The 57,671-nt window shown below is 67.2% G+C and carries 43 protein-coding genes (2 of these 43 cut by a window edge); 22 read left to right on the plus strand and 21 right to left on the minus strand.

What is annotated here, in order from left to right:
• The 3 genes from ACIA75_RS11660 to ACIA75_RS11670 all read right to left on the minus strand — a co-directional run.
• Positions 1–295, minus strand: the 5' portion of a protein-coding gene (locus ACIA75_RS11660) for a MerR family transcriptional regulator (RefSeq protein ID WP_397102686.1). Its footprint begins 170 nt before the window's first position; the window shows 295 of its 465 coding nt (coding positions 1–295); the start codon lies at positions 293–295; the stop codon falls past the left edge of the window.
• Position 296: 1 nt separating this feature from the next.
• On the minus strand, positions 297–1,802 hold the full coding sequence (locus ACIA75_RS11665; protein WP_397102688.1) for a SulP family inorganic anion transporter: 1,506 nt from the start codon (positions 1,800–1,802) through the stop codon (positions 297–299).
• A gap of 620 nt (positions 1,803–2,422) precedes the next feature.
• Entirely contained in the window at positions 2,423–3,109 is a 687-nt protein-coding gene (locus tag ACIA75_RS11670; RefSeq protein WP_397102690.1) for an NAD(P)H oxidoreductase, read from the minus strand.
• 115 nt (positions 3,110–3,224) lie between these two features.
• Between ACIA75_RS11670 and ACIA75_RS11675 the strand changes: the two genes are divergently transcribed.
• A complete protein-coding gene (locus ACIA75_RS11675) occupies positions 3,225–4,157 on the plus strand; it encodes an AraC family transcriptional regulator (RefSeq protein ID WP_397102692.1) in 933 nt (310 codons plus the stop codon).
• Between the two features lie 62 nt (positions 4,158–4,219).
• Entirely contained in the window at positions 4,220–4,627 is a 408-nt protein-coding gene (locus ACIA75_RS11680) for a VOC family protein (RefSeq protein WP_397102694.1), read from the plus strand.
• Positions 4,628–4,851: 224 nt separating this feature from the next.
• Here ACIA75_RS11680 and ACIA75_RS11685 read toward each other — a convergent pair whose 3' ends face one another.
• Positions 4,852–5,172, minus strand: coding sequence for a hypothetical protein (locus ACIA75_RS11685; RefSeq protein WP_397102696.1), 321 nt, complete (start codon positions 5,170–5,172; stop codon positions 4,852–4,854).
• A 167-nt stretch (positions 5,173–5,339) separates the two neighbouring features.
• Positions 5,340–5,888, minus strand: coding sequence for a hypothetical protein (locus ACIA75_RS11690; RefSeq protein WP_397102698.1), 549 nt, complete (start codon positions 5,886–5,888; stop codon positions 5,340–5,342).
• Between the two features lie 475 nt (positions 5,889–6,363).
• On the opposite strand from ACIA75_RS11690, the gene ACIA75_RS11695 reads away from it, so the two are divergent.
• Positions 6,364–9,120: an AAA family ATPase gene (locus ACIA75_RS11695; RefSeq protein ID WP_397102700.1), complete on the plus strand. Its 2,757-nt coding sequence runs from the start codon at positions 6,364–6,366 to the stop codon at positions 9,118–9,120.
• Positions 9,121–9,411: 291 nt separating this feature from the next.
• Entirely contained in the window at positions 9,412–9,726 is a 315-nt protein-coding gene (locus ACIA75_RS11700) for a hypothetical protein (protein ID WP_397102702.1), read from the plus strand.
• A 183-nt stretch (positions 9,727–9,909) separates the two neighbouring features.
• Here ACIA75_RS11700 and ACIA75_RS11705 read toward each other — a convergent pair whose 3' ends face one another.
• Positions 9,910–10,518: an SMI1/KNR4 family protein gene (locus ACIA75_RS11705; RefSeq protein WP_397102704.1), complete on the minus strand. Its 609-nt coding sequence runs from the start codon at positions 10,516–10,518 to the stop codon at positions 9,910–9,912.
• Between the two features lie 179 nt (positions 10,519–10,697).
• The gene (locus ACIA75_RS11710; RefSeq protein WP_397102706.1) at positions 10,698–11,138 is read right to left on the minus strand and encodes a Rid family hydrolase; all 441 of its coding nucleotides are present in this window, start codon (positions 11,136–11,138) and stop codon (positions 10,698–10,700) included.
• Between the two features lie 145 nt (positions 11,139–11,283).
• Here ACIA75_RS11710 and ACIA75_RS11715 point away from each other — a divergent pair, with 145 nt between their 5' ends.
• On the plus strand, positions 11,284–11,772 hold the full coding sequence (locus ACIA75_RS11715) for a MarR family winged helix-turn-helix transcriptional regulator (protein WP_397102708.1): 489 nt from the start codon (positions 11,284–11,286) through the stop codon (positions 11,770–11,772).
• A 21-nt stretch (positions 11,773–11,793) separates the two neighbouring features.
• Here ACIA75_RS11715 and ACIA75_RS11720 read toward each other — a convergent pair whose 3' ends face one another.
• From ACIA75_RS11720 to ACIA75_RS11775, 12 genes are all read right to left on the minus strand, one after another.
• The gene (locus ACIA75_RS11720; protein ID WP_397102710.1) at positions 11,794–20,694 is read right to left on the minus strand and encodes an amino acid adenylation domain-containing protein; all 8,901 of its coding nucleotides are present in this window, start codon (positions 20,692–20,694) and stop codon (positions 11,794–11,796) included.
• Positions 20,691–25,883, minus strand: coding sequence for an amino acid adenylation domain-containing protein (locus ACIA75_RS11725; protein WP_397102712.1), 5,193 nt, complete (start codon positions 25,881–25,883; stop codon positions 20,691–20,693). The genes ACIA75_RS11720 and ACIA75_RS11725 overlap by 4 nt, the downstream gene beginning before the upstream one ends.
• The gene (locus ACIA75_RS11730) at positions 25,870–26,712 is read right to left on the minus strand and encodes a 3-hydroxyacyl-CoA dehydrogenase family protein (RefSeq protein ID WP_397102714.1); all 843 of its coding nucleotides are present in this window, start codon (positions 26,710–26,712) and stop codon (positions 25,870–25,872) included. The genes ACIA75_RS11725 and ACIA75_RS11730 overlap by 14 nt, the downstream gene beginning before the upstream one ends.
• Positions 26,709–31,058, minus strand: coding sequence for a condensation domain-containing protein (locus ACIA75_RS11735; RefSeq protein ID WP_397102716.1), 4,350 nt, complete (start codon positions 31,056–31,058; stop codon positions 26,709–26,711). The genes ACIA75_RS11730 and ACIA75_RS11735 overlap by 4 nt, the downstream gene beginning before the upstream one ends.
• Entirely contained in the window at positions 31,055–33,892 is a 2,838-nt protein-coding gene (locus ACIA75_RS11740; RefSeq protein ID WP_397102718.1) for an amino acid adenylation domain-containing protein, read from the minus strand. Before ACIA75_RS11740 ends, ACIA75_RS11735 begins: the two co-directional genes overlap by 4 nt.
• On the minus strand, positions 33,889–34,875 hold the full coding sequence (locus ACIA75_RS11745; RefSeq protein ID WP_397102720.1) for a 3-oxoacyl-ACP synthase: 987 nt from the start codon (positions 34,873–34,875) through the stop codon (positions 33,889–33,891). The genes ACIA75_RS11740 and ACIA75_RS11745 overlap by 4 nt, the downstream gene beginning before the upstream one ends.
• On the minus strand, positions 34,872–35,984 hold the full coding sequence (locus ACIA75_RS11750) for an acyl-CoA dehydrogenase family protein (RefSeq protein WP_397102722.1): 1,113 nt from the start codon (positions 35,982–35,984) through the stop codon (positions 34,872–34,874). The genes ACIA75_RS11745 and ACIA75_RS11750 overlap by 4 nt, the downstream gene beginning before the upstream one ends.
• The gene (locus tag ACIA75_RS11755) at positions 35,981–36,346 is read right to left on the minus strand and encodes an acyl carrier protein (protein ID WP_397102724.1); all 366 of its coding nucleotides are present in this window, start codon (positions 36,344–36,346) and stop codon (positions 35,981–35,983) included. The genes ACIA75_RS11750 and ACIA75_RS11755 overlap by 4 nt, the downstream gene beginning before the upstream one ends.
• Before the next feature lie 106 nt (positions 36,347–36,452).
• Positions 36,453–36,725: a hypothetical protein gene (locus ACIA75_RS11760; protein WP_397102726.1), complete on the minus strand. Its 273-nt coding sequence runs from the start codon at positions 36,723–36,725 to the stop codon at positions 36,453–36,455.
• Between the two features lie 661 nt (positions 36,726–37,386).
• The gene (locus ACIA75_RS11765) at positions 37,387–37,755 is read right to left on the minus strand and encodes a hypothetical protein (RefSeq protein WP_397102728.1); all 369 of its coding nucleotides are present in this window, start codon (positions 37,753–37,755) and stop codon (positions 37,387–37,389) included.
• A 71-nt stretch (positions 37,756–37,826) separates the two neighbouring features.
• The gene (locus ACIA75_RS11770; protein WP_397102730.1) at positions 37,827–38,348 is read right to left on the minus strand and encodes a hypothetical protein; all 522 of its coding nucleotides are present in this window, start codon (positions 38,346–38,348) and stop codon (positions 37,827–37,829) included.
• 35 nt (positions 38,349–38,383) lie between these two features.
• Positions 38,384–38,851, minus strand: coding sequence for a contact-dependent growth inhibition system immunity protein (locus ACIA75_RS11775; protein WP_397102732.1), 468 nt, complete (start codon positions 38,849–38,851; stop codon positions 38,384–38,386).
• 161 nt (positions 38,852–39,012) lie between these two features.
• Between ACIA75_RS11775 and ACIA75_RS11780 the strand changes: the two genes are divergently transcribed.
• From ACIA75_RS11780 to ACIA75_RS11810, 7 genes are all read left to right on the plus strand, one after another.
• The gene (locus ACIA75_RS11780; RefSeq protein ID WP_397103459.1) at positions 39,013–39,900 is read left to right on the plus strand and encodes a DUF3048 domain-containing protein; all 888 of its coding nucleotides are present in this window, start codon (positions 39,013–39,015) and stop codon (positions 39,898–39,900) included.
• 212 nt (positions 39,901–40,112) lie between these two features.
• Positions 40,113–40,508 carry a WXG100 family type VII secretion target gene (locus ACIA75_RS11785; protein WP_397102734.1) on the plus strand — a complete coding sequence of 132 codons (396 nt, stop codon included), beginning with the start codon at positions 40,113–40,115 and terminating at the stop codon, positions 40,506–40,508.
• Complete coding sequence (locus ACIA75_RS11790; RefSeq protein ID WP_397102736.1) at positions 40,505–40,801, plus strand: WXG100 family type VII secretion target; 297 nt, start codon at positions 40,505–40,507, stop codon at positions 40,799–40,801. The genes ACIA75_RS11785 and ACIA75_RS11790 overlap by 4 nt, the downstream gene beginning before the upstream one ends.
• 124 nt (positions 40,802–40,925) lie before the next feature.
• On the plus strand, positions 40,926–42,089 hold the full coding sequence (locus tag ACIA75_RS11795; RefSeq protein WP_397102738.1) for a hypothetical protein: 1,164 nt from the start codon (positions 40,926–40,928) through the stop codon (positions 42,087–42,089).
• Positions 42,086–42,427 carry a hypothetical protein gene (locus ACIA75_RS11800; RefSeq protein ID WP_397102740.1) on the plus strand — a complete coding sequence of 114 codons (342 nt, stop codon included), beginning with the start codon at positions 42,086–42,088 and terminating at the stop codon, positions 42,425–42,427. The genes ACIA75_RS11795 and ACIA75_RS11800 overlap by 4 nt, the downstream gene beginning before the upstream one ends.
• Positions 42,428–42,870: 443 nt before the next feature.
• Positions 42,871–44,043, plus strand: a complete 1,173-nt coding sequence (locus ACIA75_RS11805) for a molybdenum metabolism regulator (protein ID WP_397102742.1) — start codon at positions 42,871–42,873, stop codon at positions 44,041–44,043.
• 72 nt (positions 44,044–44,115) lie between these two features.
• A complete protein-coding gene (locus ACIA75_RS11810; protein WP_397103460.1) occupies positions 44,116–44,499 on the plus strand; it encodes a DUF3048 C-terminal domain-containing protein in 384 nt (127 codons plus the stop codon).
• An 87-nt stretch (positions 44,500–44,586) separates the two neighbouring features.
• On the opposite strand, the gene ACIA75_RS11815 is transcribed toward ACIA75_RS11810, so the two are convergent.
• Positions 44,587–44,991, minus strand: a complete 405-nt coding sequence (locus tag ACIA75_RS11815) for a hypothetical protein (protein ID WP_397102744.1) — start codon at positions 44,989–44,991, stop codon at positions 44,587–44,589.
• Positions 44,988–45,728 carry a hypothetical protein gene (locus ACIA75_RS11820; RefSeq protein WP_397102746.1) on the minus strand — a complete coding sequence of 247 codons (741 nt, stop codon included), beginning with the start codon at positions 45,726–45,728 and terminating at the stop codon, positions 44,988–44,990. Before ACIA75_RS11820 ends, ACIA75_RS11815 begins: the two co-directional genes overlap by 4 nt.
• A gap of 818 nt (positions 45,729–46,546) precedes the next feature.
• Here ACIA75_RS11820 and ACIA75_RS11825 point away from each other — a divergent pair.
• The 10 genes from ACIA75_RS11825 to ACIA75_RS11870 all read left to right on the plus strand — a co-directional run.
• Positions 46,547–47,053, plus strand: coding sequence for a YbaB/EbfC family nucleoid-associated protein (locus ACIA75_RS11825; RefSeq protein ID WP_397102748.1), 507 nt, complete (start codon positions 46,547–46,549; stop codon positions 47,051–47,053).
• Between the two features lie 28 nt (positions 47,054–47,081).
• Entirely contained in the window at positions 47,082–47,390 is a 309-nt protein-coding gene (locus ACIA75_RS11830; protein WP_397102750.1) for a WXG100 family type VII secretion target, read from the plus strand.
• Entirely contained in the window at positions 47,390–53,011 is a 5,622-nt protein-coding gene (locus tag ACIA75_RS11835) for a toxin glutamine deamidase domain-containing protein (RefSeq protein WP_397102753.1), read from the plus strand. The genes ACIA75_RS11830 and ACIA75_RS11835 overlap by 1 nt, the downstream gene beginning before the upstream one ends.
• A 330-nt stretch (positions 53,012–53,341) precedes the next feature.
• Positions 53,342–53,935, plus strand: a complete 594-nt coding sequence (locus ACIA75_RS11840) for a hypothetical protein (protein WP_397102755.1) — start codon at positions 53,342–53,344, stop codon at positions 53,933–53,935.
• Positions 53,936–54,188: 253 nt separating this feature from the next.
• On the plus strand, positions 54,189–54,677 hold the full coding sequence (locus tag ACIA75_RS11845) for an SMI1/KNR4 family protein (protein ID WP_397102757.1): 489 nt from the start codon (positions 54,189–54,191) through the stop codon (positions 54,675–54,677).
• 95 nt (positions 54,678–54,772) lie between these two features.
• On the plus strand, positions 54,773–55,078 hold the full coding sequence (locus ACIA75_RS11850; RefSeq protein ID WP_397102759.1) for a hypothetical protein: 306 nt from the start codon (positions 54,773–54,775) through the stop codon (positions 55,076–55,078).
• A 54-nt stretch (positions 55,079–55,132) separates the two neighbouring features.
• Positions 55,133–55,822, plus strand: coding sequence for a hypothetical protein (locus ACIA75_RS11855; protein ID WP_397102761.1), 690 nt, complete (start codon positions 55,133–55,135; stop codon positions 55,820–55,822).
• Between the two features lie 870 nt (positions 55,823–56,692).
• Entirely contained in the window at positions 56,693–56,983 is a 291-nt protein-coding gene (locus tag ACIA75_RS11860) for a WXG100 family type VII secretion target (protein ID WP_397102763.1), read from the plus strand.
• Positions 56,984–57,008: 25 nt separating this feature from the next.
• The gene (locus tag ACIA75_RS11865) at positions 57,009–57,305 is read left to right on the plus strand and encodes a WXG100 family type VII secretion target (protein WP_397102765.1); all 297 of its coding nucleotides are present in this window, start codon (positions 57,009–57,011) and stop codon (positions 57,303–57,305) included.
• Positions 57,302–57,671, plus strand: partial view of a DUF6883 domain-containing protein gene (locus ACIA75_RS11870; protein WP_397102767.1) — the beginning only. 974 nt of this gene lie beyond the right edge of the window; 370 of the gene's 1,344 nt are visible here — the first part of the coding sequence; the start codon lies at positions 57,302–57,304; its stop codon lies off the right edge, out of view. The genes ACIA75_RS11865 and ACIA75_RS11870 overlap by 4 nt, the downstream gene beginning before the upstream one ends.

A 57,671-nucleotide genomic window follows, 5' to 3' on the forward strand; every position in this document is an offset into this window, starting at 1 on the left:
ACGCCGCGGGGTCGCCCAGAATCTCCAGGCATTCCAGCAGTTGTTTCATTTCCGCGAGCGTGAAACCGAGGGGCTTCATTCGCCGGATCACCAGTAACCGTTCGACGTCGTCCGCGGTGTAGAGCCGGAAACCGCCGCTCGACCGGGCCGACGGCTGGACGAGTCCGACCTCGTCATAGTGCCGAATGGTCTTGAGTGACAACTCGGTCCGTTCCGCCACCTGCCCGATCTGCAGGTACTGACCGGAACCGCCGTCGAAACCGGCACGTGCGGGCGGAGGTGCCGCATCCTCCATATCAGTGGGCGCCGGCCAGATGACCGGAAAGACGTTGGTGCCGGGCCACGGAGGCCGCGTTCAATCCCAGGATTTCGACGCGCTTGCCCTTGGCCGCGTACTTGGTGGTGATGGCATCGAGCGCGGCCACGGTGGAGGCGTCCCAGATATGGGTTTCGGACATATCGATCACGATATTGGCCGGGTCGCCGGCATAGTCGAATTGGTAGACCAGGTCGTTGCTGGACGCGAAGAACAGTTCACCACGCACCTTGTAGACCCGGGTATCGCTGTCCGCGGCGGATTCGATGTCCGGCACGACCTCGGTGAAATGCGCGACCCGGTGCGCGAACGCCACCATCGCGGTGAGTACGCCGGCGATCACGCCGTACGCGAGGTTGTGGGTGACGACGGTGACGCCGACGGTCACCAGCATCACGGTGGTCTCCGCGATCGGCATCCGCCGCAGTGTCGCGGGCGCGAGGGAATGCCAATCCATGGTGCCCACCGACACCATGATCATCACCGCCACCAGCGCCGCCATCGGGATCTGCGCCACCAGCCCGCCGAGGCCGACGACCAGGATCAGCAGGAAGGTACCGGCCAGGAAGGTGGAGATCCGGGTACGCGCACCGGAGACCTTCACATTGATCATGGTCTGGCCGATCATGGCGCAACCGCCCATCCCGCCGAAGAATCCGGTGACGATATTGGCGATGCCCTGCCCCCAGCCTTCGCGGGACTTGTCCGAGTGGGTATCGGTGATGTCGTCGACCAGTTTGGCGGTCAGCAGCGATTCCAGCAGGCCGACCAGCGCCATCGCCAGTGCGTAGGGGGCGATGATCCGCAGGGTCTCCAGCGTCAGCGGCACATCGGGCAGCAGCGGAATCGGCAGGCTCGACGGCAGTTCACCCTCGTCCCCGACATTCGGCACGTGCAGCGCGAATACCAGGGTGACGGTGGTGAGCACCACGATCGCGATCAGCGGTGCCGGGACGGCCGTGGTGAGTTTCGGTAGCCCGATGATGATCGCCAGCCCCGCCGCGATCATCGGATACACCAGCCACGGCACACCGAAGAGGTGCGGGAGCTGGGCCAGGAAGATCAGGATGGCCAGCGAGTTCACGAATCCGACCATGACGCTGCGCGGGATGAACCGCATCAGTTTCGCGACCCCGGCCACACTCAGCGCGATCTGGATCGCACCGCCCAGGATCACGGTCGCGATCAGATAGTCCAGCCCGTGGTCGCGCACCACGGGCGCGACGACCAGCGCGACGGCACCGGTCGCGGCCGAGATCATGGCGGGCCGCCCGCCGGTGATCGCGATGGTGACCGCCATGGTGAACGAGGCGAACAAGCCCACCCGGGGATCCACCCCGGCGATGATCGAGAAGGAGATCGCCTCCGGGATCAGCGCCAAGGCCACGACGAGGCCGGCCAGTACCTCGGTCCGCAGTCGCTTCGGGCTGCGCAGGGCTGCCGCCACCGAGAGGGCGCGGTTGTCGGGCCGCTGTGTCGTCGGCACTGTCGCTGACTCCGTTCACTGGACGCGCGTGAGCGCGGCGGGCGAACGCGGGTCGCCACGCGGAAGATCTGTGGGGCCGGGTGGGCAGACGTACGGGCCGGAATCGGCCGCACTGCCGGGCATCGATGATCGGCAACCACTCAGCGACCCGAACCCTACCCTTACGGGAGGGTAGGGTCGCAAGCTCGGCGCGGGGATAGTGGTCCAGCCCTCACTCCCGCGATGCCCGGTTCGCAGCTGCCGGGAAACGGGCCGGTGGAATGACATGCGAACGCCGCCGAGCAGCGGGGCTCGGCGGCGTTCGAAGAGAGAGTCGGCGCCCCACAAGCGCCTCTCGGCGAGTGGTCGCTCGTAGCGACAAAAGGGGTGAGGCCCGGGGCTGTTCGGACGCCGACAGGGTGTTCAACCGCGCCGGCGGGCCCGCTATTTCCGCCGCATGTGTGACACCGGTTACCGGCCACTCGACACGTCGGCCACCCGGCACCGAGACACCTCGGCTACCCGGGTACCTCTGCCGCGTCGGCACCTCTGCGGCGTCGGTCGCCCCGGTCGTGTGCGGTGCCCGGACCTGTGCCGCCGGATGTCACACGCGAACAGACCGGCACGGCGTCCGGGGCTCGTCAGGCCGCTACCGCGGCAGACGCGAGCAACTCGTCGACAAAGCCCATCGCGCGGCGCTCCAACGCCTCGTAGTGGGCCGTGTGCGCGGCACCGGTCAGAGCTTCGCCGAGCACGAGGTTGCCGGCGTCATCGACACGCTGCGGCTTGTCCTCCGCACCGGTCAGCAGCCCGACCGTGGAATGGGACAACCCGCAGTAGTAGGCGATTCCCTCGTTGAGCTGGGGGCCGAGCGATTGCTGCATCAGTTCGACATAACCGTCGTCGTCCGCCGCCCCGGCCAGGCCCAGCCACAGCATCCGTTTGCCCGCCAGCCTCGGTGCGCTGCGGCCGTAGGCGAAGCCGTAGTTCCACACCCGATCGATCCAGCCCTTGAGGAGGGCCGGCATCTGCACCCAGTACACCGGGAACACCGCGACGATCAGGTCGGCGGCGAGGATCCGGCGCATATGGTCGTGGACCTCAGGTGAATAGGTCTTCTCCCGGTTGCCCCATTCCGGTTGGTCGGCGACGGTCATCCGCGGGTCGAAGCCCTCGCCGTGCAGGTCGAGCCGGTCGATCCGGTAGCCGGCCGCGGACAGCCGGCGGATGGCCAGGCCGGCGATATGGGCGGTCAGCGAGTCGGGGCGATGGTGGGCGAAGACGACCAGAGCGGTGCGGGTGGTGTCGTCTGTCGGAGTGTTGTGCACGGATCCTCCAGGTGGTCCGGGTAGCGGGCGATCGCTTTTCATTCCACACCGGTTCCGCTGGACGATCTATGGGTGAAGATCCACATTCGATAGGAGTTCGTCTACGCTCGTGGGGGTGGATCCTTTGAGTAGATTGCTGGGCGGTATCCGGGCCGAAGGTTCCGTGGTCACCCACGCGGTGCTGGACGCGCCGTGGACGATCCGCTTCGCCGACCGCGCCCCGCTGACGATGGTGACCGTGCTGCGCGGCGGCGGCACACTTCTCCTGCCCGGCGGTGCCGAACATCGTATTTCGGCCGGCGACACCGCCGTAGTGCGTGATTGCGAGCCCTTTCTGCTCGCCGACCGAGGCGATTCCGCGGCGCTGCCCCATGCCGAATACGAGATCGCCTGCTTCGCCGCGGACCCGAAATGCGACGCCGCCCTGGACGACGGCCGCTGGGGTAACGATCCCGCCGGCGAAACGGCGCTGATCGTCGGCGCCTACCGCGCCTCGGGCCGCCGCCACGAACGACTCCTGCGCGCGCTGCCGCCCGTCCTGGTCGCGTCCGACGACGTCGAGGTCTGTGCCTGGATGGCCACCGTCGCCGCGGACGCGACCGCTCGCCCGGCCGGCGCCCAGGCGCTGATGGACCGGCTGCTCGACTGGGCGCTGGTGTGCACCCTGCGCGACTGGTTCGACAGGCAGGACAATGACGCGCCGGGCTGGTACCGCGGCCCCGCCGATCCGGTGGTGGGCCCGGCCCTGGAAGCAATGCACAGCCGTCCCGCCGCGGGCTGGACGGTGGCCTCTCTGGCGGCGGCGGCCGGTGTGTCCCGCGCTCTGTTCGCCAAACGCTTCACCGACGTCATGGGCCAGTCGCCGCTGGCGTATCTCACGGAATGCCGGATGGACGAAGCGGAGGAACTACTGGCCGACCGCGACCTGACGGTTGCGCAGGTGGCGAAGGCCGTCGGCTATGCGGACGCCTTCGGTTTCAGTGCGGCGTTCAAACGCCATCGGGGTGTGCGTCCCAGCGATTTCCGCGGCAAGGTCGCCGCCGTGTGAGCGCCTGGACAGGCGACAAAGTTACAAGTCGGCGGGTGGTGCGGTCACCGATACTCGCCCGTATGAACATCGAGAAGATCACGCCGAAACTGGTCGTCGAGGGCGCCGGCGCGGCAATCCGCTACTACGGCGAAACGTTCGGCGCCGTGCTCCGGCAGCGGCACGAGGCGGACGGGCGGGTCGTCTTCGCCGAACTCGGCCTGCCCTGCGGTGCGGTATTCGAACTGAAGGACGCCGACGAATTCGACCAGGACCCACTCCGGCTCGGCGGCCGCGGCCTACTGCTCACCGTCGTGGCCGACAATCCCGACGCACTCGCTCAACGCATGGTCGACGCGGGCGGCTCGCTCGTGTTCGAGGTGGCGGATCGGTCGTACGGTGCCCGGCAGGGCCGGGTCCGGGACCCGTTCGGCCACGAATGGATCATCGGCACGCCGATCCCGCCGGCGCCGGGAGCAGCGTCCCTGTAGTGGCAGCGTCTTCGAGCGGTAGCCGGCAGCGTCTTCGAGCGCTGAACCAGTAGTCATGGCCGAAAAAGACCGAACCCCGGAGGCTGAAATGCCTTCCGGGGTTCGGCGGCTCAGGAAGTTCTCCGAAGCCTGCGCAGATTTGGGGGTGTACGTCCCTCACTGAAGTGGCCGCGCCGGCGACCCGGGGCCGAAATCGTCCATGGAGGTGCGTACGAGTGTATTACTTACTCGCTGGCGGCGGATCCGCTGGCCAGCAGCGGCAGCAGGACCGGCAGCAGCGTCTCCGCGGATCCGGTGCTGCCCTCGTTTACAGGGGTGGCGGTTTCGGTTCCGGCGTTGGCTCCGTCGGCCGACCCGCTGAGCAGCAGCGGCAGCAGGACCGGCAGGAGGGCCGCGGACCCGGTACCGGCCTCGCCCTCTCCGTCCTGGATCGGTGCCGCTTCACTCAGTTGCAGCGGTGCCGCGGCTGCGGTGCCGGCCGCGCCGAGACCGGCGGCGGCGATGGATACGGCGGCAGCGAACGTGCGGAAACTTCTGTGTTTCACACTGTTCCTTTCATAGGTGTCCCGGGTGGGACAGTTGTGCTTACGCCCACATATGTCTACAAGAGTGGGAAATGTTACGACGGATTTTCGGTTTTTTCGTGAGCTGGGTTCGTACGGCCTACCGCGGCCGACCTCCCGAGTCACAACAGCGGCGATCTCCGTCGAATTCAGTGGGTGAGTGCGATCTTCACGACGACGACCGTGGTGGCAGCGAGAGTGAGCAGTACCGCGGTGACGATCGAGGCGCGGCTCGGACGTTCGCCGCGCAGGCGGCCGATCACGAACACGATGCCGCCGATGCGGATCAGGACGAGAACCTCGGCGAGAATTTGCGACGTACGGGGTTCGATCCAGCCCAGCCATCCGGTCGCGAGGATTGCGCAGGGCAGCACCGCCGACGAGAGGATCGGCACCGAATTGCGGAGTCCGCGGATGCGGTCGTGCCGGGTCGCGGCGCGTTGCCGGCGCACACTGTCGCCCACGGTTTCGGCGAAGCTGTGGGCGACGAATGTCGAGGCGGCGGTGCCGAGGACCACCAGGATCCCGACGTGCTTGTGCGCGGTGACCACCGGTACCAGGGCGGTGAGGACGAGGACGTTGCCGTAGATGTAGGCGCTGATCCGCGACGCCGCGTTGTCCGGCTTCAACGGCGTGCGGCGGGAGAACAGCGGGCCGTGCAGCAGGGGCTGCCGGCCGGGGTCCGTCGGCCCTGTCATCGTGAGCTCCGCGCCGGTCGCGGCCGGTGGGCGGGCGGTGAGCACCGCTCGATGGCAGCCTGCGGGTGCATGAAGGCCCTTTCCCGGTCGATCGGTCCCAGCAGTCATGGTTGTGCCGTTCTCGCACGTTAATAGTGGCACCGGAACGACCGCCCACCGCTGACCGCCGATCGGTCCCGCGTTCCGTGCGGACGATTCAGGCAGGACCTTCCCGGTCGATCCCGGTTCGATCGTGGGACTCCGCACCCGGTGGGCGCCGGCCGGAGCCGGACCGCTCGGTCCTGGTTACCCTGAGTCCATGACGACAACAGTGCCGGTCATACGTGCCCGGCACCGTTCGGGACGATCCGTGAGCGATATACGGTCCGCACCCGGTCTGCCGTTCGTGCCGATTCCGCGCGGAATCGGGTGAGCGGGTCCGAACGCGCGCCGCGGGAGCATCCCGAACACGTTCGACATACCGACGGGAGCACCGATGCCAGCGCGGGTTCCGGGACGAGACCGTGAATGCGAACAGCTCGACGAACTGCTCCGCGACCTGCGCGCGGGCCAGAGCCGTGCCCTGGTGATCCGGGGCGAGCCGGGGATCGGTAAGACCCGGCTGCTCGACTATCTGGCCGGCCGTGCGCGGGGATTCCGGATCGCCCGTATCACGGGCATCCAGTCGGAGATGGAGCTGGCATTCGCCGGCGTGCACCAGCTGTGCGCACCCATGGCGAGCGGACTCGACGCGCTCCCCCTGCAACAACGGGCCGCGGTGGCTGCGGCGCTGGGGGAGGGTGGCGAACCCGCGCCCGACAGTTTTCTGGTCGCGCTCGGTGTCCTCGGCCTGCTGTCGGAGGTCGCCCGGGAGCGGCCGCTGCTGTGTGTGGTCGACGATGTCCAATGGCTCGATCAGGCCTCCGTGCAGACCCTCGCGTTCGCCGCCCGCCGGCTGGTCGCCGAATCGGTGGCCGTCGTCTTCGCGGTCCGGGTGTCGCCCGATCCCGCGGACCCCGACCCCGTGGAGCCCGCCGGTCTGCCCGAACTGCTGCTGGCAGGGCTACGCGACGACGACGCCCGCGCGCTGTTGCGTGCGACCATGCCCGGTTCCTGGGACGAGAACGTGCTCAGCCGGGTGGTCGCCGAAACCCGGGGCAACCCGCTCGCCCTGCTGGAACTGCCGAAGACCTCGAGCCCGGTGGAGCTGGCCGGTGGGTTCGGCCTGCCGGCCGCGCGCGGAGTCAATGCCCGGATCCGCGCCGCGTTCCTGCGGCGGACAGCCGAGCTACCGGCCGAAACACAACGGTTCCTGCTGATCGCGGCCGCGGAACCGACCGGCGACCCCGGGCTGCTCTGGGCGGCCGCCGACCAGGTGGGGATACACTTCGCCGCGGTCGAGCCGGCGGTGGAAGCCGGACTGGTGGAGATCGGTGACCGGGTCGGATTCGCCCACCCGCTCGTCCGGGCTGTCGTCTACTGGGCCGCCGAGCCCGACGACCGCCGCGCCGCCCACCGCGCGCTGGCCGCGGCGACCGATCCCGGCACCGACCCCGACCGCCGCGCCTGGCACGCCGCATACGGCGCGGCCGGTCCCGACGAAGCCGTCGCGGTGGAACTCGAGCGTTGCGCGGTCCGTGCCCGGGTGCGCGGTGGTATCGCCGCGGCCGCCGCGTTCGCCGCGCGGGCGGTCGAACTGACCCCCGACCCGCAGCGCCGCCGGGACCGAGCCCTGATCGCCGCCCGCGCAACCCACGAGGCGGGAAACCCCGATACCGCCCTGAAGCTGCTGTCGCTGTCCGAAGCCGGCCTGCGCGACGACCGGTTCCGCGCCGAGGCCGAACTGGTGCGCGCCCGGATTGCGTTCACGACCGATCGCGGTAGCGCGGCCCCGGCCCTGCTGCTCGACGCCGCGCGCCGGCTCGCCGTGTACGACGCGGCCAGTGCGCGCGAAACGTACCTGGAGGTCATCGACGCGGCGCTCTTCGCCGGCCCCAAGTCCTACCGCCGCGGACAGTACGAAGCCGCCGTCGCCGCCCGCGCCACCCCGGCCCTGCACGATCCGCGCCCCGTCGACCTCCTGCTCGACGCCTTGGCCGCCCGGATCCTCGACGGGCACACCGCCGCCGTCCCCGCTCTCCGGGCCGCTCTGCACACGTTCAGCCGGGCCGATCTCTCCCCGAACGAGGCGCTGCGCTGGCTGTGGCTCACCGGGGTGACGGCCGTCGGTCTCTGGGATCACGAGACACTGTCCGACTTGAGCATCCGGAATCTGGACCTGGTCCGCGCCACCGGGCGAGCCTCGGCGCTGCCCCTCGCGCTGACCCTGCGCAGCGTCGTCCACGTTCTCGACGGTGAACTCGCCGAAGCCGAATTGCTGGCGGCCGAGATCCAGATCGTCTCCGAAGCCGTCGCTGCGGCCGCCCCCGTCTATCCCGCGCTACTGGTGGCCGGCTGGCGCGGCCGCGAAGCGGAATGCCTCGAGCTGAGCAGACGTGCCGACGAAGGGGAGGAGCTCCGGGGCGAAGGTATCGGCCCGGTGGTCGGCGGCTATGCGCGCGCCGTCCTCTACAACGGTTTGCGGCGGTTCGACGAGGCGGCCGAGGCCGCGCGGGCGTCGAACGAGGAATATGTACAACTCGAGGTCGGCATCCCGGTGTGGTCGCTGGTCGAATACATCGAGGCCGCCTCCCGCACCGGCGCCACCGACCGGGCGTTCGACGCCCTCGTCCGGCTCACCGAGGTCACCCGGCCGAGCGGCACCGACTGGGCGATGGGCATCCAGGCCCGCTCCCACGCCCTGCTGAGCGACGGCCCGGACGCCGAAACCCGTTACCGCGCAGCACTTTCACACCTGGCCCGCACCGCACTGCGTGGCGAACTGGCCCGCGCCCACCTCGTCTACGGTGAATGGCTGCGCCGCGAACACCGCGGACCCGAGGCCCGCGAGCACTTGCACACGGCCCACGAACTGTTCACTGCCATGGGCATGGCGGCTTTCGCGGGCCGGTCAGCCCACGAACTGACCGCCATCGGAGAGAACATCGACGAGCACCCCGCCGAGACCGGCAACGATCTCACTGCCGAGGAGGCGCAGGTCGTCGAACTCGTTCGGAAAGGGCTCAGCGACCGGGAGATCGGGGCACGCCTGTTCATCAGCCCGCGCACGGTCGAATGGCATCTGCGCAATCTCTTCACCAAACTCGGGGTCGAATCCCGCCGGCAACTCGAAACCCGGCGGTCGCCGCAGTAGCCCTCGCCGTTCCCGGCCGGTGACAGCCGATTCGCTGTGAAACAATACTCGCAGTGTCGTCGTCGATCGCCTCGCCGAATATCGGTCGGTTTGCGGATCGGGTATCGGCGCGTGCAGCTATGGCGGTATCGTGTGAATGTCGACCCGGATTTCCGCTCTGGCAGAGAAAGCCGTATGCCGGTGTCGAAACCCGGTCGTTCCCGCTGATTCTCCCGGCGGATAATCCACCGACGAGCTGCGCGCTCAGTGGACCAGTCGGACACCATTCGTTGAATCCTGAAGGATTTTCTCATGCTGAGAAAGGTTGTCATCACCGCGTTGTCCATTGCCGCACTCGGCCTCGGTGCAAGTACGGGAGCTGCCGCAGCATTCCCCAATGGTGAACATCTGGTGCCCTCGGAATTCCCGCCGGGCACATACAAAGCCGTACCCGACCCGGAAGCCGAATATGCCTTCAGCACGATCGAAATCTGCTCGAACCACAATTGTGATTACGGTGACGGATTGATCGACAGCATGATGGTAGAGGGCCCCACGTACTTCGTGGTGCCCGAGGGGGCTCTGAAGGTGAGAACATCCGACGTCGACATCTACCGGGTCGACTGAGCCGCAACACAGTAGCGATCGAATAACAGGCTTTCCGGTCAGCAGCGTTCCGAAAGATACGGAGCCGGTATAGCTGTGCACTTACCTGGGTGGGCCTGCGCGGTCATCACCTGCCCGGGGCCTGGTCGCGGTCCCGCTGACCGATACGGCGACCGAGCAGGGCCGGGCCGCCGCCCACAAGGTTCACATCTGGTTCAATGTCTCGATCTCCGTTCGGAGGAACGTTCTGAAATCGTCGTATTCGGTGAAGTCCCCGTAGCCGAACTCATATACGGGCATGCTCGCAGTCTCCGGGGTGGGGGCGGCTTCGATGGCGAGGAAGTCCTTGCCATCCCAAGTTCCGCCGATAACGATCAGTGTGTCGAACGAGTCGACGCCGACCCTGTCGGGTGTGAGTTCTGCGCCCTCGAGGAACGCCCGAAGGTTCTCGGCGGGGATCGAGTCTCGGGCGATCTCGTCGAGTGAGAAGAAGGTGACGGCGCCGGAGAAGTACTTCCAGCCGTTGGCGTGGCGGAGCCACTGTGTGTACTGCTGATCGAAGTGCACTCCGAGACGTTGTTCCGCGGCGTGGATGGCTGCGTCGGTCGCGGGCGGCCCGGGGCCGGCCAGCATCCACGTGTCATCGATTCCGTCGGTTTTCTCCTTCTCGTACCATCCCCGCTGCGCGTTGGTGAGTTCGGTGATCGCAGTTCGGCACCAGTCGTCGGCGGGGGTCGATTCTTGTGGGCCGGTGGTGGTACAGGCCGTCGCCGTCGCTGCGGCGAGCAGCAGGGACATTCGCAAGACGTTCATGAGGTGGGCTCCAGCGCAGAGGTGAGGCGACTCGGTCGTTCATGCTAGGCCCCCGTAGGCAGGCGGTGCGGCCGGTGCGTAGGGCGTCGCTGCATCCGGCGGGCCCGAAACGAGAGGCGGGGGTGTAATTCCCGGCCCCGCTCTGTCCCGGCCCACCGGCCGCGGTGACTACGGTGTGGTCACTGGAGGTGAGGTTCAGTTCCGGAACCGACGATGGCGGTGACGCGGACCTCCACGCGCATGGCGGGGAGTCCGAGGACCGTGACGCCGGTTTCGGTCCAGATCGGCGCGCGGCCGTCGAGGCGTCGGCGGAACTGCTCGGCCATGACCGTGTTGTGGTCGTCGCCGATGGCGTCATCTCCCGGTGCGACTTTGTGATAGGAGTTGACGTGGATAACGTCCTTCCATGTCGCGCCGACCGTGGCGAGCGTGCGTTCCACGTTGTCGAAAGCCTGGATGATCTCGTCTTCCAGTGAGTCGGGGATGTTCAGGTTGTCATCTACCCCGGCCTGGCCGGAGGTCTCGACCCGGTCGCCGACGCGGACTGCCCCGCTGTAGCCGAAGGCCTTGTGCAGTTTCTCGCCGTAGCCCGGAGTGATGCCGAAGGTGACGGTGCTCATGGTTTTCCCATTCCTGTCCGTGAGGTGCGTTCCCGTTGCATGACTTCACATGTAAACTCACGATGGTCGGTAATTATTTCAACCGAAAAGTGATCACGGACTTCGTCGGAGACCGAGAAGATCTATGACCAGCACGGAAAGGCATATGAGCGACGTCGGCGAACACGAGGACGATGAGGACCTGCGATGGCTCGACGAGCAGGAGAAGGCGGCGTGGACGGGGCTGATCTCCCTCGTTCTGCTGCTGCCCGGCAAGCTGGAGTCGCCGCTGCGGCAGGAACACGGCCTCACCCTGTTCGAGTATCTCGTGCTCAGCCACCTATCCGAGGCCCCGCAGCGCACGCTGCGGATGGGTGAACTCGCCTTCCTCGCCAGCGGGTCGCTGTCTCGGCTGTCCAACGTCGTCAAACGCTGTGAACAGCGCGGCTGGGTCGTTCGGACACCGGACCCGGCCGACGGCCGTTACACCCTCGCCGAACTCACCGACGCCGGCTTCGAGATCGTGCGCCGGGCGGCGCCCACGCATCTGCGCGCCGTACGCCGCACCGTCCTCGACTCGCTCAACACCACCGACCAGAAGGCTCTCGCCCGCATCGCACACAAGCTCCGCATCGTCCCCGACGACTTCGGCTGACGGCCGCTGCGGGTCCGCGCGCTACGCTTCACGGTCGGCGGCGGTAGCCCGGCCGGCGTCCGACCCGAGCGGTGCGTCGACGTCGGCACAGAGGACCGGTATCAGCTCGTGGATTCGGGCGGCGAGTGCCTCGACGGTCGAGTGGTCGAACAGTTCGGTCGCGTAGATCAGCTCGCCGCTGATCCCGGCCGGCCGGCGGTCGGTGTCGTAGCTGTCGCGCAGCTGCAACAGCAGTTCGAACTCGGTGTGCCGGAGGGGGAGCGCTCTCTCGCGGACCGTCGCGGAGCCGAAGGGATGGTCCGTGGCGATATCGCGGTAGAAGGTCGACATGATCTGGAACAGCGGGTGGTGGTGCCGGGATCGCCGTGGCTTCAGCTGGGCCACCAGCCGGTCGAAGGGGAACTCCTTGTGCTCGGTGGCGCCGGCCAGACGGTCCCGCAGCTGGACCACCAGGTCGCGGAAGGTCGGGGCGGCTGCCGTCTGCGCCCGAATCACCGCGGTGTGCACCGCACAGCCGATCATGGTGTCGAGCGATTCGTGATCACGGCCGCTGACCGCTACACCTATCGGAATATCCTGTCCGGCACCGAATTCGGTGAGTGCGCAGACGAACGCGGCGTGCAGGACCAGGTACGTGCTCGCCGAGCAATCCTGCGCTGCCCGGGTGATCGTCCGATGTGTTCTGGCGTCGAAGCTCAGCGGCACACCGGCGGCGCGGTCTTCCGTCCGCTGGGTACGAGGGTGGTCGGTGGGCAGTACCGGCGCCTGGGGTATTCCGGCGAGTTCGGTGAGCCAGTAGCGGGCCTGGGCGGCGGCGCGGGTATCCGGGTCGGATTCGGGACCCATCCAGTCGCGCAATCCCAGCGTGTAGTCCGCGAACTGCACGGCGGGCGCGGGCCATTCCGGTGCGTGGCCCGCGGCGCGGGCGGTGTAGGCGAATCCGAAATCCTGGGACAGGCCCACCAGGGATTCGACGTCTCCGGCGATATGGTGCAGGACGAAGACGAAGATATGCCGGGTATCGCTCAGCCGGAACACTGTGACGCGCAGCGGTATCTCCACCTGCAGGTCGAAACCCCGGGTGAGTTCCGCGGTCAGCGCCGCCTCGAGATCTTCCGGGGTGCAGGGCTGCACTCGTAACGGCACCGCGCTGTCCGGGTCGTCCGCCGCGGGGGCGGGCAGTATCCGCTGAACCGGGGCGGTATCGGTGTACGGCAGGACGGTGCGCAGAATCTCGTGCCGGATGAGCAGATCCGCGAGGGCCGCCCGCAGCGCTACCAGGTCCAGGGGGCCGGTGATTTCACCCGCCAGGGGGAGCAGGTAACCGGGGGCTCCGTCGGACAGATAGTTGATGGTCCACAACCGCTGCTGGGCGGGGGTCAGCGGAATCGGTTGTGACGGAGGCCGATTCGTGGCCGGTATCGGCCCACGTCGCGGCGGCCGGGCCGGTGACGACGGGTCGGCACCGGCGTCGGACGCCGGTTGTCCGGCCAGATCGGCCAGAGCTGCCACCGTCGACGCCTCGAAGATATCGCGCACCGATAGTGCGGTACCGAATGCGGTGTTCACCGCGTCGACCAGGCGGATCGCGGACAGCGAATCACCGCCCAAGTCGAAGAAATCGTCGTCGGCGCCCACCTCGTCCAGTGCCAGCACTTCTGCCACCGCCGCTGCCACCAGCTGCTGGGACCCGGTTGCGGCGCCGCCGGACGAGTCCCGCCAGGGCTGCGGCAGGGCCGCGATATCGACCTTGCCGTTCGTGGTGAGGGGCAGTTCACCGATCGGCACGATCGCGGCCGGCACCAGATAGGAGGGCAGGGACCGGGCCAGCCGGGTGCGCAAGACCGCCGGGTCGGGCTGCCCACTGCGGGCCACCACGTACGCGACGAGCGTTTTCCCGATTCTCCCCGGCCGGACGGTGACCACCGCCGCCGCGATATCCGGCTGCTGGAGGAGTGCGGCCTCGACCTCACCCGGTTCGACCCGGTATCCGTTGACCTTCTGCTGGCGATCGGCCCGGCCCAGGAAATGCAGGCGGCCTTCCCGGTCCCAGGTGCCGATATCGCCGGTGCGGTACATGATCGAACCGGGGCGGCCGTGCGGGTCGGCGACGAATCGTGCCGCGGTGAGCCCGGGTTCCCGCAGATAGTTCGCGGCCACACCGGCGCCGGACAGATAGATTTCTCCGCCGACTCCGGGCGATACCGGTCGCAGCGCCGTATCCAGCACCGCGACCCCGGTGTTGTCGGCCGGGATGCCGATCGGGACGGGGCGGTCCTGCGGGATTCCGGGCGGAATCCGATGGGCGAGCGCGAAGGCGGTGGCCTCGACCGGCCCGTACAGGTTCGTGACCGCGATATCCGGTGCCGCGGCGCGGATTCGGGCCACCGCTGCGGGCGCCAGCACATCGCCGATCGCCGCGATATCGCGCACCTGGCCGAGTTCGGCGGGGATGGCCTCGGCCAGCACCTGGAACAGCCCGGCGGAGAGCAGCAGCGAGGTGACCGATGCGCGGCCGAGTACCCGGCGGTAGTCCGCGGCGTCGAGCGGCCCGGGCCGGGCGATGGCCACGCTGTATCCGTTCAGCAGCGGCAGCCACAGCTCGTATACCACCATGTCCCAGGTGTAGGGGGAGTGCAGCAGGAAGCGGGTGTGTTCCCGATCCCGGCCAATCGAATCCAGTGCGCGCGCAACGATATTGCGATGGGTGATACTCACCCCTTTCGGGGTCCCGGTCGAGCCGGAGGTGAACATCAGCCAGGCCGTCGCCGCGGCGGGCACGGAGCTTCCGGGGTTCGTCCGGGGTAGCTGCGGGTCGGTGCCCGCGACCGATTCCGGGTCGCGCAGCACCAGTTCGGCTCCTGTGTGCCGCAGTAACCAGTCGACCCGCTCGGGCGGGTATCCCTCGTGGATGGGCAGGCATACCGCGCCCAGTTTCAGCACCGCGAGGAAGGCGACGACCAGTTCCGGTGAGCGCGGCAGCGCGATCCCGACCGGTGTCCCCACCCCGACTCCCGATCGGGCCAGCAGGTGGGCAGTGCGATTCGCGCGCGCGTCGAGCTCTCCGTAACTGATCTCGGTGCCGTTGTGCCACAGCGCTACTCGATCGGCATACTCCACAGCGACCTTTTCGAACAGGTCGGGCACCGACATCTCCGGAATCTCCCGATCCGGTCCCCGGCCCGGCATCTCGGGCACCGGCAGTCGCAGCCGGCCCACCGGTCGATCCGGGTGCTCCGCCACCTCGTCGCACAGCCGGGTCAGCACGGACCGGATCTCCGCGGCTGTCCCGAACCAGTCCAGCAGTTGCGGGCGAACCGCCAGGCGGAAGGTCAGCACCGGCTCTGGGAACACCGTCACCGCCAGCGGGAAGTGCGTGCGGTCGCGATGTTCGGCGTCCGTGACCGAGAAATCCGCCGCCGGGTCGGTGAAGGTCGCGGTGTCGATCGGATAGTTCTCGAAGATCAACGCGGTGTCGAACAGTTCACCGGCCGTATCGAGAATTTCGCTCAGGCCGAGATGGTCGTGTTCGAGCAGCGAGATCCGCTGGGCCTGGATCCGGGCCGCCAACTCCAGTACGGAAATTCCCTGATCGATCCGGACCCGCAGCGGGACGGTGTTCATCAGCATGCCGACGACCTGCTCGGAATCGAAACCGGTATCGCGGCCGGACACCGTGACACCGAACAGCACCTCGCGGCTACCGGTCAGATATTCGAGTACCAGCGCCCACACCGCTTGCACCAGTGAGTTCAGTGTCAGGCCGTGGGCCGCGGCCGCTTCGGCGAGCGCGGCGGACGTCGCGGGATCCAGGGAGAACCGATGGAGGTCGGCGGGTTCGGCCGGGCCGCCGCGGGTACGGCCGACCCTGGTCGGTTCGGCATTCCGCAGCAACTCCTTCCACGCCTGCCGGGCCGCTGTGCGATCCCGGCCGGCGGTGCGGGCGAGCACCTCACGGTAGGCGGGTGGCGGCCCGAGTGGGATCCGGTGATAGACCTGGAATATCTCGCGCAGGAACACCTGGGTGGACCAGCCGTCGAGCAGGGCGTGGTGGAAGCTGAACACCAGCCGCCAGGAACCGGGCTCCACCGGTACCAGGGTCACCCGGAATACCGGTGCCACCCGTACATCCAGCGCGCGCAGGTCCTCTCGGGCCAGTCGTTCCACCGTTTCCCCGGCCACCGGACCGGCGGTCTCGACCACCCGGAACGGTACCGGTGTCTCCGCGGGCACCACGAGGATCGGCCGGTCGGTGCCGTGCACGGTGAACGCGCCGGTGAGGTGCGGATGCCGGTGCAGGACGGTCGCGGCGGCGCGGCGCAGCCGGTCCGGATCGATCGCACCGCGCAGGGTGAGCAGGATCTGCACGGCATACGGATCGGATTCGGTCTCGTACAGCGTGTGGAACAGCATGCCCGCCTGCATCGGGGTGGCGGGCAGCAGATCACGCAGCGCACCGTGCTGTTCGCCGAGCCGGGCCAGCGTGCCCGCGTCGAGGCGTACCAGCGGGAAATCCGACGGGTCGTACCCGCCCTCGGCGGGGCCGCTGTGATGGGTGACGAAAGCGGTTAGCACGGTGATCCACAGGTGCGCGAGTTCGTCCACGTCGGATCGCTCGAACACCTCGCCCGGCCAGGCCCATTGCGAGACGAGAGCACCCGAGGGGTCGATATGGACCTGGATGTCCAGTTCATACAGAATTGCCGCGTCCGGCCCCCGGGCGCTGCCCGCGGCGTCGAGTTCGGCCGAGCCCGGGACATCGAACCGGCCCAGGTAGTTGAATCCGATCGGCGCCACGGCGTCGATCCGGCCTTCGCGGTACAGCAGCCCGTAGCCGATACCACCGTCCGGCACCGCACGTAACCGTTCCCGTACCTGCCGCACGGCCTCGGCGAGTGTCCCGCCGTCGGCCACCATCCGGTCCCAGTCCGCGACCGCGGTATCCATGGGGACGGGATGGACAACGGTGAACCAGCCGACTGTGCGGGACGTGTCCAGGTCCGGCACCGTATCGCGGCCGTGCCCCTCGATATCGACCAGCACCGGGTCAGTGCTACGCCAGCGAGTGAGGGCCACCGACAGCGCGGTGAGGAGGATTTCGGTGATCCCGGTGCGGAACCGGAGAGGTACCGCGGTGAGCAGTGTCCGGGTCGCCTCCGCGTCGAGCCCGGCGGCGACGGCAACGACATCGGCCATCCGGTCGAGCATCGGATCGAGTGGACGCAGGCCGATCGTGCTGGTGGCGGCGTCCGTGGTGCGCAGCCACCACTGCACCTCGGATTCCGGGATTTCCCGCTGCGCCAGGGTGTTCGACCACGTTCGCAGCGAGGCCGGTACCGGGTGGAGCTCGTACCCGGCGAGTGCCCGGGCGAGATCGGGGAGCAGGATCTGCCAGGAGACATGGTCCACGACCAGGTGATGGATCACCAGCAGCAGCACCGCATCCTCGGGTTCGTCGACGACGACGGCCTGCACCATCACACCGTCCCGCGGCAGCAGCCGGCGGTGCGAGGCGAGACGTTCGATCTCCCGCTGCGCGGTACCCCCGCCGGACTGCACCCGCCGGAATACGGTGTCCACGCGCACCGCACCGGGTTCCGGGATCACCACCTGCCACTGGTCGTGCGGTGTCCACTCGGCGCGCATCCGCAGCGCATCGTGGTGGTCGAGCAATGTTTGGAGCGCGGTGAGCAGCCGGGGTTCGGTGACGGCGGCGGGGAGCCGGATCACGACGTACTGGGCGAAATCGTCGGTGACCACACCGGCGCGGCCGAATCGGTCCATGATCGGGGTGGCCGGCATCGCACCGCAGGCCGCGCCGGCGTCCTCCGCCGCGGCGGTTTCGGACACCGGTACCGCGAGCGCGGCGACCGCGCGGACGGACTGGTGTTCGAACACATCCTTCGCGGTGATCACCAGCCCGGCGGTCCGCGCGAGGTTCACCAGCCGGATCGCCAGGATACTGTCACCGCCGACGGCGAAGAACCGGTCGTCGAAACCGAAGTCGGTACGGCCGAGTACCTCGGCGAACAGCCGGTGCACGGTGATCTCGCGTTCGGTGCCGGCCAGGTCGGGTTCGCCGGCCGGGGCGCCGGTGCCGATCGCCAGCAGGCGCCGTTCGTCGAGTTTGCCGTTACCGGTCAGCGGCAGCTCGGCGACCCCGACGACCGCGGCGGGCACCGCATGCGCGGCAAGCCCGGCCGCCACGCGGTCCCGGATCACCGCGGGGTCCAGCTCCGACACCACATATGCGATCAGCCGGGCGCGGTCGTCGACCAGGACGGCGGCGGCGGAGACCTCGGGAAGCGCGCACAGCGCCGCCTCGACCTCGCCACGTTCGATCCGGAACCCGCGGATCTTCACCTGCCGGTCGGCCCGGCCGAGATATTCCAGAACACCGTCGATCCGGCGGGCCCTGTCGCCGCTGCGGTACATCACGGCACCGGGCGGTCCGGCGGGATCGGCGACGAAACGTGCCGCGGTGAGTTCTCGCCTGTTCAGATATCCGGTGGCCACACCGGGACCGCCGATATAGATCTCGCCCGGTATTCCCGGTGGTACCGGGCGCAAGGCGGCATCCAGCACAGACACCCGCAGATCGGGCATTGCCCGCCCGATCCGGTTCGCGTGCGCGTGCGGGCCCGAGAGGTACCCGGTGCTCAGCACGGTGGTCTCGGTGGCGCCGTACACATCGACCACCGCGTGACCGGGATACCGTGCGTACCAGGCCGCTATCCGGTGCGGTTCGATCGCTTCGCCGCCGAGGAGCACCCAGCGCAGCGCGAGATCGCCGGCGTCGCGCTCGGCGTCGGCGTCCACCAGCATGCCGAAAGCGGACGGTGTCTGGTTCAGCACGGTGACCCGCTCGTCGGCAAGCAATGTCCGGAAATCCGCGGGCGACCGGGCGATATCGCGATCGACCACCACCAGCCGCCCGCCGAACAGCAATGCGCCCCAGATCTCCCAGACCGAGAAGTCGAAGGCGATCGAATGAAACAATGTCCACACATCAGCTGGTCCGAAACCGAACCAGTTGTCGGTGGTGGTGAACAGGCGGACGACGTTCGCGTGGGTGACCACGACCCCTTTGGGTTTTCCGGTGGAACCCGAGGTGTAGATCACGTACGCGGGGTCCGCGGGTCGCACGGCGCGCACCGGCCCGGCCGCCGGGGGCGTGGCCGGTTCGTCGTCGACGGCCAGCACCGGGACCGTGCCGCCCGGCAGCAGCGTCTCGGACGTGGTGAGGATCAGGGCCGGTGCGCAATCGTCGAGTACCGACCGGATTCGTTCGGGCGGGTCGGCGGGGTCGACGGGAACATACGCCGCACCCGTTTTCAGAACCGCGAGGATGGCGACCACCATGTCCACTGACCGCGGCAGCGCCAGCACGACGTAGGCGCCCGGCCCGGCACCCGCCGCGGCGGCCCGACGGGCCAGCAGATCGGAGCGTTCGTCCAGTTCGCGGTAGGTCAGTGTGCCGGCGCCGAAGGTGAGCGCCGGGTCCGTCGCATGGGATCCGGCGGTGTGCGCGAACCAGGAAACCAGCGTGGTCGTGGCCGTCACCGATGCCACGGGCCGGTCCGCCGGCACGGTACGAACCGGGGCGACAGCTTCCGGGCTCCGCGGCAGCGTGGTGGCCGGTTCGTCTGCGCCGCCGGCGGTATCGAGACGCAGTCCACCGAGAGTGAGGTCGTCGGGGGCGTGGGCGAGGGCGCGCAATGCGGCACAGAGCCGGTCGTGCTGCGCGGCGAGGTCGCTCTCCCGGAAGCGGGCCGTACTGCTGTCCAGCGCTATCCGCAGCCGCGGCTCGCCTTCGTACACGCTGAGGGTGAAATCGTCGGTGCGCCCGGCGGACATATCGTGCAGCGTCGCCGGATAGGCGCCGAATTCCACCGCCCGCTGCCGGGGCAGGATATTCACCACCGGGCCCACCAGGCGCCGCTCGCCGCCGGCCGCGGACAGATCGGCGAACATATCGGCGAGCCGATAGCGCTGGTGGCGCAGCGCTATCAGCGAGTCCGCCCGGACGGTCCGCGCCAGGTCGGCCACCCGGCCGGCGGGGTCGAGCTCGAGCCGGAGAGGAACGACATTGGCGGTCATCCCGAGGGCGTTACGGGACCGCTTCGCCGGCACGGTGAGCCCGAGCACCATCGTGCGCGCGCCGGTGTCGGCGTGCAGCAGGGCGGCGGCCGCCGTGAGCACCAGCGCCGGCCAGCCGGCCGTCCACCGGTCACCGGCCGCACGCAGGGCCTGCCAGTCGGCCGCGGCGAGATCGCCGGTGTAACGCGGATAGCCGACCGCGCCGGCCCCGGCGGGGCCTTCGGCGAACATCGGTGCCTCCGGCATCTCCCGCAGCCGTGCCGACCAGTACTCCCGATCGGCCCGGAACCGTTGCGAGGCGCGGTAGCGGGTATCTTCCTCGACCAGCGTCTGCACTCGGTCGAACAGTCCGTCAGCGGGTGCCGTCCCGGCGGCGTACGCGGTGTAGACCGCGGCGACCCGCCGCAACAGCGCCATGAATGCGGCACCGTCGAGCACGATGTGGTGCGCGCGCAGGAACCACAGGTAGCCTGCCTCGCCCACCTCGATCAGTTGCTGGTCGAACAAGGGCACGGCGCCGAGGTCGAAGGGACGGTCCAGTTCGGCGGTCAGCGCGTGCTCGGCGGCGGCCACGGAGTCGAACCGCCGGTGGGGCAGTGGCCAATCGGTGAGCTCGTCGACGATCTGGGTATCGCCCGCTATCCGCACGCGCAGCGTCTCGGAGCCCGCGACGACCGCCCGCAACGCGCGTTCGAACAGCTCGGGATCGATACGCCCGTGGATGTGGACGTACCCGCCGACAACCAGCCGGGACCGGGTGGTGTCGAGTTCATGTGCCAGCCAGATCTCCTGCTGGGCGGCGGTCAGCGGCCAGGTGGTCACCGCGGATTCCTTCCGTGCTCGTTCAGCGTCGATGGATCCGCCGCGGGTGCCGTATCGGCCGGCCGCCATTCCCCCACGGCTGCCGCCGGATTCGTGCCGATCGCCGTCAGAGCCGCGCCGAACCGGTCGAGGAGCGCGCGCACGGCTCCCGCGGCGAACCCGTCCGGCCAGTGACTCGCGACGATCCGGATGCGGTTGTCCGCACCGACTCGTGGTACCGGTCCCACCCCCGACCACACCGACAACGCGAGCGGGAAATGGGTGGCCTCATGGGATTCGAATCCCGTCACCGAGAGACCGTCGATGCTCGCCTCCGCGGCGAGGCCGGGATCGAACGGATAGGACTCGAAAACCAGGAGGGTATCGAACAGTTCCTGGTGGGCACCGGCGGCGCAGGACTGGATATCGGCAAGGCCGAGGTGGTGGTGTGCGGTGAGTTCGGCCTGTTCGTGCTGTAGCCGGGTGAGCAGCGCCGCCATCGATTCGACCGGGTCGAGCCGTACCCGCACCGCGACGGTGTTGATGAACAGGCCGACCATGGTCTCGACACCCGGCAGGTCCGGTGGGCGACCGGAGACGGTGGCGCCGAAGACGATATCGCCGCGGCCGGTGTGCTCGCCGAGGACGAGTGCCCACGCCGCCTGGACCACGGTGTTCACGGTGACCCCCTGATCGGCGGCGGTCGCGGCGATCCCTCGGCTGGTGTCCTCGGAGAGCAGGATCGTCTCCTCGAGCGGGAGCGCGCCCGGCGGTGCGGGCTCGGCCGGCGCGGCGAGCAGTGTCGGCACCACGTCTGCGAAAGCGGTACGCCAAGCCCGCTCCGCGGCGGTCGGCTCCCAGCCCGTCAGCCAGCGCAGGTAATCGCGGTAGGACGGTCGCGGCGGGGCCGGGTGCCGATCGCCCCCGGCGTAGTGGGTCAGCAGATCCTGCATGAGCAGCGGGACCGACCAGCCGTCGAAAACGATGTGGTGACTGGTCACCACGAGTTTCGCATGCTCGTCACCGAACCGGATGAGGGTGAAGCGGATCAGCGGTGGCCGGGTCAGATCGAACCGGGCGCTGCGGTCGGCGGCCAGCAGTGACCCGATATCGCTGTCGGGTTCCACGTCGAGTTCGGACCACGGCAGCGAGACCGCCGCGAGCACTACCGCGATCGGTGTCCCGGAGTCGTCGGCGTGGAAGGCGGTGCGCAGGCTCGGATGTGCCGCGAGCACCGCGCGGGCGGCAGCCCGCAAGCGGCCGGAGTCGAGGGTGCCGGTGAGCGTGATCACCAGTTGGAGCACATAGGGATCGACCGACCGGCCGGAGTACACCGCGTGATAGAACAGGCCGGCCTGCATGGGGCCCAGTGGCCAGATGTCGACCAGCCCGGGATACCGTCGTTCCCACCGCTCGATATCCGGCTGCCCGACCCGCACCAGCGGGAAATCGGACGGCGTATGCCCGCCGCGTGCGGTACCGGCATGGTCGGCCAGCAGCCCCAGTACGGTGTCGAACCGGTGGACGAATTCGTCGCCCGCTGCCCGGTCGAGCAGGCTCTCCGGATACCCGATGGTGGCGTGCAAGCGCCCGGCGACCACGATGATGTCCAGTTCGAGCGCCCCCGCGGCCGGCATATCGGGATCCGGGGTGCGCGGCAGTTCGCCCGCATCACCGACCGGAATCCAGCCGAGACCGGCCAGTTCGCCGGGGATCGCCGAGGCGGCGACAGCGCCCAGGTAGTTGAAGACGATCTGTCCCGGCTCCGCGGCCGGGAGGGCCGGCGCCGTCTCGGGGTTCAGGTACCGCAGCAGGCCGTATCCGACGCCGCGGTCCGGCACCGACCGCAGCTGTTCCTTGACCGCCTTGACAGCGCGCCCGAGGCTTTCGCCACCGGCTGCCGCTTCGGCGATATCGATTCCGGAGAGCCGGAACCGGACCGGATACAGGGCGGTGAACCAGCCGACGGTCCGGGAGAGATCGGCACCCGGGGCGATATCCGGTTCCCGGCCGTGCCCTTCCAGGCGCACCAGCACCTCGTCTCGGGGCCGCCATGCCGCGACCGCGAGAACCAATGCGGTCAGCAGAATCTCGTTCGCACCGGTGTGGTACCGCTCGGCGAGTGTGGATATCACCGCGGCCGTGCGTTTCTCGTCGAGTTCGACGGTGGAGTAGCGCATGGTGGCGGCAAGATCGCGGGCCGGGTCGAACGGCCGGTCGGCCAGCGGCGGATCGGCCGGGCCGGCGACCTCACGCCAGTAGTCCAGTTCCGCGGTCCGCCCGGCCCGCCGTGCCTCCGTCGCCAGCGCATGCGTCCAGCGCCGCATGGAGGTCGCCACGGGCGGCAGCTGCGGTTGCCGACCCGCCGCGACCTGCGCCCAGGCAGCGATGAGGTCGGGCACCAGGATCCGCCACGAGACACCGTCCACCGCGATATGGTGTGCGACCACGATCAACCGGCCGGTCTCGTTCGCCGTCGGCGTTTCCGGCTCGAGCCAGACGAACCGCAGTACCGCGCCCGCACCCGGATCGAGCCGGCCCAGCGCGGTGTCGAAGGCCTCGGCGACCGACGCTGTGCGGGTGCGCTCGTCCGTCCCGGCAGCGATTCCCACCCGGTCGATCAGGTCCTCGGCCCGGACCGAACCCGGCGGATCGGCGAACAACCGCCACTGCCCGCCCGCGTCCCGGTACAGCCGGGAGCGGAGCATATCGTGGCGTTCCAGCACCGCCGAGAGCGTGGCGGTCAACTGTCCGGCGGTGATACCCGCCGGCAGTTCCAGCATCAGGGCCTGCACAAACCGGCGCCAGCCACCGCCGCGCTGCACCAGATACGCTGCCGCCGGCGGCAGCGGCATTTCGCCGATACCGCCCCCGGCCAGCTCCGCGAGCACGGGTACGGCCGCGGTTCCCGCGGCGGCAGCGGCCAGCGCGGCGGGGGTGCGGTGCTCGAAGACCTGCTGAGCGGTGATCGCGATACCGTGACTTTTGGCGCGCGCCACCAGCAGGATCGACATGATGCTGTCGCCGCCGAGGGCGAAGAACGAGTCGTCGGCGCCGATTCGCTCCCGGCCCAGAATTTCGGCGTAGACCCCGGCCAGCGTTTCCGCCACCGGGTCCTGCGGCGCACGGTAGGTCGTCTCCTCCACCACCGGTGCCGGTAGTGCGCTCCGGTCGAGCTTGCCCGCGGTGGTCGACGGCAGCGAATCGAGCACGGTCAGCGTATGCGGCCGGAGTGAGCCGGGCACACGGCCGGCCAGTCCGGCTCGTACGGCGCCGATCTCGATCCGATATCCGGGTGCGGCGACGAGATAGCCGTGCAGCCGGTCGGCGTCGGCGACCACCACGGCCGCGCCCACCGTCTCGTCGGCCAGCAGCGCTGCTTCGATCTCCGCCGGTTCGATCCGCAGACCGTGCAACTTGATCTGAAAATCGTTGCGGCCCAGATACTCCAGCTCACCGGCGCGGCGGCGCACAATATCGCCGGTACGGTACATCCGCGTCCCGTGCGGAGCGTACGGATCGGCGACGAATCGGCCGGCGGTCTCGGCCGGGCGGTCCGGGTACCCGCGGGCGAGCGCGACGCCCACCAGGTACAGCTCGCCGGCGACCCCGTCCGGCACCGGCCGCAGTGCGGCGTCGAGTACCCGGCACCCGGCATTGTGGATCGGCGTCCCGATCGGGACCGTACCCGTGTCACCGGCGCGTACCCGGTGTGCGGTCACCGCGATACAGGCTTCGGTAGGCCCGTAGAGGTTGACCACCTCGGCCGGCCCGGTGGCACACCACTGGGCCAGGTCGCGCGGAAACGCTTCACCGGCCACCAGCACCCGGCGGACTTCGGGCGGTAGCTGCTCGGTCTCCCGGAAAACTCGCAGCATGGTGGGTACGAAATGCACTGTGGTGACGGCGAACCGGCGCATCAGCCCGGCGAGCTCCCCGGGCCCGAGATCGCCGGTCGGCGGGATCACCAGCTGCGCACCGGACTGCAACGGCCACAACAGTTCCCACAGCGATACGTCGAAGGTGACCGGTGTCTTCTGCAGCACCGTATCGGCCGCGCCGAGCGCGAATCTGCGTTGTACCCAGGCCAGATGGTTGCCGAGTGCGGCATGGTCGACCCCGACGCCTTTGGGCTGCCCCGAGGAACCGGAGGTGAACATGACATACGCGAGGTTGTCACCGCGGACCGTGATCGCCGGGTCGGCGGTCTTCTCCCCGGCGGACAACCGGTCCAGCAGGTCGAGATGCGCCGCTTCCAGTACCCGGACGGCGGGCTCACCGGGCCGGGCGAGCCCGGGTAGTGCCATGGGGCGCGCGGTGACGAGCATCCGGTCACGCCGAGGCTCGGGAAGGTCGGGGGCGAGGGGGAGAAATGCCGCACCGGCCTTCAGGATCGCGTGGACCGCGACGATCCCGGCGAGCGATCGGGGTGCGGTCAGTGCGATCACGGTCTCCGGTCCGGCGCCGGCCCGGATCAACCACCGCGCCCACCGGTTTGCCCGGGCATCGAGTTCGGCGTAGGAGAGCGCGTCGCCCGCGGCGGTGCGGACGGCAGGCGACGCCGGGGAGCGCAGCACCGTCTCCCGGAAACCCTCGAGCACAGTGCGCGCGTGGGGTTCGTCGTCAGCCGAATCAGGTGCCGGTGCGCTGTCTCCCGTACCCGTGACGGGCACTGTCACGCCGCCCACCCCACGCGCCGGCTCGGCGACGAGGCGTTCGAACAGGCGCACGAACTCCTGCGCCGGGCCGGGGACTGCGATACTCCACTGCCCGTCGAGGTATTCGGCGGACAGCGCCCAGTGTCGGTCCGCTCGGCCGGCCCACCGGTCGTCGGTCTCGTCCCGGAATCTGTGCCGGCGGGCCCGGCGCCACCCGGCACCGACCTCCCGCACCAGCGCCGCGAAGCTCGTGTACGCACTGACGCGCACCCGAACCGGGGTGCGTACGGACCCCTCGAGATGCGCGACGATCAGTTCCGTGGCACCGCCCAGTCGCTGCCCGTACACCGCCAGCCCGGCCAGCACGACCGCGGCGGCCCCGCCTCCCGAACGGGCCAGCCGCGCGACATCACCCGATTCCGGAAGCGCGAGCACGATCCGGCCGGTCGGGGCGACGGCGGGTTCCTCCGGCCGCGGCGCGTCGCGGAGATGGTCTGCCCAGTACGCACGGTCCGCGGAGTCGTCGCGCCCCCGGGTATCAGCGGTAGTCATGGAAACCCTGTCCTGTCTTCCGGCCGTAATGTCCCGCCGCGACCAGCGCGGTGAGCGCGGGCGGCGGGGTGTAGCGGTCGTCGCCCAGTTCCGTACGCAGGACGGTCAGCGTGTCGGCCACGTTGTCGAGCCCGATGAGGTCCGCGGTGCGCAAAGGGCCGGTGGGATGACCGAGGCAGCCCTCGAACAAGGCGTCGACGGTCGCCGCGCGCACACCGTCGTCCAGCGCGGTCGCGGCCTCGACGATCGACAGCATGAGCACCCGGTTGATCACGAATCCCGGCCGGTCCCCGACAACGATGCCGGTCTTACCCATTTCGCCGACCACAGTCAGCGCCAGAGCCATTGCGGCGGAGGATGTTCGGTCGCCGCGCACGACCTCCACCGTGCCGGTGAGCGGCGCGGGGTTCATGATGTGCAGGCCGAGTACCCGTTCGGGGTGCGCCGCCACGGCGGCGAGCCGGGCGACGGGGATCGCGGACGTGCAGGTGGCCAGCACGGTGCCGGCCGCGCAGACCCGCCCGAGTTCGGCGAACACGCTGGTTTTGCGGGCGATGTCCTCGGTCACGCATTCGATGACGAACTCCGCGTCGTGCAGTGCCGCGAGATCCGTTGTCCACGCCACCCGGTCCGGCGCCGCGGTGAGCGCGGCGCGGTCGCCGCGGCCGAGCAGCAGGGCGAGGCGCACGGCCTGCCGCAGGGAGTTCTGCGCGCGTACCAGGGCGTCGTCGTCGTTGTCGACGACCAGCACCCGGTGCCCCGCCACCGCGAGACACTGCGCGATACCGGTGCCCATGGTGCCCGCGCCGATCACACCGGTGGCTCTCATCGCGCCATCACCTCGAATACCGGGGCGGCGGGATCGTCGGACCAGGCGGTGAGCAGCCGGATCAGATCGGCCGCCATATCGTCCGCGGTGTCCCGGTCGAACAATTCGGGCGCGTAGCCGAGCGTGAACTCCGGCCGGCCGTCACCACCCACCGACCAGGTCAGCGCGAGTTCGGTCGCGGTACCGGCGCCGGGTAGCGCACCGAACCAGACAGGTGGGGCGGCCCCGTTCGCCGTACCCGGTTGCGCCGCCCGGACCGCACGTGCCCTGGCGACCAGCTCGGCGCCGCCGGGTTCGTCGGAGATATCGATCGTCATCGTTTCCGGCCGTTCGCCTCCGGCACCCACCACTCCCAGCGACACCTCGTCGCGGCCGGAGTACCAGGCCAGCAGGCTCACCCAGGCCGCGAGCACGGTGGCCTCGTCGACCGTGTCCGGGAGCGGACCCGTCACCCGGTCGATCCCGTACCCGCCCGGTCGCCGCGGCCGGTCGGTGGAAACGCCCGACCCCGGCCCGGCTGCTCCGTTCGCTGCCGCCGTCCCGGCGGTTTCCGCGTCCGTCACCGGCGTGCCGGGCGCGTCCGCGTCACGGAGCAGTGCACCGACCGCCGGCGCGGTAGCGGTCACCATCAGTGACAGCACGGACAGGTAGGTCGCGATCAGGCGCTCAACCGTCTGCCTGGTGAACAACTCGGTACTGAACTCCACACAGGCGCCGATATCGTGCGCCGGGCCCCGGGCGTTCGCGTAGGTGATCAGGGTCAGATCGAATTTCGCGGTCCCCGCCGGCAATCCACCGAAGGCATTCGCCGGGGTGTGGTCGGTATCGAAATCGGAGCCGGCGGAATCGGTCAGGGGTGCGAACTCCGGGATCTCCTGATGCACGTACATCACGTCGAACACGGGGGTCCGGTCCAGATCGCGCTGGTCGCCGAGTGCGTTCACCACCCGCTCGAACGGGATCTCCTGATTCTCCAGTGCGCCCAGCACGACGGCCCGCACGTCGGTCAGCAGCTCGGTCAGCGGCATATCGCCGGACAGGCGAGCACGCAGCGCCACCGTGCTGTTGAAGAATCCGAGCATTCCTTCGAGTTCGCGCCGGTTGCGGCCGGAAGTCGGTGTGCCGACGACGATATCGCGCTGTCCGCTGTGCCGGGCCAAGGTCAGATACAGGCCGGTCAACAGCACCACGAACAGGGATACCGATTCGCGGCGGGCCAGCGCCCGCAGCTCGGTCAGCAGTGCGGCGGGCAGGGTGAACGGCAACAGGTCGCCGGTGAAGCCCTTGCGTGCGGGACGCGGGAAATCGGTGGGCAGCTCCAGCCGCGGGGCGCCGGACAGCGTCCGGGTCCAGTAGTCGAGTTCGTGCTCCAGTGCCGAACTCGCCAGCAGCTGCCGCTGCCAGCGCGCGTAGTCGCGGTAGCGGAACGGCAGGGGGGCGAGGCGGTGCGGGCGCCCCTCGGTGCGGGCCGCGTAGAGTTCCGGGAGCTCCCGGGCCAGGATCACCGGGGTGGCGCCGTCGGTCACCATGTGGTGGCAGGTGATCTGCAGGACGTGATCGCCGGGCCCGAGGGTGATCAGCGATACGCGCAGCAGCGGGTCGGCCGCCAGATCGAAGGGCGCCGCGGCGGCGGCCCGGACCAGTTCCCGGGCGGCAGCCACCGGGTCCGGCCGATCGGCGACGTCCACCACGTGGAAGAAATCGCCGAGATCGGCGCGAACCCGCAGCTCGGGCAGGCCATCGGGGGCTTCGATGTTGTACCGCAGCGATTCGTGCCGTTCGGCGAGATCGGCGAAGACACCGCGTAGTGCGTCGATATCGAGGTCGCCGTGCAGCCGGTTCACATACGGGTAGTTGTAGAGCGTCGTCCCGGGATCGAACTGGTGGTGGAACCACATCCGTTCCTGCCCGAACGAGAGCACCGGTTCGTCGTGCGCGACCAGTTCGGGCACCGCCGGGCGGTGCGCCGGACGCGGGCCGGCCACGAGCAGCTCGGCGAAATCAGCCACTTTCGGGTGCTCGTAGACGTCGAGCAGTTTGGGCCGGAATCCGTACGCCTCCTCGACCCTGTCCACCAGTTGCACGGCGATGAGCGAGTTGCCACCCAGCTCGAAATAGTCTGCGCCGTGTTCTATCTCGGTATCGGTGTGCAGGAGTTCGCGCAGTGTCGCCCGCAGCCAGCTCCGTGGATCCGAGGTCTCGTGGGCGGCGGACCGCTGCACCGGCGGGGCCGGCCGGTCACTGCCCGGTAGATCGATCCAGCACCGGGTTCGCCGTAGCGGGTGGCCGGGCAGCCGAATTCTGCGACCGCCACCGGGTTGCAGTGCCGCCCAGTCGAGATCGACGCCGCGCACGTACAGGGCGGCGAGCAGGTGCAGCGGTTCGGTGGCGCAGACGATATCGAGATCGTCACCGCAGTGTTCGCGCAACAGTGCCGAGAGACGTCCGCCCGCACCGGGTTCACAGAACACCACCGGCCCGGCATCGCGCAGCGAATTCGCCGCCGCGGCGAGCCGTTCGGCGTCGACCGTGTACTCGGTCGCGGCGATCTCGGCCGCGGACACCGCCACCGCGGAACCGAGCAGGTGGCGCGCGGCATAACGGGAGGTTCCCGCGCTGAGAACGGCCGCGAACTCGATACCGCACCGGCGCAGTTCACGATGCAGCGCCAGCTGAGCCGCGAGGATCTCGGCGGTGGGCCCTTCGGCGGGTAGCTCTTCCGGTAGCGGATCCGTGTCTTCCAGCGCAGGCACCGTATCGGGAGCCAGGAGCAGGGCCACTCGGGGCGCGGCCCCCGGCGGCTTCTCCTCCGGCGTCCGACCGGCCCGCCCGGCGAGTTCATGCACCAGTTCCTCGGTGCTGCGGACCACCGCCGCGAATCGGTGCGCGTACCCGCAGCGGCCCTGGTTCAACGTGAACGCCACATCGTCGAGGGCATGGCCGCCATCGCGCAGCGCTTCGGCGAGTGTGTCGCAGAGTTCGGTCAGCGCGTCCGCGGACCGAGCCGAGACCCGTACCAGCCGGGCGCCCGGATCCGGCTCCTCGGACGCGGTGGTGTCCGGGCCGGGTGGCGGTTCGGCCAGCACACAGTGCGCGTTCGCGCCACCGAGGCTGAACGAGCTGACGCCTGCCAGCCGCGGCGCCGGGCCGGCGGGCCAGGGCCGGGTCGCGATCAGCACCTCGATCCCGGCCGCCGTGAGATCGAGTGCATCGGTCGGCCGCTCGAAATGCAGGGACCGGTACAACTGCCCGTGGGCGAGGCCGAGTACCGCCTTGACCAGTCCGGCGATCCCGGCCGCATGATCGAGGTGCCCGATATTGGTCTTCACCGAGCCGATCGGCAGTGGTCCGGTTCGCCCGGTGCCGAATACCGCCGCGATACCTTCCAGTTCCACCGCATCGCCCAGCCGAGTGCCGGAACCGTGGGCCTCCAGGTACCCGGCCGTTGCCGGAGCCACCCCGGCCTGCCGCCACGCCCGCTCGATCACCCGCTGCTGTGCGGGCGCGCTCGGTGCGCTGATGGTCGCGGCGGTATGCCCGCTGTGCAGGGTGGCGCTCCCCGCGATCACCGCGTACACCGCCGCTCCCTCGGCGCGCGCCCGCCCCAGGGTGGTCAGCAGCAGGGCGGCCCCGCCTTCACCCCCGGCGGCGCCGTCGGCCGCGGCGTCGAAGGCCCGGCAGCGACCCGTCGGCGAGACGATCTCGGAGAAGAGCCCCGGACCGGTGGTTCGCGCGCCGCCGGAGGCAACCCGGATACCGCCCGTCAGCGCGTATTCCGCGTCACCGGAACGCAATTCACGGCACGCCTGATGCACCGCGATCATCGACGCGTTGCAGCCGCTGTCCACCCCGTAAACGGGGCCGCTCAGTCCGAGCAGATGAGCGATGCGGGCGGGAGTGCCGAAACCGAGATTGCCGAGCATGCCCAGCGGCCCGGAGTCGGCGACCATCCCGTGGTAGGCGGGGGTGGGGGAGCTGAACACCACCGCGGTCTCGGACTTGCGCAGGTCGTCCAGCGCATATCCCGCATCCTCGACGGCCCGGTAGGCGAGTTCCACTGCCATCCGCTGCTGCGGATCCATCACCTCGGCCTCGCGGCGGGACAATCCGAAGAAGGCATGGTCGAAACCGTGCACCTCGGCGAGATGCCCCATCGGCATGAAGTCCGCGGGGTCGCCGAGTCCGGTGGCGGCGCTGCGGGCGGCCGGCATCGGGCCGACACTGTCGCGGCCGCCCGCGAGGTTTGCATGGAACCGGTCCGGATCGTCGGCGTCCGGGAAGCGCACGGCGAGGCCGATCACGGCGATATCGTTGTCACGGTAGGTGTACACGGGTGCTCCGCTCACAGTTCGAACGCCTGCGGCGTCGGGGTTCGGTCCTCGGTATTCCGGGAGGTGTCCGCCGCGGCGGCCTGCACCGTGGTGGCCTGCGCTTCGATGGTCGCCAGATCGAACAGCCGTCCCACCCGGATCGCACCCGGCCACCGTGCCTCCAGGGCCAGGTGCAGGCGCACGATCAGGTGCGAATCGCCGCCGATGTCCAGGAAACTGTCTGTCCGTTCGAAATCGTTGTGTCCCAACAGTTCCTGCCAGATCGCGGCCAGCTCCTGTTCGGTCTCCGTCCAGCCGTCCCGGGATATCGGCGCGGCGACCGGAGCCTCACCCGCCCATGCCCGCAGCGCCGCGTCGTCCCGTTTGGTACTCGCCGTGGCGATCGGGATCGCCTCGACGAATCGGAACCGGTGCGGTATCGCCTGGGGTACGAGACCGCCGCGGCAGTGGGCGATGAGTTCCCGGGCGGGGGGTGGATCGGTATCCGCCGCAACCACACAGAACGCCGTGAGCCGAACCGCGTCGTCGGAGCCCGCGAAGTCGATCACGGCGGCTTCCCGGATCGCCGGATGGGTCTCGAGGACAGCCTCCACACCCGCCCGCTCGACCCGGACCCCGCGCACTTTCACCTGCCCGTCCACCCGGCCGCGGAACTCGATCACGCCGTCACTGCCGCGCACCGCGACATCCCCGGTCCGGTACATCCGGGCCCCTGGTTCGGCCGTGAACGGATCGGGCAGGAAAACACCGGCGGTGAGCGCGGGGCGGGCCGCGTACCCGGGCACCACCTGGGCACCGCCGAGGTAGAGCTCACCGGGGGTATCCGGGGCAGCCGGCCGCAGCATCGGGTCGAGCACGTAGGCGGCCGCCCCACGCATCGCGGTACCGATCGGCACCGGTCCGCGCGGTATCCCCTGCACGTCGTAGGCGATACAGGTGACGGTCGCCTCGGTGGGCCCGTACTCGTTGACGAACCCGGTCTCCGGCAGCAACTCCCGGTGGCGCGCGACCACACTCGCCGGGACCGCTTCACCGGCGAGCGCGACCTGACGCAGGACGTTGCGCAACCCGGTGAGCCCGGGAAGCAGCAGCCGGTACATCGACGGCGTGGCCGCCAGATGCGTCGGCCGCCATCGCGCGGCGAGCTCGGTCAGCGCGGTGACGTTCCCGAGTGTCGCGGCATCGGGCAGGACATTGGTCGCCCCGACGGTCAGGCCCCAGGCGAACACCATCAGCCAGCCGTCCCACAGCAGCCGCAAGGCCGCGAAGGTCACCGGTTCGCCGCCGCGGTGATCGTAGTCGCGGGCGGTGATCATGGCGGCCAGGTTCGCGCGGGAGACGATGACCGCCTTGGGAATTCCGGTGGAACCCGAGGTCGTGATCACGTAGGCCGGTGCGGTGTCCGGAACCGTGGCGGGCAGCTCCGCCCGCACCTGCTCCGGGCCGCGGATGTCGACCGTCGTCAGCTGTTCCGGCAGCCCTGCCGCCGGGCCGGCGACCACGGCCACCCCGCAGCCGAGTTCGTCCACCAGGGCCGTCAGGGTTGCCGCCGAATGGTCTGGTTCCGCGATCCACCAGGCCGCGCCTGCCCGCAGCACCCCGAGCGCGGCGGTCAGCGCCTCCAGGGTCTGCGGCAGATGGACCAAGACGACGGTGCCCGGCCGGACCCCCGCGGCCACCAGCCGCCGGGCCAGCGCGGTCGTGGTCTCGTCGAGTTCGCGATAGGTGAGCCGCCGGTCGCCGACCACCACCGCGGTGCGGTCGGGCACCCGATGGACCTGACCGAACAACGCGAGCGGCAGGTCGGCCGCCGTGGTCTCGCCGGCCACCCGGACATGCGAGGCGGGCGGGGGCCGATGCGCCGGATCATGGACGAGCAGCAGGTGATCGCCGTCCGTGGCGTCCACGGTGAAACCGGCGAACCGCAGCGTCACCAGCATGATCCGGTTCGCCGGGGTGGTGACGAACTCCGCTGTCGGCCGCAGCCCCGCCGTCCGCGACCGCTCGATCAGGAACCGGAGGAACGGCCCACCCACCCCGCGCGACATCACCCGGCACGACATCAGGGTCAGCAGCAGTACCGAATCGGTGCCGCGGCGCCGGGTCACCGCCAGGCCGATGGTCCCGTATTCGCCGAAGCGGTCCCGCAGGTCCGCGACGAGCACCTCGTATTCCGGCGATCGGCTCAGTTCCCGCAGTTCGGCGAGATCGAAGGTGCGTCCGGTCGTGTTGAGCTGATGCGTGCGGACGGTCAGTTCGTACGCCCGGTCCAGGTCCGCCGCGGTAGCGCGCCGCACGGTCAGCACCAGATCGAGCGAGGCCAGGAAATCCGCGTCGGAGCCGACGAATTCGTTCTCACCGGTGCGACGCGCGCGTTCGACGCGGTAATAGTCACGGCGATGGCGAGCTTCCGCGGTGATCACCTCGGGCACGAATTCCGGTAGCCCCGGCAGTTCGGCGATCTGTTCGGCCGAATAACAGCGCACCTGGGGCAGCGCGGCGGCGACCTCGGCGCGTTCGACCGGGTCGTTGTCCACGAACGCGACTGTGTCCAGGCCGATCCCCAGTGATTCAGCGATCTCCCGCACCGCGACGGATTTCGCGCCCCAGCCCACCGTGATCGCCGAGAACAGGTCCTCGATCCCGTGCCGGCGCAGATGTCCGGTCGCGACGTCGAGTTCGCCCCGGCTGGCGATGGCGTGCAGAATCCCGCGTTCGTCCAGTACCCGCAGACTCTCCAGCGCCGCCGAATTCGGCTCGGGCCGGTCGTTTTCCAGCACCACCCCGTCCCAGACCGTATCGTCGAGATCCCACACCAGGCATTTCACAGGCTCGGGCCGGTCGGTCATCCCGCCACATCCGTTCTCCGCAGCACCGCCGTGCTCCACGCCGCGACCGGGCTGCTGTTCAACAGCAGTGCCGTAGCGCCGGGCGGCAACGTCTCGGCGGCATCGTCCAGATTGATCAGTACGTCCACCGGACCGAGATGTCCGTAGCGGACCAGGTTGTCCCCGCAGCAGGGGTGGATCGGCCGGCCGAGCGCCTCCGACCAGAACGCGAAGGCCCCTGCGGACAGGTTCTGCATCAGAATCGCCGAAACAACTTCGGGGAGAAGACCGTTGCGAGCGAGGAGTTCGGCATTGAGTGCGGCGAACCGTTTACTGCTGTCCACCGCGAGCCGGAAACTGTACGTCGATTCGTCGGCGCATTCCTCGACCCAGCGCTCGCTGGGAACATCCCGGTAGTCGATGCGGAACAGGTCGGAGTACTGCCCGTCGCTGCGCACCGCGATGTCGACCAGCTCGTATCGTCCGGCCGCGGTATCGCCGGTGAGCACGACCGCGGCCGCACCGTCGCCGAGGACGGTCATCGGGCTGCGATAACGGGCCGGGGTCGGCGTCCGGGCCACGGCCACCAGCAGCACGGTGCGGCAGCGCGGATCCCCGCACAGCAGCGCCGCCGCCAACCGCAGCGCCGCCGACACCGAAACACATCCGAGCTCGCCCACCCCGGTGACGAAAGCGCGACCGGCACCGAGTCGATGCTGCAGCCGGGTGGCCTCGGAAGCCAGCAGGTACTGCGGTGCCCGTCCCTGGACGAGGATCAGCGCGTCGAGCGCGCCGGGGTCGATTCCGGCGCGTTCCAGCGCCCCGCGCGCGGCGGGTTCGGCCAGATCCACCTCGCTCGCCCCGGTGGCGCAACGCACCCGGTCGATCCCGAGCGACAGTGCGTGTTCACGCTGCCGCGCCGGCAACCCGGCGAGTTCGGGTAGATCCGGTACCCGGATTTCGTGCTCCGGGAACCACGCGGTCACCGGTCCGATCCCGATCACGCGTCGTCCTTCTCTCGTGTCAGCCGAGTGAGCAAGTGTTCCCCCAGATGCAATTCCGCGATATCGCGTGAACCCTCGATGATCTGCGCGACCTGCGCGTCCCGGGCGAAGCGCTGCACCGGGTTGTCGGCCGCGCAGCCGGCGGCACCGAGTATCCGCACCGCTTCCGCTCCGACCCGGGCCGCCGTCTCGGCGGCCGCGTACTTGGCGGCGACCGTCGCCATCACGGCCTCCGCCCCGGCCGCGACACGGGCCTGAGCGGCGCGTTCACACAGTGCCTGCGCGGATTCCACATCCACCCAGGCACGCCCCAGCGCAGCCCGGATCGTCGCGTGCTCGCTGAGCGGAGTACCGCCCTGAGTGCGTTCGGCCGCGTGCCGCGCCGCCGCGTGCAGGCAGGCGCGGGCCATTCCGGCGCAACCCCACGCCACGGTGTACCGGCCGTGGTCCAGCGCGGTACCCAGCACATGACTGAGGCCGAAACCCGGTGGGGCGATGAGCTGGTTGCGCGGTACCCGGGCGCCGTCCAGGGTGATGTGCGCGAGCCGCGCGCCACGCATCCCGAGCTGGCCGGTCACCGGTTCCACCACGACGCCGGGTTGATCGGTGCGGACGAGCGCGCTCACCAGCCCGCCCTCCGCGCGGCCCAGCACCAGCAGCACATCGGCCACCGCGCCGAAACTCACCCAGAGCTTGCGGCCGGTGACCCGCAGGCCGGGCCCGTCGTCTTCGAATTTCGCGACAACACTGCGTAATTCGGTCCCCGCGCCCGGCTCCGTGGCCGCCAAACCGGCGACGAGTTCCCCGGACACCAGCCGCGGCAGCCAGTACGCCCGCTGCTCAGCGGTCGCCCAGCGATCCACTGCCGCGCTCACCATGGCACCCACGGTGAGCAGGCTGCGCAGCGAGGTACACACCCCGCCGAGCCGGGCCGCGAGCTGTCCCAGTTCGTAGGGGCCGAGCCCGCGCCCACCCCACTCCGGCGACCGGTCCGGGCCGAGAATCCCGGCCCGGGCGGCAGCACCGATGACCTCCTCGGGCAGACCGGTCCGATCCCATTCCGTGGCATTCTCCCGGGCCATCGCTACCAGCCCGTCGAGCTCGCTCATCGTTCCCCGGCCTGCTTACGCATGACGAAGGCGGCCAGCCGGCCGGCGGAGCGGAAGTTGTCGAGATCCAGATCCTCGACCTCCACCGTGAGCCCGTACGTCTGCTCCACATGGGCGACAATTTCCAGTGCCCGTAGGGAATTCACCAACCCCAACTCGAAAATATCGTCGTCGGGCTGTACTTCGGTTCCGGTCATCGCACTGAAAAACCGGCGCAACTGCTCTGCTGGATCTGGATGGGAACGATTACCACTGGCCTTGCCTGGGTCGTGCACCCGTTGATCGGACCACCCTGCACACCGAGCCCTCAAGCCCCCTCTTCCTAGGCCCCTTCTTTCTAGGGCCAGCCCCGCCAGTGGCACCGGGGCGCCGATACTGCCCGGTTGTCTCGGCAGTGCTGGAGACGGGTTCTACTGCGAAGTCGAGGGCGGCGAGCCTCGTGAATCCCCCCAGATGTGTCCGGCGCGCCTATTCGTCAGCGGGCGGGTCGATGCGCTGATCGGGGACTGTGCCGGTCTTCTCGTTGAGCATCTCCCGGAGTCTCGTGAGCGACTCGCGGTTCTCTTCGTCCAGGTGCCTGCGGTAGGCGTCATCGTAACTCTCGAGCAGCGAATCGGTGAGCGGATGGCGCGGCCCGAGTAGTACGTGAGATCGGGCGGCCGCTCGTTTGATCAGCTCACTCGCCTCGAGGTATCGGCCTTCCGCGCGGCGACTGTCGGCAGCCGAGATCCATGCATTCATTTGCTGCAAGTGCTGACGGCTCCGTTGGTATATGGACCAGGTCAGGAAGCAGCTGAACGCGACCGCCGCCCCCACCCACTTCCACGACCAGGTTCCACTGATCAAGTTCGCCACCGACGCGACCCCCACGGCTATGAGTGTGGAGTATCCGAAGAATACGGCCACTGTCCTGTTCATCGGTAACATCGCATACCCTTCCCGAGTCCCCGGATCCGGGCCGCCGCCGCTGGGTCGACAACGAACTGACCACGGCCAGAATGTCTTCCGGCGCAACGGTAATGTCGCTAGCGGTACAGATCCCCCTTGATCAAGCATAGTGCGGTCTTCACGAGCCGAGTCGCCTCCGGGCCCGGTGCGAGCCAAGCTTCGCCTTCGATTTCCCTTCTGAAGTATCGGCCGGCATCACCGCCTGCGGCATTCGGCCGACCGGCAGCGGTGGTAACGGGTGCTTCCGGCGGACTGGGTGGTGCGTAAAGCTATCACCGCGATCGAGCGCGACGGGGGCGAAGTCGACGCCGCCGAGCTCCCCGCCCGCATTATGGCCAAACTTGCGGGTGTAGCGCCCGAATTCACGGCCCCGTCTCGGGCGGAGGAAAGAGATCATCGCGTGGGGCGACCAGGTGGTCGAAGGTCTGCGTCACCGCCGCTGAGGACTGCCGGGCTACACGAGATCGATCTGGTCAGGCTCAGGTAGCTGTGTGGGCCGTTCGTCGCCATACCAGGCGTATTCGATTCCGCTCAGCCGGCCGGCTTCGACCCAGAGGATGACCTCACCGCCCGGCCTTCCCGCGGGGTCGGTAACAGCTCCGTTCGCGACGATCCCGTCCGTGACACCGCCCGCCGGGGCGGGACCCGGGCGTACCTCAACATCAACGCTGGGCGATCCGGCGCCCCAGGTCGATACCACCTGCGCATAGGGGATCTGCGCACGGTATTCGGCAGAACCGTGTCGACCCGCCGACAACATCTTCGTTATGACTGCGGCCTCGAGGTCGGTCAGCGGCCTCGGCTGAATCGGGGTACTACCCATCGCATCTCCTTGGTCTTACCGGCCGTGCCGTCGAGGCCTTTGTGGGGATCGGTTGGAAGCCCTCTCGCCGACTAATCGTCAGCGGCAACAATGAGTCGAAGCGTCCCGCCTGTCGTGTCGACCGTGACGATCTCATGAAACTCGGTGTGTATGAATCCGTAGTCGTTGACCGCCGAGGAGTCGAGACGGGGCAGCGTGACGATTTCTGTGGCGGTGCGAGCGGGCCCGAACACTTCCCGGTCGATCACCTGGCGCAGCGCATCCGGAACGACACCGCACTGATCGACCCAGCGGGTGACCAGTGCGATGACGGAGTCGGTCGATGCGGGGGTGTAGGAGTCCGGGGTAATCCGGTCGATCCGATATGGGCCGTGGCGGGTGCCCGCCGGGTCCACTCCGCCGCCGATGTAGTCGTCACGGAAATGCTGATTGCCGATCAGCGCGGAAAGCAGTTCGCGAGCGGTTGCCGGAGGCTCGGTGATCGTGAACCGCTTGATATCGATCCACTGCCGCGAGGGATTGCCCTCCTCGGGGAAGTCCCGGAAATTGATGAAGGAAGTGCCCTCGTATTCCAGGCCAGGTGCTGTCTGCACGGGCTCAGCCTCCGATTATCTGTGGTGAGAAGCGGTCATGCCCGGCGCCACTCGTCGATCGACGACCAGATCACGCTGTGGGATGCACCGGACTCTTCGAGGTCGCTGTCCTCGGATATCCGTTCGATCAGCTTCTCGATTCGAGTGATGAGTTCAGCGGAGCAGGATGACCTTGGATGGCAACGCAGAAGAGCCGTCAACAGGTCGCCGGGGTAGAAGTCGCCTCCGGCGAGCGGATCGGTATCCAGGACGTCCAGGACCACCGGAGTCAGTGCGTCGGTGCCCACTCTTTGTGAGATGAGGATCCGGAGGTCTTCGACGGTGAGGTCCGGCAATGGGACGTCTCTCAGCTCGTGCACGGTCTTCACGAGCCGAGTCGCGTCCGGACCCGGGGCGGGCCAAGCTTCGCCTTCGATCTGCGTAAGCGACCGCGGATCACGATTCTTCACTCGATTTCCCTTTCCGGAGTATCGGCCGGAATCATCGCCTGCGGCGCGGACCACAGCCGCGACCGGGTCGGCGCTCGGGATGGGCGGACAGCATCGTCCAGCGGCCGGCTCGACCTCTCCTACCTGGTCAAGCGTAGAATCGGGTGCGTTCAGAGGTCTCCCTTATGCAGCAGCGATGGTGGGTGTGGATAGCCGCGTTCCTGACGACACTGGGGATGTGCGCGGCGTTCGCATGCAGCAGTGGCACCCGATCCGATCGACCTCCTCCCGACACATCCTCCCGGGTAGGGGAGCCCGTGATGGTCGCGAAGATCGACAACAGCCCGGAGGCACGGCCACCGGTAGGGCTCGCAGCCGCCGATTTGGTCTACGTCGAGCCGGTCGAGGGTGGTTTGAGCCGGTTGGCCGCCGTGTTCTCGGCCGACAAACCCCCGGTGATCGGGCCTGTTCGCAGCGCGCGGGAAACGGATCTGACGCTGTTGGACCAGTTCGGCAACCCGACGCTGGCATCCTCGGGTGCCGCACCCGAGCTGGTTGCCGCCATCGATCAGTCCTCGCTGCAGAACGCCTCGGCCGAGCGGCAACCTGCGGCGTACTTCCGCGACTACAGTCGCGTCGCTCCGCACAATATGTTCGTCCGCTCGGATCAGCTGCCCGAAGGCGGCGGCTGGCCGGCGGCTTCGCAACCGCACTTCGGTCCTGCGCCCGACGGTGGCGAGCCCACACAATATCGGGAAGCGCGGTATCAGGACACCGTGATGGGTTTCGACTGGTCACCCGACCACCAGCGGTGGCTGGTATCCATGGACGGTGCCGCCTACACCGAGGCCGATACCGGACAGGTCATGGCGAGTACGGTCGTGCTGCAGAGTGTGCAGGTGCAGAACTCGGCCATCAGCGACGTCGCGGGCAGCGTCTCACCCCTCGCCGAGACGACCGGTAGCGGTCAGGCACTCGTACTTCGCGACGGTCAAGCATTCCCGGCGGAGTGGTCCCGGCCCTCCGCGGATGCGGGCACAACCTATACGACCCCCACCGGTACAGCCATTCCGTTTGCGCCGGGGCAGGTCTGGACAGTCCTGATTCCAGCGCAGCTCTGGTAACCGGGACCGCGCTGCCTCCACTTGATCGGGGGAGCCTGGCTCGACCACGAACGCAGCCATTTTCTCCTGAGGTGTGTGCAGTGTCAGCGAGTCGGCCCGGGGCAAGACCGCCCGCAGGCCACTCGTGAGCCCTGGCCGCCCCGTATCCCGGTTCCTCTCCAGCCACCTGATTCAGCGCGACGCTATCGTGGGGTGATCCAAAAGTATTGGGAGTGACCGTGTTCAGCCGTACTGGACAAGAGGTTGCGCGGGGAGAAGTCTCCCGTACCCTTGAGGCCATGGTAGATCAAGGGGGGAATCCGAACCCTGCCGGCGTTGTTGTTGTGCCTGAGGAAGTTCGGGCGGTCGGTCGCTTCGTAGCAGATATCGCGGGAAGTATTCGTTCAGGTTTGGACTCGGCCAGTACGGACGTGGATGCACTTCTCGCGGACGGGTGGACGGGCGATCTCTCCGATGAGTTCTTCGGTGGCTGGACCGAGCTCCGTGACGGTGGAAAGAAAATCTTGCAGGCATTGGACGGAATGGCCGAACAGCTGGGAGTCCAATCGGATGCCTATGAGGCCACTGACAGGGATACATCCCAGCAGTTCCCGAGTTTGAACCTGTGAAGTCAGAATTCACCGTAGACCTCGAGCGCCTCGATGGCATTGCTGTTCGTCTGGCAAATCTCGCAACCTATATCACCGAGCAGCTCGACCTGATCGACGACAAGGTAGCGGGCCTCGACGGAGCTTGGGAGGCAGTCGCTGCGGCCGCCTACAGGGATGTTCACCAACTGTGGTCGACGGGAGCGCGCGAGTTTGCGACCGGAATGAACGAGATGAGTGACGCCGCCCGCGAGGCGCATGACCGCTATACGAGCGCTATCGAGTTCAACCGAAAGTTACTGGGCGATGGGTGAGCCGGTCATCAGAGTGGACTAGCGCCTGTACTACGATGCAGCGCAGAAATGCCACGATCTCGCCGATGAGCTCCGGGTTGCTGACAAGCCGGTCCATGACGCTATCAAAGGCGAATGCGGAGGTATGGCAGGGGATGCGCCCGGTTGCAAGCAATGGGGCGAAGTTTATGATAAACGCGCTCACGCAATCCTACAGGCGTGCACAAATCTCGCCGATGCGCTGACAAATTTCGGGTACCTGCTGCGCGCAATAGGTTACAGGCACGGGGTTGCGAACAACAGTCATCCCGACCGTCCAACTATCCTGCAGATGTCTGTGCATACTGTGCAGATTCCCAGTTCTGTTGCGGATAACGGCAATGGTCTGCGCAATGAAGGTGGGATAGCTGAGTTCTTCGATGAGCTCGTTCAGAAGGTCAGTGGCCAGTTTGGCAAACTGCCGAACGGCGATATCGACAAGCTGGCTCGCGCCAATGCTGCTTGGGCCATATTCGGTGATCACCAGGCCGTCACCGGTTCTGTCGCACGAATAACCACAATCGCCGACATGTTCATCGGCATGGACGAGCCGACCACCGCGCAGCTGATTGCAGACCATTTCAATATCCTGAAGAAGGCTGCCCAAGGGGTCATAGATTCCGCTCCGTTTATCGGTCTGTGCGTGGAGAACTATCGAACCTCCACAGTCGATGTCAGCACGACCATCAAACACGAAGTCGAACACCTGCTCTTCGAGATCGGCGTCACGATTGCTGCTGCCGCCGCGATCTCTTGGCTCAGTTTCGGTGGCAGTCTCGCAGCCGCGGGAGTGGGCGTCAGCGGTATGGTGGTCCGTACCGTCACGGCAATACATGATGCATACGTACTTAGCAACCTGGCAGAAGTCCTGGGGCTCGCTATCCTGGCGGACGGGGCGGTCGGCGCAACCAAAGAATTCGACGTCCTTCCCGACCTCGCGCCCGTCACGGCGGAATTGGCTGCGATCATATCCAAACAGGCGCTCATCTACGAGGCATCGCCGAAGCACGGTCCGAAACAGAGAGGTGATGCGGCGCCTGCGCCGACGAATCCGCAGGAGACCCTTGATAACTCCGTGCGCCTGAACGAAAATACACCGCGACGTGTAGGGTATGATCCGGCAACTGGCGAATTTGCCATTTTCGACTTAACCGAACACGAAACGGGAATATATCACGGGCACAGGCGCACATGGGAAGAACTTACCCCGGGGCAGCAGAGTGTATTGATAAAAGCTGGCGTGGTGGACAGGAAGGGAAGGCCGTTGTGAAGTATCAGGAGTTGCATCCGATTGATCGCGAGGAAGCACTCGCGATGCTCGAGGCCGGCGATATTCGGAGTGTTTCTCAAGCAATCCTGAGGCTCGCGTTGCACGATCCGGACGACCACTGGGTGACCGAACAGGCATTGAATCTGCTGAACAGCCCGGAAGTCGGTATCAGGGTCGTGGCAGCCACCGCACTCGGTCATACTGCTCGAATCCATAGGAAGGTCGACGAGCGGGTTGTACCTGCATTGCAGCAGATGCTGACCGATCCGGAAACGTCCGGACGTGCGCAGGATGCATTGGACGATATCGAAATGTTCGCGTTGCGCCCAGGCCAATAAGCAGCAAACCCTTCATGCGGCCCGCCTTCGAGTTGGATTGCAATGTCCGGCACCGCGTTTCGTCTCGGTGACGGTGGCGACAGGCATGAGTCGGTACTGCTGGGCCAGAAGCTCCAGCTCGGTTCGGTCCCAGAGGTTTCCGGTGTCGTCTGTGAATCTACTGGATGATTCTTGTTCAGCTTCACTGTCCTGATCGCCACGGAGCCCGCTGCCTCACCCCTGCAGTGGTGGCTTCCCAGGCCGGGGTGACACACCGATTGGCCACCCTGTCCATGTGGCTTTGATGACTGATCCTGGCTGCAAGACAACTTTCGAGGAACGTCTCGTACGATCCGAGGGGAGCGTTGGTGCCGGCTTCCCAGGATCGGCAGGCTCTCTCTCCGAAATTCGGTGTCCCTTGCTAACTTGTCGCGTTCTGATCCGACGAAGCGACGAGGCGAACTATGGCAATCGGAAACAACATCGGTTTCGAAGAGTCCGAGGATGTGATGTCCGCGCCGGTGCTGTGGAGTTTTCATTCTGGCGCCGACGCTTCCGGTGTTGTCGTGGACGAGCGGGGCTGTTGGGTGGGCACCGAGTGCGGTGACGTGTTCACCTTGACGCCGGAGGGCATGGTCACCGGCCGATTCCGGCTGCCGAGTGCTGTCGAATACGTTGTGGCCGATGGTTTCTGGATCTACGCCGTATGCTCCGACAACCAGGTCTACGATCTGTCCGGCGCGGTGCCGAGAGTCGCCTACGAAATACCGGCCGAAATCGATATCTGCTCGCTCGACATCCATGAAGGCCTCCTCTGCGTCACCGACCGGCAAGGTGTCGTCACCGCGATCGATTGGAACGGGGAATTGCTGTGGAGTACTCCCGGCGACGAGGGCGGGGTGATCCAGATCGACTCGCATGCCGTCTACCACGGGCATTCCGCCGGTGTCACCGGATATGACTTGGAAGCCGGATACCGAGTGTGTCACGAGGACACCGATGGCGCGGTCCTGTCCGGCTGCCAGGATTCGAACGCGTTCTACGCCGGCACCGATGACAACTCTGTCGAGGTGGTCGGTAAGGACGAATGGGCGGGGATCAGCTACAACGGCGATGCGCCGGTACAGTCCTGCGCCACCGCCCTCGACGGCCGTGTCTTCGCCGGGGACGACTGCTCCTCGGTGTACTGCTGGGACATGTCGCGATGCGGTGCGTGGAAATGGGCCACCGGCTGCGGCTCGGCCTCTTCCATGCAGTACCACGACGACAAGCTGTACCTGGTCACCACCACCGGAACCCTCGCCTGTCTCGATGTCAGCGAGGCCGCCTTCCGCGACGCCGAGCAGGGTGTGCTGCCCGAGACGGTGTCGGTGACGGCTCCGGAGATCGCCGCCGTGGTGCCCGGCAACACCGTCGAGGTCACCTCCGACGCCGGGACCGGCGTTGTGGTCGAATGCGTTCTACAGAACGGCGAGCAGTGCGTAATCGCCGTCTCCCCTGATCATGTGTTGTCCTTGGAGGTCCAGTTCCCCAAGGACCTGTGGCGTTCCGGTGCCCGCTACGTGGTCGATGACGTGGACGAACCCGAGCGCGGCTTTTTCTACCGAGTTCGCGGCGACATCCGGCAGCTGATCTGACCGCCGGCCGGTCACGGGGCGACCGGTAATCAGCAGAAGCCGTATGGCTGATCCTCTGAGTCAGGTGCGCATATCAGTTCTCGTGAGCTTGCGGGGTATAAGCCTCATCCAGCCGGTTTCGACTGGTCACCCGACCACCAGCGGTGGCTGGTATCCATGGACGGTGCCGCCTACACCGAGGCCGATACCGGACAGGTCATGGCGAGTACGGTCGTGCTGCAGAGTGTGCAGGTGCAGAACTCGGCCATCAGCGACGTCGCGGGCAGCGTCTCACCCTTGGCCGAGACGACCGGTAGCGGTCCGGCACTCGTACTTCGCGACGGTCAAGCGTTTCCGGCCGAGTGGTCCCGGCCGTCGCCACAGGCAGGCACAACCTATACGACCCCCACCGGTACAGCCATTCCGTTTGCGCCGGGGCAGGTCTGGACAGTCCTGATTCCAGCGCAGCTCTGGTAACCGGGACCGCGCGGCAACACGCAATCCGCATCACTGGATCGGTAGATCCAGGTTCAGCAGTCGGTGCGCACGAAGATCCAGCGCGTTTCACCGCCTCCGTCGTGGATGACGACGTATCGGCGTGGATCGCGGTATTCGTCGATCGAGTGTTCGTTTTCCGGTATCGACCGAGAGGACGTCGGCCATTCCGCTGTCCTGCCAGAAAGACTGCCACGACGGAGGAACTCCGGGTTCGAACCGACTGAGGCCGGACAGCCGCGTGAATTCACCGACCGAGTCGGCGGGAATATCGACGACTGCTGCCGAGGTTGCCTCGCGAAAGGCGTTGTCGGTCCACGACCACAAGGCATCCATCTCCTCAGGGAAGACAATGCCGGCGCATTCAACCAGGTCGCGAGCCTCTTCCTCGTCGGACGCGCACCCCGCGACAGTCGACACGATGATGCATGCCGCCACACCGACGGCCGTCCGACGAATGATTCGGTGCGTCACAGGTTTCCGATCCATCGTTCGAGTCGTGGCGCTTCTCCGTGGACACGGAAACTCCGGGCCCAGCCGAATTCTTCGAGTTCCCGCATCTCGTTGTTGATGTTCGTTCCGATATTCAGTCGGAACGTGTCCAGCTTCTTGTGGTCGAAGTTGTAGAACTCGTAGATGTAGATACGGTAGATGATCTCTGCGCGAAGCCCGCCGTCTTCTGAATACACTGTGGGGTCGCTACCGACAGCAACATCGTAATGCCCTAACGCGTAGCCGATATCGCCCTCTTCGGGCTCTGCCCCCAGCCATGGCGAGGTCAGCTCTCGTGTGACGCCGGTCTGGGGGTCGCGCCGCGCCTGGTCCTTGATTGTTTCCAGGCACTTGGCGACCTGATCTCTCGCGCCGCTCGTTGCGATGACCCGTTCGACGTTGGACGGACTGATCTCGTAGACGAAGTCCGACCCGTTGTTGTCGAGGTAGGCGGAGAAGATATCCGCCGCGAAGTCGAATCCCCTGAAGGCCCGGGTGATGTGGTCGATGAGCGTGGTCACGGCATTCTTTCCGGATTCTGCTGCGCGTTTCAGGTCGTCGACTGCCGCGGTGACCTCGGAGCGTGTGGACTCGTCGATCGGCTTGTCGATCAGGCCTGCCCACGAGGCCAGGGGCAGGGTCATGTTGTGGAAGGTCATGGGTGCGACGACCGCGGCTGCCAGAGTGAGAGGCAGGTTGTACACCTGGCGTTCGAGCACATCCGGCGTTCTCGACGATCTTCGCGACGATGTCGAGGTCGAGGCTGCGAGTGTCCACCGCTTGTGCGAACTGGGTTGTTGTGAGGGCGAAAGCCCGGGCGGCGTCCCCTGTCCAGAACTGCTGTAGCCAGGTGGTGCCGTTGGTGAGGTTCTGTGCGGTGACGTAGTCGTCGATGCCCATCGAACGGATGCGTATGCCGATGCCCTGCAGCGCTTCCCAGCCGCCGACCAGGGGCGCGAGATAATCCGCCGCCGGCTTCATCCCGATAGCACTGCCGAGCACGTCGTCGTATGGGCCGATGGTTTCGACCACGCTGGTGAGGGTGCGGGCGATGGTGTAGGCGGGTTCGTTCTCGATCGTGGAGGCCGACAAGTTCAATCCCGTGAATCGGGCGACCCCGCCGTCGGAACCCTCGGCCGCGGCGCCGGTGCTTCCTGTCAGCTGCTGACCGGTAAGGGCAAGGGTCTGTCCGGTGGATCCGTCGGTGGCCTGGTACTGGGTGGCGTTGTCGGCCAAGGTGGTGGCGTAGGCGTCGAGCGGGTCCGGTCCTGCCCGTGTAGCCCGCCGAACGCAGTCCGGAAGTCCGTGAGTATGGGCGTCACGGTGGCCAGCAGTCCCGAAGTGATGTTCCCCAGCCACTCCTCGAACTGGAGCATGCACTACGCGGCCAGTACCTGCTCACGGACGAGGCTTGGCACGCCGTCCCGATTTGCCTTGACTCCGATGTGATGATGGAATCCGGAGGGACAGGATGGGACCGTTCGCGGATCGGTGCGCCGGAACAAGTACTGAGGCGACGACCGGTAAGGGGGGCCGAGTGAGCGAGCGCGAGGAGAAGCGGGCACGGAACGATCGGATGCGGGCCGAGATGGATGCCCTACTGGAGTCGTTCGAACAGCAGCGCGCACAGCTGGGAGAACTCCAGGCCCGGCTGGCGGCCACGACGGTGAGTGTGTGGTCGGCCGACAATATGGTCCGGATCGATAGCAATGTGGCCGGGATCCCGGTCGATGTGCACATCGATGCGGGGGCGTTCAAACGGACCACACCGGACAAGCTCGCCCGTTCCGTACTCGAGGCGGTGCACGCCGCGGCCCGGCAAGCCGGCGACGCCACGCAGCAGGCCGTGGCGCCGCTCGAGGCGGAGGTCGGCGCGATGCCCGATCTCTCCGAGCTCATCCCCGGCGCGCCCAGCATCCGGGACATGGTGTCGAGCTTCTCCGAACCTCCGCCGGTCACACCCCCGCAGGCCACGCCGGAACTGACCGACGAAGAGGAAGACGAGTACTTCCGCAACCGTTCCTACCTGGATCCCGGCCGGTGACCAACGAGCGCACCGGGGAGGACATGTCGTGAGTGTCCTGGGCGTCGATCCGGACGGCCTCCGCAATACCGGACCGCGATTCGGTGCGGTGGCCGCCGATATCACCACCGCGGCAGAACAATTGCGTCGCGTGCTCGACACCGAGGGGCAGTGCTGGGGCACCGACCAGGTAGGTCAGGCGTTCGCCAAGCGCTACACACCCGACCCGGGACTGGAGGCCATTCAGGACGTGCGGGACGCGTTCACCAGATATGGAGAAGATGTGGTGACCCTGGCCGACAATGTGGAGGCCCAGGAACAGATCATCTCCGGAAATCTGGGCTCGGCTGCGTCCTGATGGGTATCGAGATCCCGGACGAACTGCAATGGGTCGCCAAATGGGTTGTGGGGGCCGGGGATTGGCCGGAAGCCGACGAGACGGCCATACGGCGGATCGCCGATGCGTGGAACGGTATGGCGACGGCGCTCGAGGAGAGCTCCGGTGACGCCGACCTCACCATGCAGGCCGCGCTGACCGCACTCCACTCGGGCGAATCGCATACCGCACTCAGCGCGCACTGGGACTTGGTCGGCGGCAAGGACGACGCCGCGCTACCGAAGCTGATCGAGCATTGCCGATGGCTGGCCGACCAGGCCGATGACGGGGCGCTCGATATCGAGCACACCAAGCTGGCGATCATCACTGCCATGGTCCTGCTCGCCGCCGAACTGGTGGTGGCGGGGTTGACCGCCTGGACCGGTGTGGGTGCGGTGGCCGGTGCCGCGGCACGGGTCGCCACCCAGGCCGGGATTCGCATAGCGATCCAGATGTTGATCAAGAGGCTGGCCACCGTGGTCGGAAAGGGCGCGCTTTTCGGAGTCCTCGAAGGCGGCGCCGGTGAACTGATCCCGCACCTGATCCAGTTCGCCTCGGGAGAACGGACGGGACTGGACGGCGAGGACTGGGCGGGGCTCAGGGGCAGCGCTATCGCCGGTGCGGTGGGTGGCGCCGTGGGCGGTGGTCTGGGATCCGGCGGGCTTGCCGCACCGTTGACCAACCAGGTGGGCTCCACAGTCGGGAAGACCGTCACCGAACTCGGTGTCGAGAGTGCGGCCGGGGTCGCCGGGAATGTCGCGGGAACCGTGGCCGTCGGTGGCGAATTGACTTTGGAGACCTTCACTTCCGGAGCCGCCGGTGGCGCCGCCGAGCGCGGGGCCTCCGCGGCGGGGGAAGCCGCGGGCACACATTCCGGCCAAGGCGCCCCCTCCGCCCCCGAGACCGGTAGCCCGGCCGATACCGATCCGAGCAGCCCCGCATCAACCCCCTCGGAGTCCGGCGCTCCCGCGCAGCCGGACAACGGCGCACCAGGCGAGCAGACCGCGACACAGCCCGCCGCCACCGGGGCCGATCCGGACACCGGCTCCACCCCGAGCAGCGAATCCCCGAATTCCGTGCCGCAGAACGACTCCGCATCCACCACCTCGGCCAGTCCGGCATCGACTCCCGAAAGCACCCCCACTCGGACCGATTCCGGATCGGCACCCGAAAGTGCCGGGCCGGCACCAACTCCGGATAGCCAGGCGGCCCCGGGGGATACCGCCACCCCGTCCTCGCCCGACAGCCCGGCTTCGACCACGGACAGCACCTCACCGGGCAGTAGCCCCAACTCGTCACCCGACACGCCCGACACTGCCCCCGACGTGCCCGGCACTGCCCCCGATAGACCCGACACCCCGGCCTCCGACAGCCCCCCACCGGGCAGCAGCCCCGACCTCTCCCCTGATCCTCCCGGCACCACACCCAACACATCGGACACCCCGCAGACGGTCCTACCCGACGGAACAGTGCCGGGTAGCAGCCTCAACCTGCCACCGGATCCACCCAGCCCCACGCCGGCCACCTCGGACGCCCCCTCCGCACCGACAACGAGCGACACCGCCACCCCGCACACCTCCGGCACTCCGACGAGCACCGGCAACCCAGCCGGCACCAGCGCAGCGGCGACCACCACAACAACGGACACTCCCGCCACGTCGACACCGCCCTCCACCGCACCTCTCTCCGGCACCCCCACTTCGCAGGCCACCGAGGGCAGTCATCGGCCGAACACCGCTGCGCCCACAGCCGAGGCCGGACCGGCGGGAGCGCCACGGACCACCACCGATCCGGCCCGCGGAATCCCCCCGGGCCGCGCACCGGAAGCACCGAGTGCGGGCCCCCCGCGCCCGGCCCGCGGCGACCTCGAACGTTCCGGCCAACCCGCCGACCGTCCCGCACACCGCCTCGAACGACCGCGAGAAGCGGCGGGCCTGAACCCCTTTCGCCGGTCGCGACCGACCCCTGCGCCCGATGCCGGTCGATCGAGACCGTACGGGGACCGGGATAGTCCGAGGCCCGGTCACCGCTCCTGGGATCACCCGCCACCGCACCGACCCCCGGATGCCGGCACACCCGCACGCTCCGCCGAGCCCGCTGAACCTGTCGCGCCCCGACCAACGGACGACTCGCTCACCCCAGGGATCCACAACGAGACCGCACCGCTGGAATCCCACCCTCCGGATCGTCGGGCCCTCACCTCGCACGAACTCGCGAACCCCGCCGATCGCACGAACATGCTCAGAGCGATGCTCAACTACGCGCAGGAGAACAATCTCACCTTCGATGAAGTTCAACGGGAAGTGCGAGCCGGCGATCTCCTGATCGACCCGAACTGGAAAATTTTCCCCAGACTCCAGATCCAGGTAGTCGATGCGCTGCCGCCGCCGGACAATTTCGACGAAGCTTACTTGAACGCGGTTCTCGAGCATCACTACTCGCACAACCGCCGGGTCTCGCCCTACGACAGTATGGCCGACCCTACGTTCGAACCGGGCTGCCCGGACAATGAGCTACCCGCTCATATCACCCGTGACATGCCGGTGGACGCACTGGCCGACGCTGTGGATCCGGTTGCCGACAACCTCTTTCTGAATCAAGAAGGCGACGACGCGGTCGTGTGGCGTGATCGCTCCGCCGGCGACGCCTTTCTTCGCCAGGAGAACGCGCTGTTCCGTATGGAGAGCAGAGGGCCGGCCGAAATCGGCGGCCTCGGTGGGTTCCACTGCCGCAGGCCGGGCGACCCCAACCTCGGGGCGCACACCGGCCAGCCCACCAACGGCGGTGGATGTGTCTCGTTCTCCAACAGTCCGGAACATGTGCTCCAGCGTGAAGACTCGCTGAGCGTCGATATGCACGGAGTCGAACAACTGCCCAACGGGTTGTATCGGCAGACGCGCTACATGTACGAGGCATATCATCCCTTCGGTGTCGACGTGGAGTCCTCACATCGCGACACGGGCAATCCCAGCGGTCACCGGGAAGCGGAAGTGCTCGCACCGGGCGGACTTTCCTCCGACGTGATCTATCGCGTATGGACACGCGAAATCGTGTTCGACCCCGATAACTGGAACCAGATAGTCAGCGCCCGGGTGCTACCACCCATCTACAATCCCAATTTCCGATATAGCGATCACCCGAATTTCACCTCACCGGAGAATTCCTCCGCGCCGCCGACGAACCCCGCACCCGCACCACCACAGCCGGCTACTACCCCGGACCCCGGTCCGGGCCGGGCACCGGAAAACGAACCGCCCTCGACCCCTTACCGAGCGCCCGACAGCAACAACGAACAACCTCGACCCCGCTTCGCCACCGACCCCCTCCCCGGCGACCCCATCTGGGACCCAGCCGACATCGCGAACCTCCTCGGCAGGGACTACGCGGAGAGCGACCCTGCGCTCCCGCCACAATCCCGAGCGACGCCCGAGCCGGCGCAGCGGGACTCCGCCGGCCGCACCGACACCGATCCTCGAGCTCACCGATTCCCCCAAGGGCAGCCGGCTCCGGCACTGCACCAGGCGCCCGCCACGAATACGGGCATACCGGAATTCCCCGCTGCACGGACAGATAACGCTACGAACTCCGGCCCGGCCCGGGCACCGGAAAGCGTGCCGTCAGCCCCTGTTCCACACGCCCCGGAAAACGGTTCAGCACAGCCACCGGCGCCCCACCCCGGCCACCGTGCGCCGGAGGGTAATTCACCGGCCCGGGCCGACCGACCGCAGACGGCCGGCCCGGCCCGTCCGCAAGGCGGTCGAAGCCCTGTCGGCGACGGCCGACGCACCGACACGCCGGCTCCCCCCGGTACCCACCCGCAGAACCCACCAAACCCCACGCGTGTTTTCCGCGAAGATTGCCGTCGGCTCCCGCCGGTCGAGGGACGCGTAACACCGGTCGCACCGGCGGCACGTCCACGGTCCGGGCCCGCGTACAGCGTCCGGCATGTCGATGTCCCGGGGAATCTGCCCCGGCGGATCACCGTCGCCACGATCGCGGTCCATGTGAGCGCGCCTCCGGATGTGCCCCGCGCGGATGTGCACCGGGTGATGGAATCCGTTCAGACAACCGTCGACAGCGCCTTCAACCGCGGCCACGAACTCCCGGGCGGCGAACGGATCCTGCTCGATATCGCCTACACCAGCGATCCGGCAGCCGCGAATATCCGGGTTTCCGTCGATCCCCGGCAGAACGGGCCGAGCATCTGGAATCCGCATCACGCGGATCCCGGCACTCTCGCCGGCTTCGTGCGCGACCAGTTGGGAATCGGCCCGAGCCGACCAGGGGATCCCGGCCTGAACACCGCGGACCTCCGTGTGATCGGCAACGATATCGCCACCGCGAATACCCGCGCTCCCTTCGCCGACCCTTCCCCGGGCCGAGTCTTCGCGGATGGATACCTCCGGCCTGTCGAACGCCCGGAATACCAGGCCGCCGTCGAGGACGCCCTGCGCACCGGCGACCACTTCCAGATGTTCGCCGACCCACGAACAAATCCCTACTTCTCGCGGATCAACGACGGCGGTACCAGCGTTCCCGGCCGCAACAACAATTGCGTCGAAAGCTGCATGGCTCTCCTCTCGTCGTTCTTCGGCCGGCCCCTGGTTGCCGCGCCGTGCTGGCGAGCCGAGCAACCCGATGCGTACGGGCGGGTGACGGCCGGCGAGGCCGACAGCCTGCGGCGCGCGGCAGCCTGGCTCGGCCAGGACCTGCGGTCCGGATTCGACCTCGGCAGCACCATCAACGAGCAATTCCGCGGCCTGCACGATCAAGTCGCCCGCCTGGGGCCGGGTGCCGCGGCGTTCGTCGTCAACCAATGGCATGCCCGTGACCCCGCCACCAGAGAATTCCAGTACAGCCCCGACGGCCGGCCTGTCATCGACGGCAACCACGCCATCGCCATCGTCTACCCGCTCGGCGCCGACGGCCCGGTATGGGTGGACCCCCAGGGCAACCGTCTGGCCGAAGGCCCGCCGCAGGACCTGATCGCCGACTCGGCCGGCCTGTGGTTCAACCTGATTCCCTCCCCGATAGGCGCACCCTATGCCGGCACCGTTCCAGACCGGAGCACAGGTGGAAGCCCACCTGGACCAGGCCCGGCCCGACCAGGGGTGCTTCCCGGAGACCCCAGACCACCGATATCCGCAGAAGGAGGGCGGAGCAGCGATCCCCCGCCGCCAGGGCAGGATCCAGGGACGGCGTCCGAACGACAGCAAGCGCTCGAACATGTCCTAGCGGATCTGGAACGCGACGGCGTCGAGGTCCGATCCGATGAGGAAGCTCACGCCTACCTCGACTTCTGCGCCCGGATGCAGGGCATCGAACCCGATCAGGTGCATGCGGTAAGCCTCGGCGAGGACCTGATCATGGTCCGGCGCGAGCACGCCTCGAACGTACGGGTTCTACGTGAAGAATGGATACACACCCGCCAGGCCGCCGCCGGCCAGGTCTCTACGGGGGCCGATGGGGGATCGGTCCTGGACAACGAAATCCGAGCACGGGAAATAATCTTGGAGAACCGGAGTACATGGTGCATCACGGCCGAGGAGGTCGCTGAGATAGAAGAGGAGATAAGAATTATGCGTGAGAGAGGGCGATACTGATATGAGCACGGGGGAAGGGCCACCAGAGGTCCCCGACTTCATCCGCAAGAAGCATCCCGAGATGCCTGCCGTCGTGCTGGCCATCCACCAGTACGACGCGAGCGAAGAAGTAAGTGCGACATGTTACAAATGCAAAGCCGTGCTGCGGGTAACCGACCTTCGTGAATTCGGCATACTCGAGGTTGAATGCGGTAACGGGTGCACACGCTACCGCCAGCGTACGCCCCCCGCCGATCCGTCAACGAAACCGACGTGAAAAATCTGAAGTCCGGAATGCGCTCTTGGTATCCGGTCCAAAAATCGAGTTCGTATCAGCGATAGGAGCACCCGATGCCGGCACAGTTCCAGACCGAGGAACAGGTGAAAACCCATCTGGCACAGATCCTCGAACCCGACCGGGAGTACCGGATCTACCAGATCGATCACGGGTGGGTGTGCTCCCCGATACCGACCCAGCACGAAATCTCGGCCCAGCAGGACATCGGGATGCCGAAACTGGTGGTCGACGCGGAGATCGGAGCGATCTACGAGTACCCGAGCTGGTCGGTCGGAATGATCACCAGCAGCTTCCACACCTCCAAGGAGGCGGGCAGCCGACCCGAGGCCGTACAGATCTACCCCAGGCAGCCCCCGCCGCCCCCCGCATGGATCCCGGAACCACCCCGAACTCACCATCGCGTCCCCCAGGTGCATCTCCAGAAGGAATGGGAGGACGCCCTGATAGTCGGGTACTCGGTGAGCTTCGACAACCCGTACCTGGCCGGCAGCATATTCCCCCTGGAGATCAACAAGCAGACCCACGACGTCCAGCCCCGGGAATTCCTGCCCGGCGACCGGATACCGGAACAGGTGGCGGCGTGGATCATGCAGTACCGCCTCACCAACCGGGGGGTATGGCCCGACCAGGGGAGTTTCGACCACTAGACCCGACACCCCCACCCAACCCATAACCCGACCACAGTACAACCCATTGATCCGGAGGGGTTTTCATGACCGACGTTCGCATATTCAATCGGCTCGGAAGGCCCGCACTTCCACCGATATCGGAGAACGATCGGGCAACCGCACGCAGGAGCCCCGGGAACATGACAGGATCTCGTATCCTTCACCGGCTCGCGGGACCTTCCCGACCACCATCCATCGCGGAGGAATGCGGGGGTAGGAGGTCAACGGTCAAATGAGTTATCCGAACGAACTGGTCAAACCACTCATGGGGTCAGGTTTGGTCACCCAGGACGCAATCAAGGGGTGCACCGACGTCGAAGTAGACGAATTGAAGTCCGCTCAGTCAGTATCCGAATTACCATTTTCTTACCGCGAGTTCCTCTTGTTCGGCGGGAAGACTCCGTACTGGTTGAGCCGCGGCGGTGAGTGGGACTACGAATGGGTCCTGGAAGCAAAGGTAGTCGCCCGCGAGATCGTGCAAGAAGATTACGAAGGGAATTTTTCCCCGTTTGCCGAATCATTTATATTCGAGACACACCAGGGGTACATGTTCAGTTTCTTCAGAAAAGAGGACCTACCGTCCAACGATCCGCACTTCTGGATATACACCGGAGGAAGACCACTCCGGAGAAGCAGCACTACATTCTCGGAGTGGATTCGCAGAAATTTTGCAGAGTTGCCACGAAGGGCGGAACTGGGCGACAGACTCCACCGGAGATGAAAAGTAAACCGATAGTGACACCGAAGCCGGTCGGACTGTACCGTGAAATGTACGAGCCTGGACGTCACCAGGAACTACCCTCAATATTCGACGCGTTGACCAGCAGCGCCATAGACGATCGCGAACGTATTGCACGGTACATGAAATCCTCCCCAGGCGTCCTCGATGTCCTCGATGTAGTAATAGATATGCTGACCAAAAGCGACAAAATCGCCAGCGCATCGTCTCTCATTTCCGATGGCGAATGGATATGGCGAGTCGACTCGGTCCATTACTTCGGTCGATACAATATCGACATTCCGGAAGAGTTTCTCGAGCATGTTCGCACAAAAAACTACACCCCACCCATCGACATCACACTTTCACCCGAATTCGACTCCGAGATGCTCGAGTACTTCTAGATCGACGATCATCACCCGACCACAGTACAATCCATTGATCCCGAAGGGGTTTTCATGACCGACGTTCGCATATTCAATCGGCTCGGAAGGCCCGCACTTCCACCGATATCGGAGAACGATCGGGCAACCGCACGCAGGAGCCCCGGGAAGTGGTTCTACTACGTGGATCCCGCGGTCAGTCGCGACGGACCGATCTTTCCGGAGAACGTTATGTCCGGACGGAAAGCCGATGACGCAGGCAATGTGAGCGAAGAATACTGGATGAACGACGGATTCATTCCTGTCCCGAGTACAGCGGGAATGAAATTCGCCAACGAATTCGAATTGATATTCTGGCGAACCATGAAGGGGTACTGCCGTGCCGGCGACTTCGTGCGGGGACTTTCCGGAGCGGAATTATTGGCAGTCGCGCTCGAAGATATGCCTGATAAGGCGCCTCTGAAATACGAGGGCGAAGAAAGAGTGCTCGAGGTGTACACATCGGCACAGTTCCTACCCGCAGACACCAACCCCTTTCTTCGAATATCGCTGGCCGGAATGTACATTCTGGACTACATCTGCCCCATTGAGAACAGTGTCATACATTTCAACCCCGGGGGCGCACCGAGCATGGGTTTATGGGGCTCCACGATCCTCTCGCTGTGGAACGAACTCAAAGAAGTCGACGCGCAGATCAAGGCGGACGAGGAACGGGGCATCGTATTCGACGTACCACCGGAGCCCGGTCGCCCGAGGAGTATGTGAGCCCTCGGAATCACCGTGTTCGACCGCGGGATTGCGCGCTTGGTCGCCAGGACCTCCCGAAACTGCCCGGTCTCGTCGCGCATCGCGGAATCGGGCTCGACAGAAATCCGATTCGATCGGCGAACCGGTCCCGAGTACCCCGCCACGGACAAATCTGAGGCGAGCCGAAACAGGCTGTGGCGGAATCGGACAACTGCGCAAGCGATGGCGACGACGGGCCACGCAGTTGTCCCGTTCGGCCAGCAACCCCGGAGTGCCCGGGGCGATGCCATCGGACGAGGATGGTTCATGGCTTGTCCCGGCGTTCGGGCAGTATCACCGACAGGATCAGCACGGCGAGTGGCAGGCCGAGCGCGATGGCGAATCCGAGCGCGATCACTGTTCGGTCCGGTGCTGTGTGGTGATTGCCGACCCCAGGGGATAGGTCTGTGTTCCGGTGATCAGGTCGGCGGCTTGGGTGACCAGCCACCACGGGGTGCGTGGCTCGAGGGCGCCGAGGTGGGGGATAACGACCGCGTCCGCAGCATGCTCCGGGGTGGACTGGACGGTGATCAGCGCGGCCAGGACGGTTCACAGCTGTGGTAACCGGGACCGCGCTGCCTCCACCGTGCTCCACGTCGACCGGGGTCCTGGCAGGCGTGACCGTCGGCCGTACCAGGTAGATGCGGACCTGTTGATACTCAATGATCCGCCGGGTGGCAACCGGATGGAGACCGTTCTCGATCACCATCCTCGGCGTCGAGGTAGAGCTGCTGGTAGCCGCGAAGTGCGTCGGCTGGACGTCGCATCGGTGCGGCGGATACAGTCAGGAAGGTTGGCTGAACGGTTGGGGGGTGTAGCATTTCCGAGTCCGAGAATCCGGCACCGGCATTGCAGGTTGTTCCGGAAGAGGTTGTCGACGCAGGTCAGTTTGTTCAACAGACGGCGAATGCGCTGGTAAATGCGCTGCATTCCCTCGACACCGATATCGACGGCCTGCTCGAGGTGTGGAAGGGCGTCTCTGCCACCAGCTATCAGTCGGGTTGGCAGGAAACAAAGCAGGGTGCTGTTGCCGTCCTCGAGGCCCTGTCGACGATCGCCGAACTTCTCGGTGTCAACAGCCGCACTTATGTCGAACAGGACGAGGGCAACTCCCAGAGCTATGGATCTCTGAATATTTGATGCCGTGAATTCAAAGGGGACAGTGGTGGACGAACGAGCGTTCCAGGTCGATCTTGCGGAGCTGGAAAACATCACCGCGCGCGTGGGGAACTTTGTTGGTTTTCTGGCCGACAGTCTCACCGGCCTCGAACAGCGCATATCGACCCTGCATCAGACCTGGGGTGGCGAAGCGGCCACCGCTCAGAAAGATGCGTTTCGGCAGTGGTCGACCGGAGCAACAGATGTTGCCGAAGGTATCGACACGATGCGGCTGGCCGCGCGCGCAGCCCACGACCGTTACACAGCGGCAATCGAGGCGAACCGGCAAATGTTCGGCCGATGACGTACATCGACGTCGCCCCAAGCGTCTACTTCGATGCAGCAAAGATTTGCGGCGAGGCCGCGGCCGCCTTCTTCGAAGCAGTCACCCACCAGTTCGGCGAGCTGGCCGGACATACGAAGGATATGGCCGGAAGCATCGGGGACGGCCAGGTCTGGGCCGTTTCATACGACCAGCAAACCACCGACGCATACCTCCTCGTCAAATCTCTGATAGGCGCGATCGACAACTACGCCGGCATATTGATCGAGGCCGGATACAACTACGCCATCGCCGACTATGGCGGGAACGGGCCAGTCCCGGAGAGGCCCACCGTACCGAATTCGTCCCTTCTCTCCTGTCCGATCTCACCTCCTTCGGCCGGCGGCT

Origin of the sequence: Nocardia sp. NPDC051750 (assembly GCF_044453135.1) — a bacterium.
Lineage (GTDB): Bacteria > Actinomycetota > Actinomycetes > Mycobacteriales > Mycobacteriaceae > Nocardia.

Bases quoted from the DNA above. Each gene is read 5' to 3' on its own strand.
- ACIA75_RS11680 (WP_397102694.1), top strand. From the start codon at position 4,220: ATGAACATCGAGAAGATCACGCCGAAACTGGTCGTCGAGGGCGCCGGC.
- ACIA75_RS11690 (WP_397102698.1), bottom strand. From the start codon at position 5,888: ATGACAGGGCCGACGGACCCCGGCCGGCAGCCCCTGCTGCACGGCCCG.
- ACIA75_RS11695 (WP_397102700.1), top strand. From the start codon at position 6,364: ATGCCAGCGCGGGTTCCGGGACGAGACCGTGAATGCGAACAGCTCGAC.
- ACIA75_RS11700 (WP_397102702.1), top strand. From the start codon at position 9,412: ATGCTGAGAAAGGTTGTCATCACCGCGTTGTCCATTGCCGCACTCGGC.
- ACIA75_RS11705 (WP_397102704.1), bottom strand. From the start codon at position 10,518: ATGAACGTCTTGCGAATGTCCCTGCTGCTCGCCGCAGCGACGGCGACG.
- ACIA75_RS11710 (WP_397102706.1), bottom strand. From the start codon at position 11,138: ATGAGCACCGTCACCTTCGGCATCACTCCGGGCTACGGCGAGAAACTG.
- ACIA75_RS11715 (WP_397102708.1), top strand. From the start codon at position 11,284: ATGAGCGACGTCGGCGAACACGAGGACGATGAGGACCTGCGATGGCTC.
- ACIA75_RS11725 (WP_397102712.1), bottom strand. From the start codon at position 25,883: ATGACTACCGCTGATACCCGGGGGCGCGACGACTCCGCGGACCGTGCG.
- ACIA75_RS11730 (WP_397102714.1), bottom strand. From the start codon at position 26,712: ATGAGAGCCACCGGTGTGATCGGCGCGGGCACCATGGGCACCGGTATC.
- ACIA75_RS11740 (WP_397102718.1), bottom strand. From the start codon at position 33,892: ATGACCGACCGGCCCGAGCCTGTGAAATGCCTGGTGTGGGATCTCGAC.
- ACIA75_RS11750 (WP_397102722.1), bottom strand. From the start codon at position 35,984: ATGAGCGAGCTCGACGGGCTGGTAGCGATGGCCCGGGAGAATGCCACG.
- ACIA75_RS11760 (WP_397102726.1), bottom strand. From the start codon at position 36,725: ATGAATGCATGGATCTCGGCTGCCGACAGTCGCCGCGCGGAAGGCCGA.
- ACIA75_RS11765 (WP_397102728.1), bottom strand. From the start codon at position 37,755: ATGGGTAGTACCCCGATTCAGCCGAGGCCGCTGACCGACCTCGAGGCC.
- ACIA75_RS11780 (WP_397103459.1), top strand. From the start codon at position 39,013: ATGTGCGCGGCGTTCGCATGCAGCAGTGGCACCCGATCCGATCGACCT.
- ACIA75_RS11795 (WP_397102738.1), top strand. From the start codon at position 40,926: ATGGCAGGGGATGCGCCCGGTTGCAAGCAATGGGGCGAAGTTTATGAT.
- ACIA75_RS11805 (WP_397102742.1), top strand. From the start codon at position 42,871: ATGGCAATCGGAAACAACATCGGTTTCGAAGAGTCCGAGGATGTGATG.
- ACIA75_RS11835 (WP_397102753.1), top strand. From the start codon at position 47,390: ATGGGTATCGAGATCCCGGACGAACTGCAATGGGTCGCCAAATGGGTT.
- ACIA75_RS11840 (WP_397102755.1), top strand. From the start codon at position 53,342: ATGCCGGCACAGTTCCAGACCGAGGAACAGGTGAAAACCCATCTGGCA.
- ACIA75_RS11845 (WP_397102757.1), top strand. From the start codon at position 54,189: ATGAGTTATCCGAACGAACTGGTCAAACCACTCATGGGGTCAGGTTTG.
- ACIA75_RS11855 (WP_397102761.1), top strand. From the start codon at position 55,133: ATGACCGACGTTCGCATATTCAATCGGCTCGGAAGGCCCGCACTTCCA.